This is a genomic window from Myxococcus sp. RHSTA-1-4 (genome assembly GCF_020037125.1).
Lineage (GTDB): Bacteria > Myxococcota > Myxococcia > Myxococcales > Myxococcaceae > Myxococcus.
In genome coordinates this window covers 1-56,091 of the sequence record NZ_JAIQDG010000026.1, presented here as the reverse complement: position 1 = coordinate 56,091, position 56,091 = coordinate 1, and the positions used below count along the sequence as shown (strand labels likewise).

General features: G+C 70.6%; 48 protein-coding genes (1 of these 48 only partly in view). 24 read left to right on the top strand and 24 right to left on the bottom strand.

Annotated features, from left to right (window positions below; translation table 11 throughout):
• The 10 genes from K8638_RS30205 to K8638_RS30160 form a co-directional block, all read right to left on the bottom strand.
• A protein-coding gene (locus K8638_RS30205; protein ID WP_223758141.1) for a YbaK/EbsC family protein crosses the window boundary here: on the bottom strand, positions 1–278 show its 5' portion. Its footprint begins 208 nt before the window's first position; only the first 278 of its 486 coding nucleotides appear in the window; the start codon lies at positions 276–278; the stop codon falls past the left edge of the window.
• 8 nt (positions 279–286) lie between these two features.
• Positions 287–1,183 (bottom strand): EamA family transporter, encoded by an 897-nt coding sequence (locus K8638_RS30200; protein WP_223758140.1) that lies wholly within the window; start codon positions 1,181–1,183, stop codon positions 287–289.
• A gap of 3 nt (positions 1,184–1,186) precedes the next feature.
• A complete protein-coding gene (locus tag K8638_RS30195; protein ID WP_223758139.1) occupies positions 1,187–1,999 on the bottom strand; it encodes a hypothetical protein in 813 nt (270 codons plus the stop codon).
• Positions 2,000–2,001: 2 nt separating this feature from the next.
• Positions 2,002–2,733, bottom strand: coding sequence for a class II glutamine amidotransferase (locus K8638_RS30190; RefSeq protein ID WP_223758138.1), 732 nt, complete (start codon positions 2,731–2,733; stop codon positions 2,002–2,004).
• Between the two features lie 4 nt (positions 2,734–2,737).
• Positions 2,738–4,015 carry an ATP-grasp domain-containing protein gene (locus tag K8638_RS30185; RefSeq protein ID WP_223758137.1) on the bottom strand — a complete coding sequence of 426 codons (1,278 nt, stop codon included), beginning with the start codon at positions 4,013–4,015 and terminating at the stop codon, positions 2,738–2,740.
• A 17-nt stretch (positions 4,016–4,032) separates the two neighbouring features.
• On the bottom strand, positions 4,033–5,577 hold the full coding sequence (locus K8638_RS30180) for a hypothetical protein (RefSeq protein WP_223758136.1): 1,545 nt from the start codon (positions 5,575–5,577) through the stop codon (positions 4,033–4,035).
• Between the two features lie 265 nt (positions 5,578–5,842).
• Positions 5,843–6,115 (bottom strand): hypothetical protein, encoded by a 273-nt coding sequence (locus tag K8638_RS30175; protein WP_223758135.1) that lies wholly within the window; start codon positions 6,113–6,115, stop codon positions 5,843–5,845.
• A 161-nt stretch (positions 6,116–6,276) separates the two neighbouring features.
• Entirely contained in the window at positions 6,277–12,648 is a 6,372-nt protein-coding gene (locus K8638_RS30170; protein WP_223758134.1) for an RHS repeat-associated core domain-containing protein, read from the bottom strand.
• A 44-nt stretch (positions 12,649–12,692) separates the two neighbouring features.
• Positions 12,693–13,046, bottom strand: a complete 354-nt coding sequence (locus tag K8638_RS30165; protein WP_223758133.1) for a hypothetical protein — start codon at positions 13,044–13,046, stop codon at positions 12,693–12,695.
• Between the two features lie 420 nt (positions 13,047–13,466).
• Positions 13,467–14,504 carry an LLM class flavin-dependent oxidoreductase gene (locus K8638_RS30160; RefSeq protein WP_223758132.1) on the bottom strand — a complete coding sequence of 346 codons (1,038 nt, stop codon included), beginning with the start codon at positions 14,502–14,504 and terminating at the stop codon, positions 13,467–13,469.
• A gap of 205 nt (positions 14,505–14,709) precedes the next feature.
• On the opposite strand from K8638_RS30160, the gene K8638_RS30155 reads away from it, so the two are divergent.
• The 5 genes from K8638_RS30155 (at position 14,710) to K8638_RS30135 (ending at position 21,708) form a co-directional block, all read left to right on the top strand.
• Entirely contained in the window at positions 14,710–15,636 is a 927-nt protein-coding gene (locus K8638_RS30155; protein ID WP_223758131.1) for an NAD(P)/FAD-dependent oxidoreductase, read from the top strand.
• A gap of 41 nt (positions 15,637–15,677) precedes the next feature.
• Complete coding sequence (locus K8638_RS30150) at positions 15,678–16,562, top strand: AraC family transcriptional regulator (RefSeq protein WP_223758130.1); 885 nt, start codon at positions 15,678–15,680, stop codon at positions 16,560–16,562.
• Between the two features lie 226 nt (positions 16,563–16,788).
• Positions 16,789–18,216 (top strand): hypothetical protein, encoded by a 1,428-nt coding sequence (locus K8638_RS30145; RefSeq protein ID WP_223758129.1) that lies wholly within the window; start codon positions 16,789–16,791, stop codon positions 18,214–18,216.
• Positions 18,206–20,371 (top strand): hypothetical protein, encoded by a 2,166-nt coding sequence (locus tag K8638_RS30140; protein WP_223758128.1) that lies wholly within the window; start codon positions 18,206–18,208, stop codon positions 20,369–20,371. Before K8638_RS30145 ends, K8638_RS30140 begins: the two co-directional genes overlap by 11 nt.
• Positions 20,368–21,708 carry a hypothetical protein gene (locus K8638_RS30135; protein ID WP_223758127.1) on the top strand — a complete coding sequence of 447 codons (1,341 nt, stop codon included), beginning with the start codon at positions 20,368–20,370 and terminating at the stop codon, positions 21,706–21,708. Before K8638_RS30140 ends, K8638_RS30135 begins: the two co-directional genes overlap by 4 nt.
• 27 nt (positions 21,709–21,735) lie before the next feature.
• Here K8638_RS30135 and K8638_RS30130 read toward each other — a convergent pair whose 3' ends face one another.
• Positions 21,736–23,733 carry a serine/threonine-protein kinase gene (locus K8638_RS30130; protein ID WP_223758126.1) on the bottom strand — a complete coding sequence of 666 codons (1,998 nt, stop codon included), beginning with the start codon at positions 23,731–23,733 and terminating at the stop codon, positions 21,736–21,738.
• Positions 23,730–24,707 (bottom strand): DUF2381 family protein, encoded by a 978-nt coding sequence (locus K8638_RS30125; RefSeq protein ID WP_223758125.1) that lies wholly within the window; start codon positions 24,705–24,707, stop codon positions 23,730–23,732. Before K8638_RS30125 ends, K8638_RS30130 begins: the two co-directional genes overlap by 4 nt.
• Positions 24,708–24,878: 171 nt before the next feature.
• Between K8638_RS30125 and K8638_RS30120 the strand changes: the two genes are divergently transcribed.
• From K8638_RS30120 to K8638_RS30095, 6 genes are all read left to right on the top strand, one after another.
• Positions 24,879–25,430, top strand: a complete 552-nt coding sequence (locus tag K8638_RS30120; RefSeq protein ID WP_223758124.1) for a hypothetical protein — start codon at positions 24,879–24,881, stop codon at positions 25,428–25,430.
• Positions 25,420–26,064 carry a M48 family metallopeptidase gene (locus K8638_RS30115; RefSeq protein WP_223758123.1) on the top strand — a complete coding sequence of 215 codons (645 nt, stop codon included), beginning with the start codon at positions 25,420–25,422 and terminating at the stop codon, positions 26,062–26,064. Before K8638_RS30120 ends, K8638_RS30115 begins: the two co-directional genes overlap by 11 nt.
• Positions 26,065–26,284: 220 nt before the next feature.
• Positions 26,285–27,295 carry a DUF2169 domain-containing protein gene (locus K8638_RS30110; protein ID WP_223758122.1) on the top strand — a complete coding sequence of 337 codons (1,011 nt, stop codon included), beginning with the start codon at positions 26,285–26,287 and terminating at the stop codon, positions 27,293–27,295.
• Positions 27,292–28,341, top strand: coding sequence for a hypothetical protein (locus tag K8638_RS30105; RefSeq protein WP_223758121.1), 1,050 nt, complete (start codon positions 27,292–27,294; stop codon positions 28,339–28,341). The genes K8638_RS30110 and K8638_RS30105 overlap by 4 nt, the downstream gene beginning before the upstream one ends.
• Before the next feature lie 13 nt (positions 28,342–28,354).
• Positions 28,355–29,581 carry a DUF4150 domain-containing protein gene (locus K8638_RS30100; RefSeq protein ID WP_223758120.1) on the top strand — a complete coding sequence of 409 codons (1,227 nt, stop codon included), beginning with the start codon at positions 28,355–28,357 and terminating at the stop codon, positions 29,579–29,581.
• Positions 29,557–30,324: an SMI1/KNR4 family protein gene (locus K8638_RS30095; RefSeq protein ID WP_223758119.1), complete on the top strand. Its 768-nt coding sequence runs from the start codon at positions 29,557–29,559 to the stop codon at positions 30,322–30,324. Before K8638_RS30100 ends, K8638_RS30095 begins: the two co-directional genes overlap by 25 nt.
• Positions 30,325–30,445: 121 nt before the next feature.
• Here the strand turns inward: K8638_RS30095 and K8638_RS30090 are convergent, their stop codons facing one another.
• From K8638_RS30090 to K8638_RS30065, 6 genes are all read right to left on the bottom strand, one after another.
• Positions 30,446–31,027: a dual specificity protein phosphatase gene (locus K8638_RS30090; protein ID WP_223758118.1), complete on the bottom strand. Its 582-nt coding sequence runs from the start codon at positions 31,025–31,027 to the stop codon at positions 30,446–30,448.
• Positions 31,024–32,022 (bottom strand): hypothetical protein, encoded by a 999-nt coding sequence (locus K8638_RS30085; RefSeq protein WP_223758117.1) that lies wholly within the window; start codon positions 32,020–32,022, stop codon positions 31,024–31,026. Before K8638_RS30085 ends, K8638_RS30090 begins: the two co-directional genes overlap by 4 nt.
• Positions 32,012–33,253, bottom strand: coding sequence for a GtrA family protein (locus tag K8638_RS30080; RefSeq protein WP_223758116.1), 1,242 nt, complete (start codon positions 33,251–33,253; stop codon positions 32,012–32,014). The genes K8638_RS30085 and K8638_RS30080 overlap by 11 nt, the downstream gene beginning before the upstream one ends.
• On the bottom strand, positions 33,246–34,172 hold the full coding sequence (locus tag K8638_RS30075) for a phosphatase PAP2 family protein (RefSeq protein ID WP_223758115.1): 927 nt from the start codon (positions 34,170–34,172) through the stop codon (positions 33,246–33,248). The genes K8638_RS30080 and K8638_RS30075 overlap by 8 nt, the downstream gene beginning before the upstream one ends.
• On the bottom strand, positions 34,150–35,484 hold the full coding sequence (locus K8638_RS30070; RefSeq protein WP_223758114.1) for an inositol-3-phosphate synthase: 1,335 nt from the start codon (positions 35,482–35,484) through the stop codon (positions 34,150–34,152). The genes K8638_RS30075 and K8638_RS30070 overlap by 23 nt, the downstream gene beginning before the upstream one ends.
• Positions 35,485–35,966: 482 nt before the next feature.
• Positions 35,967–36,104 (bottom strand): hypothetical protein, encoded by a 138-nt coding sequence (locus K8638_RS30065; RefSeq protein ID WP_223758113.1) that lies wholly within the window; start codon positions 36,102–36,104, stop codon positions 35,967–35,969.
• A gap of 161 nt (positions 36,105–36,265) precedes the next feature.
• Between K8638_RS30065 and K8638_RS30060 the strand changes: the two genes are divergently transcribed.
• Entirely contained in the window at positions 36,266–36,760 is a 495-nt protein-coding gene (locus K8638_RS30060; RefSeq protein WP_223758112.1) for a hypothetical protein, read from the top strand.
• A 15-nt stretch (positions 36,761–36,775) separates the two neighbouring features.
• Here the strand turns inward: K8638_RS30060 and K8638_RS30055 are convergent, their stop codons facing one another.
• Positions 36,776–37,750 (bottom strand): aldo/keto reductase, encoded by a 975-nt coding sequence (locus tag K8638_RS30055; RefSeq protein ID WP_223758111.1) that lies wholly within the window; start codon positions 37,748–37,750, stop codon positions 36,776–36,778.
• A 316-nt stretch (positions 37,751–38,066) separates the two neighbouring features.
• On the opposite strand from K8638_RS30055, the gene K8638_RS30045 reads away from it, so the two are divergent.
• The 9 genes from K8638_RS30045 to K8638_RS30005 all read left to right on the top strand — a co-directional run bounded on the left by K8638_RS30045 (position 38,067) and on the right by K8638_RS30005 (position 46,730).
• A complete protein-coding gene (locus K8638_RS30045) occupies positions 38,067–39,551 on the top strand; it encodes an LA_2272 family surface repeat-containing protein (protein ID WP_305071201.1) in 1,485 nt (494 codons plus the stop codon).
• 128 nt (positions 39,552–39,679) lie between these two features.
• The gene (locus tag K8638_RS30040; RefSeq protein ID WP_223758109.1) at positions 39,680–40,687 is read left to right on the top strand and encodes a zinc-dependent alcohol dehydrogenase family protein; all 1,008 of its coding nucleotides are present in this window, start codon (positions 39,680–39,682) and stop codon (positions 40,685–40,687) included.
• 174 nt (positions 40,688–40,861) lie between these two features.
• A complete protein-coding gene (locus K8638_RS30035) occupies positions 40,862–41,200 on the top strand; it encodes an HPF/RaiA family ribosome-associated protein (RefSeq protein ID WP_223758108.1) in 339 nt (112 codons plus the stop codon).
• 176 nt (positions 41,201–41,376) lie between these two features.
• Positions 41,377–41,817: a response regulator gene (locus K8638_RS30030; RefSeq protein WP_223758107.1), complete on the top strand. Its 441-nt coding sequence runs from the start codon at positions 41,377–41,379 to the stop codon at positions 41,815–41,817.
• Positions 41,818–42,010: 193 nt separating this feature from the next.
• The gene (locus K8638_RS30025; RefSeq protein ID WP_223758106.1) at positions 42,011–43,435 is read left to right on the top strand and encodes a sensor histidine kinase; all 1,425 of its coding nucleotides are present in this window, start codon (positions 42,011–42,013) and stop codon (positions 43,433–43,435) included.
• Between the two features lie 14 nt (positions 43,436–43,449).
• Positions 43,450–44,196, top strand: coding sequence for a response regulator (locus tag K8638_RS30020; protein WP_223758105.1), 747 nt, complete (start codon positions 43,450–43,452; stop codon positions 44,194–44,196).
• Positions 44,197–44,199: 3 nt separating this feature from the next.
• Positions 44,200–44,940, top strand: a complete 741-nt coding sequence (locus K8638_RS30015; RefSeq protein ID WP_223758104.1) for an ATP-binding protein — start codon at positions 44,200–44,202, stop codon at positions 44,938–44,940.
• The gene (locus K8638_RS30010) at positions 44,940–45,320 is read left to right on the top strand and encodes a response regulator (RefSeq protein ID WP_171818394.1); all 381 of its coding nucleotides are present in this window, start codon (positions 44,940–44,942) and stop codon (positions 45,318–45,320) included. The genes K8638_RS30015 and K8638_RS30010 overlap by 1 nt, the downstream gene beginning before the upstream one ends.
• Positions 45,321–45,338: 18 nt before the next feature.
• Positions 45,339–46,730: an aminopeptidase P family protein gene (locus K8638_RS30005; protein ID WP_223758103.1), complete on the top strand. Its 1,392-nt coding sequence runs from the start codon at positions 45,339–45,341 to the stop codon at positions 46,728–46,730.
• A 15-nt stretch (positions 46,731–46,745) separates the two neighbouring features.
• Here K8638_RS30005 and K8638_RS30000 read toward each other — a convergent pair whose 3' ends face one another.
• The 3 genes from K8638_RS30000 to K8638_RS29990 form a co-directional block, all read right to left on the bottom strand.
• Positions 46,746–47,105 (bottom strand): winged helix-turn-helix domain-containing protein, encoded by a 360-nt coding sequence (locus K8638_RS30000; protein ID WP_223758102.1) that lies wholly within the window; start codon positions 47,103–47,105, stop codon positions 46,746–46,748.
• A 23-nt stretch (positions 47,106–47,128) separates the two neighbouring features.
• Positions 47,129–47,707, bottom strand: a complete 579-nt coding sequence (locus K8638_RS29995) for a carboxypeptidase-like regulatory domain-containing protein (protein WP_223758101.1) — start codon at positions 47,705–47,707, stop codon at positions 47,129–47,131.
• Positions 47,708–47,847: 140 nt separating this feature from the next.
• Positions 47,848–48,279: a nuclear transport factor 2 family protein gene (locus K8638_RS29990; RefSeq protein WP_223758100.1), complete on the bottom strand. Its 432-nt coding sequence runs from the start codon at positions 48,277–48,279 to the stop codon at positions 47,848–47,850.
• A gap of 288 nt (positions 48,280–48,567) precedes the next feature.
• Here K8638_RS29990 and K8638_RS29985 point away from each other — a divergent pair, with 288 nt between their 5' ends.
• The 3 genes from K8638_RS29985 to K8638_RS29975 all read left to right on the top strand — a co-directional run bounded on the left by K8638_RS29985 (position 48,568) and on the right by K8638_RS29975 (position 53,244).
• Positions 48,568–49,653, top strand: coding sequence for an aldo/keto reductase (locus tag K8638_RS29985; RefSeq protein WP_223758099.1), 1,086 nt, complete (start codon positions 48,568–48,570; stop codon positions 49,651–49,653).
• A 255-nt stretch (positions 49,654–49,908) separates the two neighbouring features.
• Complete coding sequence (locus K8638_RS45355) at positions 49,909–51,948, top strand: AgmX/PglI C-terminal domain-containing protein (protein WP_223758098.1); 2,040 nt, start codon at positions 49,909–49,911, stop codon at positions 51,946–51,948.
• A 150-nt stretch (positions 51,949–52,098) separates the two neighbouring features.
• Positions 52,099–53,244: a discoidin domain-containing protein gene (locus tag K8638_RS29975; RefSeq protein ID WP_223758097.1), complete on the top strand. Its 1,146-nt coding sequence runs from the start codon at positions 52,099–52,101 to the stop codon at positions 53,242–53,244.
• Positions 53,245–53,272: 28 nt separating this feature from the next.
• Here the strand turns inward: K8638_RS29975 and K8638_RS29970 are convergent, their stop codons facing one another.
• Together K8638_RS29970 and K8638_RS29965 are read right to left on the bottom strand one after the other, a co-directional pair.
• A complete protein-coding gene (locus K8638_RS29970; RefSeq protein ID WP_223758096.1) occupies positions 53,273–55,726 on the bottom strand; it encodes a hypothetical protein in 2,454 nt (817 codons plus the stop codon).
• A 21-nt stretch (positions 55,727–55,747) separates the two neighbouring features.
• The gene (locus K8638_RS29965) at positions 55,748–55,912 is read right to left on the bottom strand and encodes a hypothetical protein (RefSeq protein WP_223758095.1); all 165 of its coding nucleotides are present in this window, start codon (positions 55,910–55,912) and stop codon (positions 55,748–55,750) included.
• Positions 55,913–56,091 lie beyond the last annotated feature (179 nt).

Sequence of the window (56,091 nt, the reverse complement as noted above, 5' to 3'; positions counted from 1 at the left end):
GGAGGCGGCGCGAACATGGCGTGTGTGCCCCGGCCCAGCGTCTTCACCGCCTCCAGGTCCACGCGGCAGTCGCCGGGCACCACCGCCAGGAAGTAGCGGCGGTCCTTCTTGCCCTGCTTCACCATCAGCACCATGGCCTTGGCCGCCTGGGAGAGGGCGTTGCCGCGAACCTGGCTGATGAGCTCCGTGCGGCCCTCGGGCTCATGCTCCACCACGCGGAAGGTGGCGCCGTGCGACTCGAAGAGCTGGACCAGCTTCTCGTGCATGTCTGTCGTCATGAAGTCTTTCATCCCTTGGTGGGCGCGGCGGCGGCAGTGGGCGCGGCGGCGGCACCCGGCAGCCTCCGTCCCAGGACGATGAGCACCAGGCCCGCCAGCACCAGGCCCGCCGCCCCCATCTCCATCGGGCTGAGCCGCTCGCCCAGCACCGCCGAGGACAGGGTCATGCCGAACACCGGCACCAGCAGGGAGAATGGTGACACCACGTTGGGAGAGTACTTGCGGAACAGGTACCCCCAGACGCCGAAGGCGAGCACGGTGGCGATGAGGCCCGTGTAGAGCACCGCGCCCACGCCCTTCGCGTCCAGCCGGGAGAGGGCCTCCAGCTGCCCCTCCTCGAAGAGGAAGGACAGGATGAACAGGGGCAGCGGCGGCACCACGCTCATCCACACCATGAGGCGGAAGGAGTCGACCGCCGCCTGCTTGATGAGGATGTTGGCCACGCCCCAGGCCGCCGCGGCGCCCATGAGGAGCGCGAAGCCCGCGCCGTTGACGTCACCCTGCCGCGTGGTGGCGATGAGCAGGATTCCCGCCAGCGCCACGCCGATGCCCACGCGCTGCCACGGCGCGGGCGCGTCCTTCAGCACCCACGCGGACAGCCCCGCGGTGAACAGCACCTGGGACTGGATGGCCAGCGAGGACAGCCCCGCCGGCATCCCCGCCTTCACGCCCAGGTACATCAGCGAGTACTTCACCACGCCCAGCACCAGGCCCACCTTCAGGATGACGCTCCAGGGGATGGTCCCCCGGCGGAGCAGGAAGACCGCCGGCACCGCCGCGGACACGAAGCGCAGGGCGGAGAAGAGCAACGGCGGAAACGCCGTCAGCCCCTCCTTGATGACCACGAAGTTGAAGCCCCACACCAGCGCCACGAGGATGGCGAGCGCGATATCCCGAAAGGCCATGGACTAGCTCCAGATGACGGCTTCTTCGACGCTATCACCCGGCAATCCGATGAAGAAGCCGAGGGTGATGCGGTCGGCTCCGCCCACCCGCTCGATGGAGTGGTAGTACGTCGGGTTCAGCAGGTACACGTCGCCCGTCTGCGGCTTGAAGATGTTGAGCGGCTGGCCGCTCACGACCTTCTCGTCGTAGCCCAGGCCCTCCTTGATTTTGAAGACCTCGTCGTCCGGGTGCCAGCGCTTGCGGTAGTGGTACAGCTCCCCGCCCGTGTCGCACTCCTGGATGCACACCACGCAGCTCAGCTGGTGCGTGAGGCGGGCCAGGCTGAGCCCCGAGGGCGCCGCGTCGCGCATCACGTTGTCGTTGTGCAGCGGGTTGCGCACGCCGTTCGCGTGGATGCGGACGATGGAGTCCGCGTACCAGCGGCCGTCCGGCTCGCGCGCCGGCGCGAAGGAGCGCAGCCCCAGCGCCTTCTGGAGGCGCTCGCGCACCAGGACGCCCAGGTCGAAGCCGATGCGCTCGAACAGCTCCCGCGTCTGCGCCGCCTCCTCGAAGTACGGCGCCACCGTGTTCGGCAGGTACTTCGCCAGGTACGGGCCGATGGTGGTCAGCGCGCCGTTGACGTAGCGGGTGGTGTGCGCGCGCGCGAACTCCGCGCGGATGCGCTCGCGCTGGGTGTTCAGCTCCTCGGGCGTCAGCAGCCCCTTGAACACCGCCAGGCTCTGCTCGCCGCGCACCAGCCGCTTCAGCACCTCGGGGCCTGGCGCCTCCGCCGGGGTGTAGTACTGCGTCTTCTCCCAAACCGCCGTCTGAGTCATCGTCATGCTCCTGTCCCCGTGCCTTCCAGGGGGACCTCCAGGATGTATTCGCGAGGCACCGGCTCCCAGCGCTCCGCCGGGCCGAGCGCGGGGATGATTTCCGAGGCGAGCACGACGAAGTCGGGCGTCGCCAGCCGGTGCATCTGGAAGTAGCGCGGGTAGGGCGTGTCCGCGGGGCTCCAGTGCAGCAGGTACGCCCGCCGCGGATTCACCGCGATGGCGTTGCCCGAGCTGCCGCCGGGAGGAATGGCCCGCAGCCGCTCCAGCGCGGCGCGGGTGTCCAGCGCGTCCGTGTCCGAGGGGATGATGTAGTCGAAGTACTCGCGCGAGTCGAAGTGGGAGCGCTCCATCCCCAGCAGCCGGTGCACGGTGGGCAGGAAGCCGTTGTGCATGAAGTACCAGGGGACCGCCCCCTCCTCGCCGCGCTGGAGCGGGTGTGTGTACTCCAGGCCGCGCGTGTGCGAGAGCGTCGCGTGGCGCACGTGGATGGCGAGGAAGTCCGTCTCCAGCCGGGGAACCGGAGAGTCCTCCAGGCCCTCGAGGATGGTCCGCGTGTCGCGGTGGGCCTCGAGGCCATGGCGAGAGCCCGGGGACTTCCAGAGCGCGCCCCAGCCGTTGGGGTGGCAGCGGATGGGGCCCTCGTGCTGGGCCGTGTGGCCCTCGCTCATGGCGACGGCCGCGTCGGCGATGGCGCGGGCGGAGAAGCGGCCCCGCGCGAGGATGAGGCGACACATGGCTTCAGGCTCCCAGGCGGGACTCGATGCAGCCCCGGAGAAGGTCTCTCACCTGCTCCAGCGAGTCGCCGTGCAGGGTGATTCGGCCGGCGAAGCCGGTGTGGCGCAGCCGGTCCGACGCCAGGCTCGTCTCGTCTTCCGAGCCGGGCTCCGGTGCGGGAGGGGGCGGCGCCATGCGCTGGATGTCCACCCGCAGGCCGCGCTCGCGCAGGCGCTCTCCGGCGGCCAGCTCCTCCTCCGTCGCGGCGGTGACCTGCCCCACGTAGCCCCGCTCGGGCACCAGCGTGGGCACGCGCTCGCCCAGGTGCGTCTCGAAGACCATCTCCGCCCACTTCATGCCGGTGGCCTTCTCCACCAGCGCCACCAGCCCGCCGCCGGACAGGCGGAAGCCCATCTCGATGAAGAAGGCGCCGCGCCCGTTCTGGATGATGTCCACGTGGAACGGGCCCTCGCGGTAGCCGGTGGCGTCCAGGCAGGCCTGCGTCAGCTCGCGCAGGGGGGCCGCCGCCCGGTTGCCGTGGGTGGCGATGTGGCCCGACTCCCGGAAGCCCCGCAGGCCCGCGCCGCCCGGCGCCTCCTCGCGGGTGATGAACTTCTCGCAGGTGGTGAGGATGAGCGCGCGGCCTTCATGGGCGAGCCCCTGGATGGAGTGCTCGCGCCCCTCGACGTACTCCTCCACGAGCACGCGCTCGAAGGGCTCGCCGTCGTAGTTGGCGATGTGGGACAGCCGCGAGAGCGCCTGCTCCCGGCGGGCGGCGCTCTCCGCGATGAACACGCCCAGGCCGCCGCCTCCGTTGGAGGGCTTCACCACCTGGGGGTAGCCCACCGCGTCCAGCGCCGCGGCCATGCCGGGCTCGCCCGCGGCGAAGCTGGCGTGGCGGGGCTGCGCCATGTCCGGACGCCGGGCGGACAGCGCGGAGCGCTGGCCCCACTTGTCCACCGGCAGGAAGGGGCCGCGCGGCCAGCGGTTCCTGGGCCCGCGCTCCACCTGGGGCGCCACCGCGAACGCGCTGCCCACGTAGCGCTCGAAGCCCGCGAGCACGAGCGCCACCGGCGCCCCGTGGGACTCCAGTGCCCGGCGCACCTCCTCGGTGTCCGCCGGGTGGGCCACGGGCAGCTCCACGTCGAACGGGCGCCGTCCGAGCTGCCGGCGCCAGCGAAGGTAGGCAGGCGTTTCGACGAGGATGGCCGGCATGCCGCGGCGGCGCGCGGCATCCAGGTACGGGTCCAGGCCGTCGCGGGTGGCTCCGACCTGGACGAAGGCGGCGGGGGTGTGTGTCATTGCTGGAGGACCTCGGCTCAGCGGCCGCTCAGGGTTTCCTTCACCACGGGGCCACCGGGCGCATGGCGCGTCTCGACGGTGTCCTTGTGCGGGTCCCGGTCGAGGATGGCGCCGATGAGGCCCTGCCGCTCGCCGGCGGCCGCGGGCGGGTGGAGCGGGCGCGCGTACAGCGTCCGCAGCTGCGCCAGCGACAGCCCGCTGGCCGTCTCCAGCTCGAGCTGGAGGTCGGCGGCCTCGGTGCCCGGGACGGGCGGGGTGCCGTCACGCAGCAGCGCGTGCAGGGCGGGCGCGCGGGCCGCCAGGTGGGGCAGCTCCCGCTCCAGGTAGCCTTGCAGGTTGCTCCCGCCGTCCGCGAAGGGCGAGTACACCATGCACACCAGGTGCGCCGGCGTGAGCCCGAAGGACTCACGGGCGAAGGTGTCCATCCGCTCGCGCATCCGCGCCACGCTGGCGGAGTCGCCGTAGCGCGCCACCATCGTCTCGACGAGCTGCGGGGGGAACTGCTTCTGGCGCATCAGCGACAGGGCGAAGCGCACGTACTCGGCGATGCCCTCCTCGTAGCTGCGCCCGTACAGCCGCTCGCACTTGAGGCCGCGCAGGTGCGCCATCAGCGCCGGGTTGCCGCAGTCGGACTCGGTGAAGCTGAAGGCCACCTCGTCGAACTCGAAGCCCAGGTAGTCGGTGAGCAGCTCCCAGTGGTCTCCCGCGGAGTAGGCGGTGTCGTCGTAGATGGAGAAGAACTTCAGCTCCTCGCGCACCCGCGCCTCGATGCGCCGCTCCTCCAGGGCCTCGGGGGCGTGGCCGCCGTGGATGTCCTGGAAGTACGCGCGGGAGATGTTGTCCATCGTCCCGAGGAAGCCCTTGAAGCCCGTGCGCCCGGTGCTCGCGGAGCCCAGCTCGAACTGCTGGGCCAGGCGGTTGACCCACAGCAGATAGGCGCGCTGCTCCCGGCGCGAGTCGCCGGTGACGATGAGGTCCACGCCACCTTCATGGGCCGCCGCCAGCCCGAAGGAGTTGACCATGCTGAGGTTGCAGGCGTTGCAGAAGGTGGGGCGCGCGTCCGCGAGGGTGCGGTGGCCCGTCATCAGGATGTCCTCGCGGTTGCGGCGCACGAGCGACTCCGGCACGGGCATGTCCACGTGGAACGTGCGGGCCTCGTGGCCGTCCACCAGCAGCAGCTCGCACAGCGGGTCCTCCGGCAGCCCGAGCGCCTGGTAGACGCGGTGGATGTTCTCCATCACCGCCCGCGGCATGCCCGCGTGCCGGTTGGTGGCCACCCGCAGCCGGAACGTCCCTCCGTACACACGGAAGAGGATGAGCTGGATGGCGCGCACGAAGGTCAGCATGTACGAGCTGTCCTTGCCGCCGCCGAACGCCACCAGGACGGTGTTGCGCTCCAGCGCGTGCTTGTCGGGCAGCTCCGTGTAGAGCCGCGCCGCGCACCTCATGGCCCCCTCGAGGTTCTTCGCGGAGAGGTAGGGGCGCAGCCGCGTGAAGACGTGCTCCCTCAACCGTTGGACTTCGAAGGACGGACTGTCGTTGCTGGTTCCAACCAGTTGCATGGCTCCCCCTTGGCGCCCCTGCTTCCACTCCGAGGGGCAGTCGATGAAAGCCCCCGGCCCGGACGTGATTCACGTCCGGGGTGTGGCTGTTCATGCGGGCGGTTTGGGTGAGGGGCTCCGCCAGACGCGGGCCGGCCTCGGTTCACCGTTTGGGGGATATAACAGGAATTTCAGTCAGTCAACACTTAATGGATAATACAGGTTTAACCATGTTGACATTTTAGACTGATTGTGACGAAGCGCGGCATGACCCGGCGCGGCATCGCTAGATGATGTCGATGTCGTAGCCCTTGAAGGCGAACGCCCGCTGGAGGTTCTTCACGATGCGGGCCCGCTCTTGCGCGTCAATCTGCCCGCCGTCGCTCCAGGCGTGGATGCTCGACTGATACACGGCGAGACCGGACGGCCCCATCACCACCTCGGAGTCGACCACCGTCGAGCGCGAGCCCTCCGTGTAGCGGAGCCCCGTCCTGCCCAGCACCTCGACGCTGAAGCCCTCATCACTCTCGATGACGTTGATTCTCGGTTCCTTGAACATGTGGATCTCCATCCCATGGCGCTGGATGACCGGCAATGTGGCACGTGCCGATGTGACTGCCGGGGAACCGGTCCGAGCGCCGGGATGAGGGCGCTCGGACCGGGGGACACCCGGTGCCGGGGTGCGGGCCTCGGTGGGCCCGCCCCCCTACCGGGCGGGTGTTAGCGCAGCTTCATGGAGTGGACGTGCTGGAGGGCGCCACCGTTCGGGTTGGTGACCCAGAACTCGATGGACGTCACGCTCGGGTTGTTGAGGAGCGTCTTGTACTCGTCCCGCCAGATGGCGCTGGTGGAGACACCCGCCGAGTTGTGCACCACGTGCGCCGGTCCCTTGGCGCCCGAGGCGAAGTCGACGGAGGTGTTCAGCCACAGCGGCCTCGCCTGGTCCCAGGGCAGGTTGGCCGTCTGCTGGGCCGTGGCGCGTCCCTGGGCCGTCATGTCCAGGGTGACGCCGCCGATGCGGTTGGCCAGGCCCTGGGCGGCGGTCTCCGCCACGTTGCCTCCCGCCCAGAAGACGCGGGGCGCGTTGTTGGCCACGCGTGCTCCGGCCGCGATGTCGCCGACGATGGGCACGGCGGCCCCCAGCGACAGCGCGGCGTCCAGGTAGTTGCCACGGACCGCGGAGATGCCGGCGTTGGCGACGTCCGCGACGATGCCCAGGCCCGGGATGAAGCCCGCGCCCGTCAGACCGAGCTGTATCTTGTCCCACGTGGAGCTGGAGAAGAGGCCGCCGGAGCTCTTCGCCTCGGTGCCGAGCGGGTCGATGAGGTTGAGCGGGTCGTTGCGGACGTAGGCGTAGAGGTTGACGTCGTCCTTGGTGCCGATGGGGTCCGTCTGGACGAAGCGGCCCAGCCACGGGGCGTAGGCCCGTGCGCGCAGGTCGACGAGGCCCGACTCCGCCTGGTGGCGGCGGCCCAGCCAGCGCAGCGGCGTGCAGCCCGCCGTCGTCGCCTGGCACAGGGCCTGCGACGACTCGCCGAACGGGTCATAGCTGAACTTCTCCGTCACGGTGCCCGCCGCGTCGGTGACGCCGATGACGCTGCCGAGGCGGTCCGTCAGGAGGTACTTCTTCGCGGTGCCCTCGATGATGGCGAGCGTCTCGTCCATCGCCGGGCCGGGGATGTAGCGCCGGATGAGGGCGTTGGAGCCGTTGTAGTCCCCCAGCTCCGCGAGGCCCGCGTACAGCACCTGGCTGACGGTGGTGCCGACGGACTTCTTCACCTGCCGGCCCGTGGGGTCGAAGGTGTACGTGGTCGTCGTGGTGCCCTGGGTGGAGCTGGCGAGCCGGTTCAGGGCGTCATGGGCGAACGTCCGGCCATTGCTGCTGGTGACGTTGCCGTTGGTGTCGTGGGCCTGCGCCTGGCCCTTCCACGCGGTGTACTGGTTGAGGCCGTTGGACGTGAAGGCCTCCGTCGTCACCGCGCCCGGCACGTGGACGTAGGCGGCGTTCGTCGAGAAGGCCCCGGTGAGCTGGTTGGCCTTGTTGTAGCCGTACGTCAACGTCACGTCGTCGGCGGTGCCGGCGACGTCGTGGGTGATGGTGTGGACGAGGCCCCGCTGCGTGTACGCGTACGACGTCGTCGCCCCGCCGCGAACCATGGAGGTGCGCCGCGAGAGCTGGTCGTACCCGAGGGTGACGAGCGAGGTGGTGCCCGACTCCTTCACCGCGGTGAGGCGGTTGGCGGCGTCGTAGTCGTAGGTGACGTAGTAGTTGTCCGGCCACGTCAGCCGCGCGAGGTTGCCGGCGGCGTTGTACGTGAAGCCGATGTTGCGCGTCCACGTGCCGACGACGTCGCTCGTCTGGGACATGCGCCCGGCGGTGTCGTACGTGTACGAGATGACGTGGGTGCCGTCCTCGTAGCGCGTGCGGGAGGGGCGGCCGGCGGCGTCGAAGTCGTAGCCGATGTTGGGCAGCCCGCCCCCCGTCTGCTGACGCTGGCGGCCGAGCGCGTCGTACGTGTACGTGAAGAGCTGGCCGGCGCGGGTGCGGCGGCTGGTGATGTTGCCGTCCGCGTCGTACCCGAGCTCCTCGTAGTCCGTCGTGCTGGAGGTGCCGGGCGTCGTCGGGTGGGGCTGGTAGGAGCGCTTCAGGCGGCCGTAGGCGTCGTACTCGTTCGTCGTCTTGTTGCCCCGGGCGTCCGTCAGCGTCAGGGGCAGGGCGTCGGCGTTGTACGTGTACGTGGCCTGGGTGACCTGGGAGGCGGTGCCGTACGCCTTGTAGACGTACTGCTCCTTGCCGTCGGCGTAGCGCTGGTAGCGCGTCACCCGGCCCTCGGGGTCCGTCACCGACAGGAGCCGTCCGGCGTCGTCATACGCGTTGAGCGTCCGGGGCGTCGTGGCGTCCACGGTGTAGGCCCACACGGAGACGGAGGCCAGCTTGTCCGTGGCCGTGTACGCGCGCGCCTGGCGCAGCCACTGCGTGCCGAGCTGGCGGCGCGTCTCCGTCAGGCGGCCGAGCGCGTCGTAGGTGTGCTCCGTCACCGGGGCGGCCAGCCCCGTCGCGGGCACCGGGAGCGTCTCGCGCTCGCGCTGGCGGTTGGCGTTGTACGCGTACGTGGTGGTGGAGCCGCGCGGGTCCTTCACGGTGGCGACGTCACCGGCCGCCGTGTAGGTGTACTCCGTCACCAGGTTGAGGCCGGCCGGGTCCACCTTCTTCTGGAGGAGCGTCTTCTTGCCGGCCTCGTCGTAGACGTAGGTGATGACGCGGCTGGTGGCGTCCGTCTCCTGCGTCACCTGCCCGCGGGTGTTGTACGTCCACGTCCACGTGGGCTGGACGCCGTCCACCAGCGGCTCGGTGCGCTGGGTGAGGTTGCCCTTGGTGTCGTAGGTGAAGGACGTCTGGTTGCCGCGGGCGTCCTTCGTCCACGCCGGCTTGTTCCACGTGGTGTGGAAGGAGGCCGTGGTGACGATGTCGCCCGTGCCCGTGTTGGGCTTGAGACGCGTCTCGATGACGTTGTAGCGCGCGTCGTACGTCTGCACCGTCTCGTTGCCGCCGGGCGTCCGGGTGCTCACGAGGTTCTGCTGGCCGTCGTACGCGTACGTCGTCACGCGTCCGAGCGGGTTGATGAAGCGGAGCACCTGCCCGTTGGCGTCGAAGTACCAGGTCTTCGAGTGGCCGAGCGGGTTCACCTCCTCCGTCCGGGAGCCGGCGACGAAGTACTGCGTCAGCTTGCTGTTGGCGTCGAGCTGCTCCTTGACGCGGCCCAGCGAGTCATACGTGTTGGTGACGAAGGCCGCGGTGGGCGCCGTGGGGTAGAAGATGCGCTGCAGGCGCCCCGCCGACACGTAGCCGTACGTCGTCGAGTTCAGCCGCGGGTCCCTCACCGCCGTCAGGTCGCTGCCCGTATAGGTGAAGTCCACGCCCCGGCCGGCCGCGTCGGCGACGCGGGTGAGGCGCCCCGAGGTGTACGTGAAGGCCAGGCTCCAGCCGTACGTGTGCGTCACGGACGAGAGCAGGCCGCTGGTATAGGTGAACGTCAGCCCCACGCCGTTGGGGTTGCGCAGCGTGGCCAGGGTGCCGTCGGCGTTGAAGGCCATGACGTCCTGGGTCTTCGTCGTGAGCTGCCAGTTGGCCGGCTTCGTCAGCGTGGAGGCCGTGCCCGGGGGCGGCAGGTAGCGGTAGAGGAGTGCGCCGCCAGCGTCCAGGCCGTTGGGCGCCTTGATGAACTGCTGGTTGGCGCCCGCGGACGTCATCGTCACGGAGTTGTCCACCAGCGCCTGCGTCGCCCACTCCTGGGCCAGCGTGGCCAGCACCAGGTTCTTCAGCCCCTTGGAGGAGGCCAGCAGGTCGTGCGAGACGTAGAGGCCCACCACCATGGCGGCGGCGTCCGCGGTGGAGTCCTCGCCGAGGCCCTGGAAGCCGTCGCTGTCCTCGCGGATGCGGATGTCGAGGTTGTGTCCCCATCCCCGGCCCAGCACGCCGTCACGCAGGTACGCCGCCGAGTTGTAGCTGCGCTCGAAGGCGAGCTCCACGTCCTGCGGCCCCACCCACAGGTCCTTCGCCTTGTGCACGAAGTCACCCGTCACGATGTTGACGGGGTCACCGGAGACGGGCTGGTAGCTGGAGATGCCGCCGCTGGTGGTGCTGGACTGGGTGGTGGAGGTGATGCCGGTGGACGTGGTGCCGGACGTCACCGTGGCGCTGGAGAAGCCGCCCTTGGCGCCGTTGATGATGTGGCCGATGCTGGTGTTGCTGGAGCTGACACCCAGGAAGGTGAAGCCCACCCACGAGCCCTGGCCGAGGTTGCCCTCGCCGGGGATGATGAGCCGGTAGCCCGCGTTGATGTACGCCTCGGCGTTGGCCAGCTCGTTGGCGTCGAAGTTGAGGGCCGCCAGCTTGGGCTTGATGGTGGCCCAGTTGGCGCTCGTCGCCTCGTAGAAGGTCTTCCCCGCGGTGTTGGCCACGTCGAAGAGGCTCACCGTGGAGATGCCCTGGACGGTCTGCGTCTGCTCGATGACGGTGGACTCGAAGGCGCTGCCGAAGCCGGAGGACGAGAAGAACGCCGTCGAGTCGTTGCCGCCCGCCTTGGAGACGGTGAAGACGGCGCCGAAGGGGATGTCCACGTAGGGCGCGGTCGTCTGCCCCGTCACGCCCACCATGTGGTGCGCGTAGACGAAGGAGCCCGTGGCGCGCTCGACGAGGCGCATGGAGCCGCTGCGCTCCGACAGCCACAGGTCCGCGAGCTGCTGCAGGCTCTCGCCCAGCACCGGCTCGGAGTCCGCCGTGCTGCCCGCCACGCGCGAGGCGGTGGCCATGTTGCGGTGGTGCTCGGCGGTGGCGCGGGACGTGTCACCCCAGCCGTTCATGACGGCGTACGTGTAGCCGGAGCCCACGCGCAGGCTCATGGTGCCGGACTGGTCCGCGTAGGTGCCGCTGTTGGCGGCGTACGGCTCGTTGATGGTGACCGTCATGCTCTGGACGCCGCCGGCGGTGCCCGCCGTGGTCGCGGTGGCCACCGTGGCCCCGTCCAGCAGCAGCACGGCCTTGTTGTCGGCGCCGTAGCGGAGGGTGAGCCGCTTGGGGCCCAGGTCCGCCGCGTAGTACGTCTTGTCGATGCCCGCGAGCTGCAGCCGCAGCGTGGGCTGGTGCGTGGTGGGGACCGACGCCCAGATGGCCGGCGTGGTGCTGGGCTTCAGCTTCGCGTTGGCCGTGACGCGCAGGTCCGCCTGTCCGACGATGGACAGGATGGGCCGCCCACCCAGCGCCTGGTCCAGGGTCTTGAACCGGTGGCTGGCGTTGAGGTGGTTGATGAGGTTCGTCGTGTACGTGTGCAGCTTCTGGCGGATGGCCGTGCCGTTGAAGCTCTTCAGCGAGGCCCCCACGACGTCACCGTCCACGCCGCCCGCGGCGGTGAGGAAGTCCGTCTGGGTGTAGCCCATGGCCGTGGCCAGGGTGACGGCCGCGGTGGTGAGCGACGCCTGCTTCCGGGCCGGGTCGAAGTGGTAGTACGTCGTCCCCAGCTCCTTGCCGGTGGCACGCACCCAGACGTGGCCCATGTCCATCTGCGGGACGTTGCCGGTGCCATCCACCCAGTACGCCATGGGGATGCCGCCGCTGGGCACGAGGTAGGGGATGACGTTGTCCTTCTTCGTGCCGAACAGCATCTCGATGTCGGTGCCGGTCAGCCGCACCTCGCCCTGCACCAGGTCGGCCGTGTAGCCGGCGGCGCGCAGGAGCTGCACCATGAGGTTCGCCTGGTCGAAGGCGTTGCCCGACTGGTCCAGGATGACGGCCAGGGGGCTCTTGCGCAGGCCCCACGTGGGGACGAAGGTGATGTTGTCGTGGACGTACTCGTAGATGCGGTCCACGTCGTTGCGCAGGGCGCGGGCCAGCTCGGTGACGTCGCTGACGGGCTGCGCCAGGGCCTGCGCCATGGGCGCCTCGAGCGCCTGCTGCTCATAGAAACGCCGCGCCTCCGCCATCGTCACCGCGGGCGCGCGCACCTGCTCCATCGCGGGCAGCCGCGGGCCGGGGGCGCGGGGAAGCTCCTGCACCTCGCGCGGCTCTCCCGGGCGCCACGAGGACTCCTCACCGCCGGAGACGCCGTCGTGCGCGTCCTCCACGCGGTCCAGCAGCGCGGCCCCGGGCAGGCCGTCCTGCGCCGGCGCCTGGAGGCAGGCCGTCACCGCGCCGTCCGCCGCGTCCACCACCGTCAGCTCGGCGCGCACCACGTCCGCGACGAGGGCGTCGGCCCGGTCGCACGTGTCCAGCTCCAGCGCCCCGCCGCGCACCGCATAGGCGCAGTCCAGCTGTGTCCCGTCCGACTGGACGAAGCGCAGGCTCGCCTTCGCCGCCTCCACCACGGACTTCTCGCCCCGCCACTCCAGCGCGGTGGGGACGTAGAGCGTCCGGGGCACGAGCGCTTGTGCCTCACGCTCGGCGTTCCACTCACCCGCGCTCGCGATGCCGCCCCGCACGGCGGCCACCACGCTGGGGCTGCACGGCTGCGCGGCCGTGGACTTCGCGGCCTGCTCCGGCTCTCCGCAGGAGCCGAGGAACACGGCCGCCAGTGCGCCGGCCCACGCCCTCGTCATGGACTTCTTCTCTCTCGTCGTATGTGTCACGGACCCGTCCTGAGTCATGGCGTCGGAAGCGCGGGGGTGGGGTTGGTGATGGTCGTGTCGATGACGCGCTGCGTGCGATTGCCCGCGCTGTCGTAGCTGTAGACGATGCGCTTCGTGGAGGCCGGGTACTCCGCCCAGGCCAGCCGGCCCAGCGCGTCATACCCGTAGGTGACGGCCGTCTGCGTGGCGAGCGCGTCACGCCGCGTGGCGACGGGCTCGCGCTCCCCGGTGTTGCGTACGGCGGCGGGTGTGTTCCCCGGAGGCGTCTCGGGTGCCTTCTCTCCCTGGCCACACGCCGTCCCGAAGGCCATGAGCATCCCGAGCAACGCCCCGGAGCCCCCTCGCCCCGGCCGATATCCGTGATTCATTTGTCACTGCTCCTGTTGCAATAGATACAACCGTGAAACAACTGATTGCTGTTCAAACAGGTAAGGCTTGCAAACATGAAGCAAGGTTCAGGCCGTGGAGGTGCTGTTCCGGCGTTCGCGCAGGAGCTGCGGGCCAGGGGGGACGCGCTGTGATTTGTGGCGACAGTTCCCCTCAGGCTGGGGAGGGGACAACACACCCAGGCGCGAAAAAGATGCGCGGCTCCGCGGGGAGGCGGCGGTCGAAACGGCCTCGGCCCGCGATGAGGGCTCGCGGGCCTTCACGAGAGCGTGCTGCGGGGCGTCATGGCGGTGTCTGGCTTTACCCTATGAACAGCCGGGGACCCAGGGCGCCGCCTCGCCGCGTTTGGTTGTCCGCCCCGGCCAGTGTTGCCGGGGCGTGACAGCTCGGGGACTGCTTGCTCAGCGAGTGGCTTCCGTCGTAGCGGGCCGCTGGAAAGCGCCTTCCATGGCCATGGCGTCGTGGACCTGGGAGGTGATTTCGAACGAGCGCAGGCGCGCCGCGTGGTCGTAGACGTGGGCCGTCACCATCAATTCGTCCGCGCCGGTGCGCGCGATGATGGACTCCAGCTCGCGGCGCACCGTCGCCGGTGAGCCGATGGCGTAGCACGACATGGTGTGCTCGACGGAGAGGCGCTCATGCTCCGACCAGTGCCCGTCCATGCTGTCCACGGGCGGCTGGAGCTGGCCGGGCGTGCCCCGCTGCAGGTTGAGGAACTGAATCTGGAGCGAGGTGGCCAGGCGCCGCGCCTCCGCGTCCGTGTCCGCCGCGATGACGCCAATGCCGAGCATGGCGTACGGCCGCTGGAGCGACTCGGACGGCTTGAAGTTGCTCCGGTAGAGCTGCAGCGCCTGCATCATGTGGCCGGGCGCGAAGTGCGAGGCGAAGGCGAACGGCAGGCCGAGCATCGCCGCGAGCTGGGCGCTGAAGAGGCTGGAGCCCAGCAGCCAGAGGGGGACCTTGAGCCCCGCGCCGGGCACGGCGCGGATGGCCTGATGCGGCGTCGCGGGCTCGAAGTAGCCTTGCAGCTCCAGCACGTCCTGCGGGAAGGACTCCGAGCTGCTCGCGAGGTCCCTGCGCAGGGCGCGGGCGGTGCGAGGGTCCGTGCCGGGCGCGCGTCCCAGGCCCAGGTCGATGCGGCCGGGGAAGAGGGCCTCCAGCGTGCCGAACTGCTCGGCGATGACCAGCGGCGCGTGGTTGGGCAGCATGATGCCGCCCGCGCCCACGCGGATGGTCGAGGTGCCCCCGGCGACGTGGCAGATGACCACCGACGTCGCCGCGCTGGCGATGCCGGTCATGTTGTGGTGCTCGGCGAGCCAGTAGCGCTTGTAGCCCCACCGCTCCGCGTGCCGCGCCAGGTCCAGGGTGTTGCGCAGGGCCCGCGAGGCGTCACTGCCCTGGGTGATGGGGGAGAGGTCGAGGACGGAAAAGGGAATCATGTCCGTTACCTTTCAGAGGAACCGGCTCTCTAACACCTCGGGGGCTTGCATGCTGGGCAATGTCTGGCCGCACCCTCCGGTTCCGAGCGTCCGGCGGCGCCTGGCCGCCCCCTCCCCGAGGCCAACGGGAGGACCGGAGGATGCGCCGATTTCGCGCGAAGCCGCGCCCTCCCGGGCTGGGGGCCTCGCGTCTAGCAATTCCCCCATGGAATCCAAGACGACGAAGGACGTGGTGGTGGTGGGAGGTGGGCCGGCGGGGTTGAACGCGGCGCTCAACCTGGGACGCGGGCGCAAGAAGGTGCTGCTCTGCGACGCGGGCCCGCCCCGGAACGCGGCGGCGGTGGAGATGCACGGCTTCGCCACCCGGGATGGCACGCCGCCCCAGGAGTTCCGGCGCATCGGCCGGGAGCAGCTCCGCCCCTACGACGTCGAGGTGCGCGACGTGCGGGTGAGGAACATCCTCCGCGACGGCCCGGGCTTCCGCGTGGAGCTGGAAGGGGACGAGGTGGTGGAGGCGCGGCGGGTGCTGCTCGCGACGGGGATGGTGGACGTGCTGCCGGACCTGCCGGGCTACCGCGAGGTGTGGGGCAAGGCTCTCTTCCAGTGCCCGTATTGTCACGGCTGGGAGGTCAGGGACCGCGCCTGGGGTGTGCTCGCGACGAGCGAGGCGCTGGTCGACTTCGGCCTGTTCCTGACGGGCTGGTCCCGCGACATGGTGGTCTTCACGGCGGGGGCCGTCCCGGTGTCCGCCGACAAGCGCATCCAGCTCGAGCGGGCCGGAGCGCGGCTGGAGGAGCGGCGCATCCTCCGCCTCGTTCCCGGCTCGGGGGAGCACGCGCTGGAGGCGGTGGAGCTGGAGGGCGGGACGCGGGTGCGCAGGGACGTCCTCTTCGCCCGTCCGCCCCAGCGTCAGGTGCCCGTCGTGGAGCGGCTGGGGCTCGCGCTGGATGAGCAGGGCTACGTCCGGGTGAATGCGCAGGGAGAGACGTCCATCCCTGGCATCTACGCGGCGGGTGACCTCACGACGCCCCTTCAGGGCGCGGTCATCGCCGCCTCGGCGGGCGCCGTCGCGGCGGGCATGCTGAACCACGGGTTGAATCTGGAAGCCGCCGGGGCCGCGCACGCCAGGTGATGTGGGTTGAGCGCCACGGCGCCGCCGGTTACGAAGACGGCATGCCGCCCGAGCCGCATCCTCCGTGCCGAGAGACTCCTCCGCCATGGTCTCTTCAGGACTTCGAGCGGGGGCGGTTCCCCCTCTGGGCGGGGCGTATCCAGCGCAGGCATGGAGGAATCCGAGGAGGCTCCGCCGTCCACTCGTACGCCGTGGTGATGCTCATCACCGGGGGCGAGTCGAAGGTGCGGCACGCGGGCGAGCTGGTGCTGCGCGCCGGAGACGTCCACCTCATTCCCCCGGGAGATGCGCACAGGGGAGGGCCGGCGGACGCGGAGGGCTGGGCGCTCGCGTTCCATCCGGAGGTGCTGGGGGGAGGGGAGGGGGACGGTGCCTCCCGGCTCGGGCCGTTGCTCCGTGTGCGCCAGGGCTGTCATCCCGTGCTGCGGCCCACGCTGACGCAGCGGCGGCGCCTCACGCGGTGGCTGCGGCTGCTGGCGGAGGAGTCGGCGCGGAATGAGCGGGGCGGCGAGGAGGCCTGCATCGCGCTGCTGCGGCTGGTGCTCATCGAGCTGGAGCGCATGACGGCTCCCGCCGCCGTGAGCGAGCCTCCGCCGGTGAGCCTGAGCCGCAAGGCGCTCACGTACATCGAGGCGCACTGCCTGGAGCCACTGTCGCTCGCGAAGGTGGCGCGCGCGCTGGGGCGCTCTCCCGCGTACGTGGCGGGACTCGTGCGGCAGGAGACGGGCCGCACGGTGGGGGAGTGGATTCTGGAGTGCCGCATGGCGGAGGCCCGGCGCCGGCTGCGCGGCACGGACGAGCGCGTGGACATCATCGCCGAGCGCGTGGGCTACGCGGACGTGACGCACTTCATCCGGTTGTTCCGGCGCGTGCACGGTGTCACTCCGGCCGCGTGGAGGCGGAGGGTGACGGCCTCGGGGAGCTGAGGTTCCCTCGGTGCTTCGTGGCCCGTCACTCGCGTGGAGGCGCGGGGGGCCGGCGCCCTGGGGCTGAGGCACTCCTGGTGCTTCGTGGCCCGTCGGCCGCGTGCTGGCTCCGGCGGAAGGACTCCGGGAGTCGAGGCACCCACGCTCCCTCCGGCGCTCTGTCGGATGGGTCCGGGAAGCTCTGCCCCCACGGGTCCTGTCGCGACCCCATCCACGGGCGGTGAGCATGTCCATGTGTCGAGGTTGGGCTGTCGTGTTGCTGCTGTGGTTCGCGGGCGCGGGGTGGGCGGAGGCGTACGCGCGGGCGCTTGGAGCCGGTGAGGAGGACACTTCCATCGTCGGGGAACGCGCGGTGGCTTCGTCCGAGGCGCCAGCCGGCGACGCGCCGCCCGCGCCGTCCCCAGCCGCGTCCATCCGCCCGGGCACACGGTGGAGCTTCCTGACGCGCATGGAGGCGACGGTGCTGACGCTGCTGCCGCGACAGGGCGCGGGCGAGGCCGAGGGCTTCGTGCAGGTGGAGCCCATGGCGGTGGTCGACGGCGGAGAGACGTTTGGCCTCAACCTGGGCGCACCCGTGCGGCTGCGCGCGTGGGGGGGCGGGGAGGGGACTGGCCTCGTGCGTGAGGAGGACTGGGACAGTCTCTCGGACTGGGGACAACTGGTGCGCCTTCTCTCGCTGGGGCACGACGCGTCCCCGGTGGCGCTATGGGCGGGTTCCCTGGACTGCTACACGCTGCTGTCCGGGCACCTGGTGCGGCGCTACTCCAACCGGAGCAACCCCGACTACCACCCGGCGGGCGCGGTGCTCACCGCCACGGCGGGGCCGCTCTTCGTGGAGTCCTTCGTTTCCGACGTGCTGGGGGCGCGCCTCATGGGGGTGGGGGTCGAGTTGGACGTGCAACACGTCCTCTTCGGCCAGCCGGCGCGGCGCGGGCGCTACACGCTGGGGCTCTCCGCGGTGCTCGACTGGGGCCGGGCGGGTGGCGTCACGCGTGAGGTGACGCTGGCGCACGTGGATGGCACCGCGATGGTGCTGGCGCGTCGCGGCTTCGAGTTGCACCTGCTGGCCGGTGGTGGCGGGCGGCCGGGACGCCGTGGCGCATGGGGCGCGGTGGCCGGCGTGGGCGCGGATGCCGTGTCACCGACGCTGGACTTGCTGGCGAGACTGGAGGTGCGGCGCCAGCATGGCGGCTTCCGCCAGGGCTGGTTCGGGCCGGACTCCGAGCTGGCGCGCTTCCAGGTGGCGGGCACCTCGGGACTGCCGCTGGCGGACGCTTCCTTCCCGGAGGGGTACTCCGCCTTCGGAGAGCTGGTGGTGGGCTGGGACGCGGAGCACCTGGGCGACCTCGTGCAACGCCACCTGCGTCTCTCCCTGGGAGTGGAGGCCTTCACCTGGGGCCGTGTGGACGCGGACGGGCGGCTGGCGGTGCAGCTCTTCGGCCGCGACGTCGAGGCGGCCGTGAGGGGCCTGGCGGTGGGCCTGCGTCAGCCAGGGGCGCGCTACCTGGCTTCAGGCGAGGTGCGCTGGCGCTTCCTTGGAGGGCGGCTGTATGCCATGGGCCAGGGCGGCACGCTGCTGTACCCCACGGAGGAAGGGACGTTGCGCCCGGGGGCCTTCGCTTCGGTGGGGCTGGGGGTGGACAATGCGCGCTGAGCCGCTGCCTCGGTGGTGGGCGGGGCTGTTGCTGGGCCTTGCCCTCTTCGGTACGGGCTGTGCCTCGCTGGCGAGCCGGACGAGGACTTCCGGTGACGTGGCGTCCTTCCCGCGCCCGTCCACGGCGCCGGAGCTGAGGCTCGTCCCGGGTGGCACACCCGAGGACGCCGCATCCGTCGGTGCTTCCCCGGAGGCAGAGGAGGAGGGGCCGCTGCGCCGCCGCCGCGCGACGAAGCGCGAGCAGGGCTCGGCCGTGGCAGGTCCGCGTCCGGCCGAGGTTGCCCGTGAAGCGACTGTCCCTCGCGGAGGCGTGCCTCCAGGCGGGGCTACCGGGGAGGTGCTGACGCGCTTCCTGGAGTGCGCCTCACCCGCCGAGTTCGTTGCGTTGCAGCGCACGGTGGACATGCCACGGTGGGTGGAGTCCCTGAAGGACTGGGATGCCGTCCGCTTCGGTGCGCTGGGGCCCGTGAGCGCGGAGACCGCGGCGGTCCTCAACCGCAAGCGTGCCGCATTCATCGTCACCGCCACGGAGATGTACGGCCACGCGAGGGCCGAGGTGTTCGCCCTCTTCATCCTCCACTCCGCCTTCGACGACGAGCTGCGCGAGGTGCTCTGGCTCCTGGCGGGCGACAAGCAACTGGGCGAGACGCTGGGGAGGATGGGCTCCGTCCGCGAGGAGCTGGCGCGGCGGGGGCTGAGGCTCTCCGACTCCCCGGACCGGAGCGAGCGGGCGGGTGACGTGCTCCGGGGCCTGGGCCGCGCGGGCCGGGACGCGCTCTCCAGCGCCCTCGTGAGTGATGGGGCTCGCTACCTGGACTTCAGCGCGAAGCGAGGGCAGTTGCCGCCGCCGTACCAGGAGGCGCTCGACGCGGTGGAGAGGGCGCTGATGGAGCAGCACTTCTCCCCGGGGAGCATCGCGCTGGGGAGCTTCGACCACCTGACCTTCGGCGTGCCGCTGGGGTTCTTCCACCTGGCGGCTGGGACGGGGCAGGGGGCGTCGTCGTTCGTACAGGGGCGTTACGAGCAGGCCACGCGCGAGCTGGCACCCGCGGGGCTACTGGTGGCGCTGTATGCCGGAGGCCGGGGGGCTCGGCACCTGTCCGAGGCCGGTGTCGTGCGGCGGCTCCAGGTGCCGCCGTTGTCGCTGGAGGGACTGAAGCCGGTGGTGGACCGGCTGTCGGAGCGGCTGGGGGCCAACGCACTGGGCGAGGTGGCGCGATACATCCAGGCAAGCCGGGAGGCCGGCCTCCTCGTGGCGGAGTGGGGAGAGGTTGGCGCCGCCGCGCTCCACGAGGCGCGTGGCAACGTGCCGAGGGCGCAGGCGTACCTGTCGGAGGCGAAGCCGCCGCGCGCGGGGGCTGACGCGGCGCGGGCGGCGGGCGTGAAGCGCGGCGGCGGTGTGGCGGCCGAGGCGCTGGAGGCGGGGCTTCCTCCAGAGGTCCTGCGGGCGAAGCTGCTGCTGGCCGAACTGGAGGCCCCGGGTTCGCGGCTGCCCCGGGACGTGGAGGCGCTGAAACAGCTCGCTCCCCGGGTGGATGCGCCGCCACCCGGAGTGCCCGAGGGCACCGGGCTCTGGCGCGAGTACGTGGCGTACCGCGAGGCGAGGCTGGGCGAAATCATCGAGGGCCGGCCCGCCCAGGGGCCCCTCCGGTGGGAGGGCTACCAGGTCATGCGCGGGCTGTTCGCCCGGGGGGGGATGTTCGAGTGGAGGATGGTGTCCCTGTTGAGGGAGGACGCGGCCCTGCCGAGAGCCCAGCGCCGGTGGCTCGGGGACTTCATCGAGCCCCGCATCGAGACGCACGTGGGCGTGGCGAAGGCGGACCTGCGCTACGTGGACGTGCTCGTCATCGAGACGCGCCCGCCCGTGGGCGAGCCTCCTCGCGTGGAGACGTTCAGCTTCAAGAGCCGGGACCTTTCGAGGCTGGATGCGGAGGGCTTGAGTGCGCAGATGACGGCGGACGCGAGCGACGCCATGCGGTACTACGGTGGGGTTATGCGCATCCGCCGGCCCGGACTGCAGATGGAGGTGCGGGTCCAGCGGGTTCGCCTCGTCTACGAGGGGGGCAGGCTTCAGCCCAGGAGCCGTAGTGAGAAGGAGAGCGCCATGAACAGCGTCCGGACGGAGGTCAGGGGAGTGGAGGTCCAGTTCCAATGAGGTTGCTGACGCTGAGGGACTTGAACGTCGAGGACAGCCTGAGCCTCCACTTTGACGGAGCCTTCGACCAGCAGGCCGGGCTGGAGCACGAACTGGAGCCCTTCCTCCAAGCCCTTGAGGAGTATGCGGGCGAGTGGATGCCGACCCTCGTCAAGGGGACGCGGCGGCGCAACTACTCCCGCGAGGCTGTTTGGAAGGCGCTGGCGGAGAGACGTAACGAATACAACTCAATCATTGGACTGCATCGTCCGAGTTCTCCCGCCGTGTCGTTGACGCTCCATCTCGGACGCACGCCCCATTGGCCCGTGTTGGGCATCAGCCTCCATGTTCAGCCGCTCTCCTTCTTCTCGGATGCGGAGCGCTGCCGGAGGTTCGTGGACATGGTCCGCGCTTGGACGTCCCGGTACCCGGTTCCCCATGCCTCGGCTCACAGCGCCGCGGATGAGGAGTTGGCGGGTGCTCCCTACTTCGGTCGCGATGTCGAAGTCTCGCGGAGGGACGGATTCGACAAGGTGTACGAAGTCTTCTGGCTGAACGTCTTCAGCCCGAAGCTGGTGGAGACGGTGGGCCGCGAGCGCATGATGTCCACGCCCGCGCACCGCGTGGAGGCATTGCCCGACGGCTCCATCCTCCTGGTGACGTGGCCCACCGCGGCGGACTTCGCCAGCGAAGAGGCGCGGGTGGCGCAGGCCCGAGCGCTCATCCACCTGCGGCCGGAGCTGGACTTCGACACCGTGCTGCGCACCCTGCGCGAGCGCAGTGCCACGCTGGCGCCGGTGGAGCCCCGGTTCCACCCGGACGTGGCGCCGCTGCTGTCGCGCGTGTTGGACGAGTTCGCCATCAGCGAGCGGCAGCGGAAGATCGCCGAGTTCAACACGTACCAGCCCCCCGAGCCGGAGGAGTGGCTCCCGGCGCCGTTGCCCTCGGACGTGGAGGACGCGGAGAAGGCGCGAGGACACTACTCGTACCTGGCCGAGTTGCTCGTGGCGCTGCTGCACACGGACGTGCCGTCGGTCTTCAAGGCGACGCCCGAGTCGCTGACGGACGTGGACGCCCACTTCTGGCACCAGGACTTCCCTGAGTCCTTCGAGCGGTGGAAGGTGGACGAGCACGCGGTACCAGCGGTGGGGGCGTACCTGGGGGAGGTGTTGGTGAGGAACCTGGGAGGGGAGTGGATACCGCGCAAGAAGCTGGAGGAGGCGCAGGTACGGGTGGGCAACCGGGTATGGCTGCCATTCGTCCGGGCGCACCGCTACATGCGCTCCACGCAGTCGCTGGTGGACTACTCGCTCACCCAGCTCTACCGCGTCGCCGCGCGCTACCGCTCGCCAGGGTGAGTCACACTCCAGTCCAGGTCCTCGGCTTCAGGGGAAGAAGTCCACCACCGTGAAGAAATTGGCGCGTCCGATGGCGGCGGCCTCCGGTGTGGACTCGACATACTTGGTGCAGCCGTCGAGGTCGCAAAGCACGAGGCAGACGGGGAAGCGCCGCCCGTCGGGCAGCTCCAGCGCCGTGTAGCGGCCGATGACCGTCTCCCCCTTCGTCCACAGCCGCCCCTCGATGAGCGTGCCGTCCGGGAGCGAGGTGCTGTCGAAGACGCGGCTGACGATTTCGCCGTCGCGCACGAAGAGCGGCTCATTGGCATAACCCGGCTTGTCCGCGCGCACGTAGATGTCGACCTGCCGCCCCGGGTTCAGGCGGAGCTTTCGCATGGCCTCGAGCGCGCCGTCAGGGCAGGGGGCGCCGGGCGTGGGGCGCACCTGGGGGCCGGAGCAGGCCAGGGTGGCCGCGGCGCCGCAGGCCACCGCGCCGCGCTTGAGGGTGGAGACGAGGCCCGTCGCGGGGGAATGAGGGGCTGAAGGAGTGGGCATGGATGGCTCCTGGTGCGGGGGTGGAGGAGAAGCAAGGGCCGCCCCGGCGTCGGCAGAATGGGGGAGCCCGATTGCGGGCGCTACTTTGGGGCCCACCACTTCCTCTGCTCCGGAAGCGGTCGGGGGCCGGGTTCGCTTCAAGGCGAGCGCGCCCGCCAGCCCCACCACGGTCAGCATCGCCGCGACTTCCACCCAGCGCCGGGCTCGATGGCCTGGCTGGGTGGGGACCGGTCCCGGCGCCATCGGCTTCGCCTGCCGGGTCGCCTCGGACGGCGCGAGTCTCTCTTCGGGAGCCGGTATGGGCACCGCCGCCACCTGGAGGGCCTCGGCGGGGCCCCGTGCCTCGGCGGGCGGCTCCGCGCTGTCCGCTGCTGGCGCTACCAGGGCTTGCGGGTGGCGCCGCCGCAGCCAGCGCTCGGCGGCCTTGTTGGCCAGCACGTCGGGCCGCTGCATCCTGTCGCGCAGCAGGGCGGCCTCATGGCCGGGCGCCATGGGCCCCCACGCGCCTTCCCCGGTGGTGGTGCGCGAGTGGCTGCCGGGGCCGGCGTACCACTCGAAGAGGGGGACGTCCCACGCCCCGCCCGCGGCCTCCAGCAGCTCGCGCACCTCGGCAGCCAGCGCGGCCAGGGGCGCTGGGCGCGCCTCGGGGCGGAAGGCCAGCAACCGCATGACGAGCGCCGCCAGTGGCTCCGGCACGCGCGGGTTGAGGAGGGCCAGTGGTTGGGGGGCCAGCAACCCCGACTCTTCCTCCGCGTCCTCCTCGCCCCAGCCCAGTTGCTGCGGCGGGTACTCGTCGGCCAGCAGCCGGTAGAAGGTGACACCCACCGCGTAGGCTTCATCCGCCACCGTGTACGGGTAACGCCCGCCTCCGCCCCGCAGCGCGCGCGTGCGCCAGGCCATGACTTGAGGGCTGTAGTAGATCGGCGTGCCCGGGGGCATGCGCGTGGTGCAGGTGAGGGCGGCGGCCTCCGGGTACACGCCCGCCCCCCAGTCCAGCACCACCACGCGTCCGTCCGGGCGGACCACCACGTTGCTTCCCTTGAAGTCGCGGTGCAGCACGCCCAGGGCGTGTGCGGCCGCCAGCGCCTCGGCCACCTGCGAGAGCAGCCCGGCCATCTGTCGCGCGGTGGGATTGCGCAGCTGGGCCCAGCGGTACAGCTCCTCGCCGTGCACGTACTCCAGCACCAGGTACGGGTAGCCCGCCGCCTCCGCCTCCCACCGTCCCGCTTCCACCAACCGCGCCACGCCCGGGTGCCGCACCCGTCGCAGCGCCTCCTCCTCCCGGCCGAAGCCCGCGTCCTCCGGTGTCCGTGCCAGCTTCAGCGCGTACAGGGGGGCGGTGGGCGCGTCCACCTCCCTCACCGCGTACACCGTGCCGAAGCCGCCATGGCCCACCTGACTCTCCACCCGCCAGCGCCCGACCTGGGTCCCCTCCGGCAGCGCCAGCGGTGAGAGCACCCGAGCCCCAGCGCCTCGCCTCGCCCCCTTCATGGGCGGCCCTCCTTCCGGCCACGCGGTGCATGGGGGACGTCCACCACCGGCGGCCGCAACTCCAGTCGCTCCCATTTCAGGCCCCGGCCATCTGCGTCCACCACCTCCAGCCGCACTGCGGAAGCGGGGGCTTCGGAGGGTTCTTCCCATTGCACCGCCACCCGCGCGCTCTCGCCGGGCGCCAGCCGCTCCGGCTCCATGACCACGGGCAGTAGCCGCGCCTCCTCCAGTGGCTCGCCCCGTGTGTCCAACCGCACCAGTCGCGCGGGGCCCGCGACCCACGGCGCACCGCTGGAACGGTTCTCCATTCGCATTCCCACCATGACGGTGTCACCCGTGCGGAAGAGGGTGACCCTCTTCGCTGGCATGACTCCCTGCTCCGAGGCCCTCTCGTCGAGCCGGTGGGCCTGGACGCCGTTCTCCGGGTCCATCTCCCCGGAGACGAAGAGGCCGGCCAGCCCCGCGCGGGCACAGCGGGCGCGCAGGGGCGCCAGCCCGGCCTCCGTCGCGGCGCAGCGCCCGCGCAGCTCCGTCAACTCCGCGAGCAACCGGATCTCGGGCTTCTCCCCGTGCCGCACCTCCACCTGCGTGTCCACCTCGTCCGGGTGTGACGTGAGCACGAACTCCACCTGCCGCGCCGACGGACCGCCAGCGAAGCGCACGGTGAGTCTTGGCGCCGTGTTCGCTGGCAGCTCCGCCGCTGGTTTGAGCACGAGTGAGCGCTCGTTCACCTCAATCCGGTTGAAGAGACGGGAGAGGGCGTCGGTGTCCACCGACTCGCGGACCACGGGCGCGTCGAACATGACCAGGGTCGCCGCGTCCGGCGCCACCCGCAGCACCTGGGCGGGCGGCGCCTCGTCGCCCTTGAGCACGATGACCCGCGTCTTCTGCCTCCTGGCCTCCCGTGGTTGCTCCTGGACCGCCATTCCCACGAGCACCACCAGTACCGAGGCCAATGAAGAGAGTAGGGACATCCAGTGACTACCTCCTGTGTTGGACGCTACCAGACGCGGGTGATACGAGGGAGGCGCCGGAACGAGCGTTCCGGCGGTTCCTTCCGGTGGCTTCCGCCCGGCCCGCTTCACTCCTGAACGGACCTGCTCGAGCCCGGGGAGACGGGACCTTGAAGGGCGCCGTGAGCCGGAATGAGCGCGTGGAGGTGGGTTTCGTTCGACGACCTGTCGCTGATTCAGCTCATCGTGGAGCGGGGCGCCGACGCGGTGAAGGCGCTGCCCGAGGCCCTCCGGAGGAAGGAGCAGGCCGCCGCGGAGACCATCGAGAACAACGTCCGGCGGCTCATCGTCGACGAGTCGCCCATCAACCCGAAGTACTACGAGCGCATGTCCGAGCTGCTCGACGCGCTCATCGAGCAGCGGAAGCAGGATGCGCTCGGCTACCAGGAGTATCTGGAGAAGATTGTCGAGCTCACCCGCCCGGCGAAGCAGGGCCCGAAGACGGGCGACTATCCGAGGTCGCTGAACACGCCCGCCCTTCGCGCGCTCCACGACAACCTGGGGAGGGACGAGGCGCTGGCCCTGAAGGTCGACGCCGCGGTCCGCGCGAGCATGATGGACGGGTGGCGCGAGAACAGGATGAAGACGCGCCGGGTCCGCCATGCTATTGGCGCCGCCCTCGGCGAGGACGAGGCCCTCGTCGAGCGGACCCTGGAGCTGGTGAAGAACCAGAATGACTACTGAGGCTCACGTCCTCACGGTGGGCGGCCTGCGCGTGGCCGTCGTCCGGAAGGCCATCAAGAACCTCCATCTCGGCGTGTATCCGCCCGACGGTCGGGTCCGGGTGGCGGCGCCGCTCGTGGTGTCCGACGCGGCGGTGCGGGTCGCCGTCATCGGCAAGCTGCGGTGGATTCGGCGGCAGCAGGCGGCCTTCGAGCGCCAGGAGCGCGAGTCCGAGCGGGAGCTGGTCAGCGGCGAGAGCCACTACTTCCTCGGCCGGCGCTACCGCCTGGACGTCGTGGAGTCCGAAGGGCCGGGGCGCGTCGTGGTGCGCAACTCGCGGACGCTCGCGCTGCACACGCGGCCCGGATGGGACACCCGGCAGCGCGAGGCGCTGTTGCAGCGCTGGTACCGGGTGCGCCTTCGCGAGCTCGTCCCGCCGCTCATCGAGAAGTGGCAGGCGGCGCTGGGAGTGGAGGTGGCAGGGTGGGGCATCAAGAAGATGAAGACCCGGTGGGGCTCGTGCAACGCCGCCGCCCGCCGCATCTGGCTCAACCTGGAGCTGGCGAAGAAGCCGCCGGAGTGTCTCGAGTACCTGGTCGTTCACGAGCTGATGCACCTGCTCGTGCGCAGCATGACGAGCGCTTCATCGCGCTGATGGACCGGCACCTGCCCAGGTGGAGGATGGCGCGGCGGACGTTGAACGCGGCGCCGCTGGCGCATGAGACCTGGGAGTATTGACGCGTAGGGGGGCTGCCGGGGGCTACGCCTCGCGGCAGGAAGAGAGAGTGTTGCAGTGAACGTGACGGCTTCTTCTCTTGACTGGGGCGCGAGCGCATGGATTGACGCGTCTGTCTGGAGTTCCCTACGCTGACACGATGTGGGTCTTGAATAACCAGACGCCCTACGCCGCGGAGCGGAACTGGACTCGAGACAAACACGGCGTGCATTGGTGGCTCGTCGCCGTCAAGGCGACCTTCAACATCGCACCCGGTGGGCGGCTCCGGCTGGCGGATGAGCAACCGCCCCCCGTGCTCGCACCCGAATACCTTGGCGAGCCAGGCAGGTCGAGCTTGCGCTACGACTCGGAGCTCCTCGCGGCGAAGCCTCACACGGACATCCTGGTCCACGCGCACGCACATGCGCCCGGCGGGAGGCCGGCCCCGACGGTGCCCGTCGCACTCCGGGTGGACCGGCTCCACAAGGAGCTGCTCGTCCACGGAGACCGCACCTACGAGCGGGGGCTGCTCGGCGTGGCGCCAACCCGGCCACAGCCCTTCACCACGCGCCCCATTCGCTACGAAGCCGCATTCGGCGGGAGCGACCTGTCCGACCCCGACCCCCGGCGGCACGGCATGGATGAGCGGAACCCCATCGGGCGGGGCTTCGCACGTCGAGCGGCTCACCTGGTGGGACGCCCGGCCCACACCATCGAGTATCCCCGTGGCGCTCCAGCGGAGACGGGGCCCGCGGGATTCGGACCGATTGATGCTTCGTGGATGCCGCGGCGCAAGCTTGCGGGGACGTACGACGCACGGTGGGAGCAATCGAAGAAGCCGCTGTTGCCGGATGACCACGACCCCGCCTTCGCGCTGAGTGCCCCCACGGACCAGCGGACCGAGAGGCCTCTCGTCGGCGGAGAGCGTGTCGAGTTGCTGAACATGACCCCCGACGGCGTCCTGCGCTTCGAGCTGCCGCGCATCTCACTGGGCTTCACCACCCGCATCCTCACGCGGCGTGAGCAGCATGGCGCACGTTTGGTGACGGTGCTTCTGGAGCCAGAGGAGCGGCGCCTGTCGCTGGTGTGGCAGAGCGTGTTGCGCGTTCCAGCGCCGGAGGCGGACTATCTCGATGAAACGGAAGTCATCGAGCAGGGGAGCGCGGCATGAACACCGAGGTCGAGGTGGTGGCTGTCGGTGCGCGGACGCCTGTCGGGTTCACCGCCGCGAGCAGCGCGGCGGCCGTGCGCGCTGGCATCTGCCGCTACGCCGAGTATCCGTTCATCGACCTGCGCGGCGAGCGGGTCGTGGTCGCCGCCGACGCACTGCTGGAGACCCGGCTCGAGGGGCGGGACCGCGTCCTGCCCATGGCGGAGAGCGTGCTCGATGAGCTGGAGGCAAGGCTGGGAGAGGAGATTCTGTATGGAGGCAGGCTCACCGTGCTGCTCGCGCTTCCGGAAGCCCGCCCGGGGTTCTCCGAGAATGACGCGGCCTGGGTCGTCCAGTCCGTGGAGGCGCGCTTCCGGGGGAAGACGTCCAAGGTGAGCGTCGAGCTTGCCGGGCGCGGGAATGCCGGAGCACTTCGGGCGGTCGAGCAGGTGATGAAGGCGTGCACCGAAGGCCGGGACCACCTGTTCCTGGTGGTGGGGGCGGAGAGCTACCACCACTCGGAGACCTTCGTGTGGTTGGAGCGTGGCCGCCGGTTCGCGCAGCCGGGAGTTCGCAGCGGATTCACTCCCGGCGAGGGCGCGGGTGGGCTCGCGCTGATGAGCGCGGGGCTGCGCCGCCGCCTGGGCCTTCCCCAGCTCGCCCTCGTTCGCGGGGCGTGCACGGCACAGGAGGAGCGCCTGCGCGAGAGTGAGACGGGCTCCTTCGGCGTCGCAATGACTCAGGCCGTGCGGGGGGCCGTCGCGGGGCTCGACCTCGCGCGGGAGGGCGTGGACACGGTGTACACGGACATCAATGGCGAGCGCTACCGAAGCGAGGAGTGGGGCTTCGTCGCGTTGCGAGCGCCGAAGGTATGGAAGTCAGCCGGGTACAAGGCCCCGAGCGACTGCTGGGGCGACATGGGCGCCGCGTTCGGGGCGCTCGGGGGCGTGCTGGCGGTCCAGTCGTTCGCTCGGAGGTATGCGCGAGGCCCGCGAGCGCTGGTGATGGCGGGCTCTGATTCCGGGCTGCGGGGGGCGATGCTCCTGCAGGCTCCGCAGGTTCCATGAGGGGGAGGTCCCAATGGCGAAAGTGTCAGTGAATGCTCCCAAGACTCCGGTGACCGAAGGAAGCAACGGGGTGGCCGCGGCGACGCTGCCCAACGTCTGCAAGATGCCAGGGCCGCCGGCGCCGTTCGTGCCGACGCCGCTGCCCAACATCGGCAAGAGCGGAACAGACCCGAAGAACTACTCCAAGAGCGTGACGATTGAGGGAAAGAAGGTGGCCATCCGGGGGGCCACTTTCGGCTCCATGGGGGACGTGGCGAGCAAGGGAACCGGGGGCGGGATTGTCTCCTCCAACGTGGAGGGCCCGACGAGCTTCGTGGGCCCCGGGTCCATGGACGTGAAGATTGAGGGGAAGAACGTCCAGTTGCTCGGTGACCCGATGCTCAACAACTGCGGCCCGGGCGGCAGTCCGGCCAACGCGGCGACGCTGATGGGGGTGATTCAGGTCCCCGGCTGGAAGATAGCGGCCGTCACGGGAGAGAAGGAGTGCCCTCTCTGCGACGAAAAGCATCAATCCGATGGCGCGCTGGAAGAGACGGACGCGACGAGGGAGGACGCCAAGACGTTGGCGAAGGCGCTCACCAGGAACAACCAGGGCCCCGACCCGAGCCGGAAGTTCCCCTCACCGAGAGCCGACACAGGAAGAATGCTTGGCGTGGTCCGGTGTGCGTGCGACCAGCGGTATGCGGACCACTCGAGCAGGACGGAGCGGGTGTTCCGCGAGCTCGTCAAGGATGAACTCGGATGGCACGCCCCCGCGGATGGTGGTCTCGACATTTCGTTTGTCCGCAGGAATCCAGACACGGGACAGAACGAGAACGTCAAAATCAAGAGGGTCAGAGCCTTCACCGAGAAGCTCTGCGAAAAGCAGGGGCAGGACCCAGTTCGTGTGGATGAAGCATGGAATCTTGCCAATCGTCTCCATGACAGGTGGCGTGACGACCCCACACGACCCGCCCACTACCCGCCAGGAAGCTGTGCTGGTCCCAAGGCACTCGTGCTCGCCCTGGATGACGGGGCCTACGTCATCGGCCTGACCGAGCGATGGTTCCACAGCGCCAGGCAGCGGACCGAAGGACAAGTCGAATACCTCCGTAGCGACCGGAGTGGAGTGAATATGAGTTCCTTTGGTCATGGGGAGAGCGTCCCGCCGTGCGGGTCCTGCAACATCATTCTGCCCCTGATGCTTTGCACCAAAGGCAAGAACAGGGGGGAGACATGTCAGCACAAGAGCAAGAGGTAGAGGCCGCCATGGAGGCGTTTCTCCTGCGAGTCGTGCCTGGGCTTGCGGAGCAGTGGAAGGGCGCCACGCCCGACGCCGTCGCTCGAATCGAGCAGATTGCAGGTCGTCCCTTACCTTCATTCTATCGCTGGTTCCTCAGCCGCATGGGCCAGAGCATGGGGGCGTTGGCCTACCCCACTCTCGACTTTTCGGCGCAGCGCGTGCTCGACTGCTATGCCAAGGGCTGGGTCGAGCCCCATCCCCGCCTTCTGATGATTGCGCATGACTCCAGGAAGATGATGCCCATGCCTCACTTCTACGACCTCGACGCGCCGGCACGCGGCGACGCGCTGGTGGCCTCGAAGGAGGAGGGCGCCGACGAGGATGACCTCTACGAGCACTATGAGACTTTGCGCGAAATGCTGGCGTGTAGCGCTCTCTCCAGATTCCGGCTCAATAAGGAGCCACAGACGTGCATTGGCACCTTCTCTGGGGACCATCCCAACCTCCTCGCCCTCATCGAACCGGTGATGAGCCGCCTGGGTTTCAAGCAGCCGATTCCCACCGGGCCTTACTGCGGCCTCTTTGAACGCGACGACGCAGCGATGGTTTGCACGGGAATGCCGAGGCACGGAGCCGACAGAGCACGAGCCTTCGAACTCGGAGGCACCACCGCTGGAGTCCTCAGAAAGGTCCTGGGTGAAATCGCAGCGGCGACCTCGCTGAGGCTCCGAGTCGACGAGTGGGTTCCAGCGCTCACATGATGCATTGGTACCAGTGACTTTGGCCACGGAGAGCGCCCCGCCCTGGCTTTCTCCAACATCATCCAAGCGTGGTGCGCGTCGAAAACGGGTCAGCCCCAGGGTGCCGCCCGCGCCCCGCAGCCTACGCCGCCCGCTCCGCCGGGCGCGCGGCCCACGCGGTGACGAAGTCCGACAGGCCCTCCAGCTGCCGGTCATTCAGCGTCACCTGCCACCGCGCCGTGCGCACCTCGCGGTACGCATCCGGCGCGTCCCAGCCGCGCGCCACCATGACGGCGAGCCCCATCATCGGGCCCCGGCCCACGCCGTGCTCACAGTGCGTATACAGCCGGCCGCCCTGCTCCAGCCGGGGCAGCGCCCACTCCACGCCGCGCATCAACTGCTCCACCGACGGCGGGTAGCGGTCCGTCACCGGCAGGTTCAACAACTCAATCCCCAGCTCCGCCAGCGCCCGCGCGTCGTCGCAGCGCTCCGAGCGCATGTCAATCACCGCCGTGACGCCGAGCGCCTTCAGCTCCGCGTAGCGCGAGCGAGGTACTCCGCCTCCCACGAACAGCCAGTCATTCACCCGCGAGACATTCAGCCCCTGTCCGGGCAGCTTCGTGGTCCACTCCACGCACCGCGCCACCGAGCGCAGCACCTGCTTGCGCACCCAGCCACGCACGCCCGGCACATGGTGCACGTCGCGAAGCAGCGAGACGCTCACAGCTCTCCCTCGAGCGTGACTTCCATCAGCCCCGCCACCGGCTCCTTCCCCGCGCGCTCCAGCACCGCCCGGTGCAGGTACGTCACCGGCGAGCCCACCACCGGCCGCACCAGCCCGCCCAGCACGCCCAGGTCCTCCACCGGCGCGCTGCGCTGGAGCAGCGCCGTGGAGCGCAGCACCAGGGCCGCGTCACCCCCGGCATAGACTTCCGCCTTCCACACGCTGCGCTCCTTCGCGCCCTCGCGGGTGAGGGTGAAGTGCTCCAGCGGCCGGGGCGTGGCGCCCTCCTCCCACTCGTACACCGGGCCGAACTCCCCGTCCTGTCCCTCGCGCGCCAGCAGCACCAGCCGCTCGCCGCCGCGCAGCGCGCGGAAGCGCACCCATCGCTTCGCCAGCTTCGCCGGGGCGATGGTGGAGCGCGTGTGGTCCGCGTAGCCACCCCCCGAGTACGCCACCTCCGCGCCCTTGGGGAACTGCACCGTCGCGCGCAGCGGGCTGAAGGCCAGCGTCACCTCGTGGCGGTAGCGGGCGTTGCCCACCTCCACCTCCGAGCCCTCCGGCGACCGCGGCGCCACCGGCGCCGCGTACTCCAGCACCACCCGCCCGTTGTCCAGCGGCGCCTCCACCCGCGTGAAGCCACCCGCCGAGCGCGCCGAGCACTCGCCCACCTGGAAGGTGCCGGTGGTCGCGTCGTAGCGCCACTCGCGCTCGCCCACCTTCTTCTGCGGCGTCCACGCCCGCTGGCCGGGCTTCAGCACCGACGCGCGGCAGATGCCGTGCCGCGAGCCCGGCCCCAGGTTCGTCACCGACAGCTGCACCAGCACGAAGGTGCCGTCCTCCAAATCCCCGATGAAGGTGAAGCTCTCCCCGTAGTTGTCGCTCGGGGCGGGAGTGGGCTCCAGCGGCTCCGCGGCCGAGGCCACTCCGGAGAGCAGGAGCGTGGCGGCGAGCGCCACCACCATCATCAGGGATTGGGGACGGTCTTCATGCGGCATGTGGGCGCTGCTCCATGAGCGCATCCGACGCGCTGTCGTTGAAGACATAATCGCGCTGCAGGGGCAGGTTCCACGCGAAGTACACGACGCCGCGCACCAGCCACCAGACCAGCGTGTACGCCAGTTGCGGATGCAACGTGAGCAGCGCCACGCCGCCCGCGTTGAGCAGCGCGCTCGTGCCGCTCACCACCGCGTAGCGGGCGAACTGACGCGCCACGCCAGCGCGGCTCTTGAAGGTGAGCACGCGGTTGATGGAGTAGTTCACCAGCGCGCCCAGCATGGCGCCCACCACGGTGGCCCAGGCGGGCAGCATGTCCAGCCACTCCACCAGCACCAGCACCAGCGCGAAGTCCGCCAGCGTGGCCACCGCGCCCGCCACCGCGTTGAAGCCGATGATGGCCTTCTCCGAGCGCGCCTCCTGCCGCTTCGGCGCCAGCGCCTTCACCAGCGTCCGGAAGCGGGTGATGGCCGTGTAGTTGCTCATGATGGCCACGAACACGAGCCCCACCACCGCCAGCCAGTGCATGGGGTGCTTCTCCTCGGGCCAGAAGACGGCCTCCAGAATCGGAGACAGCGCCGTGCCCACGCCCAGGAAGAGCACCCGCTCCAGCCGCTGCATGGCGCCGTCGCGGACGCTGACGCCCAGGCCCTCGCCCTTGGCGCGCACGTACGGCACCAGCGACGAGCCCAGGAGCGCCAGCAGCGCCGGCAGCAGCACCCAGGTGTCCCGGTAGTACCAGGCCAGGCCCATCAGCATCGCCGAGTCCACGTACCTGTCCAGCACCGAGTCCAGCGCCGCGCCGGCCGGGTTGGCCTCCTTGCGCGTGCGGGCGATGCGCCCGTCCATGACGTCCAGGATGCCCGCGAAGAGGAAGAGCCAGCCGCCCAGCGCGAAGCGCCCCGCCGCCAGCGCCACGCCGGCGGAGATGCCCAGGAGGCCCGACAGCATGGACAGCGCGTTGGCCGGCAGGCCCGAGCGCAGAATCACCGTCCACAAGGGCTGGATGACCCAGAAGAAGTAGTGCCGGAGGAAGAAGCCCACCAGCACCGTGCTGCCGCGCTTGAGCGTCTCCTCGTCCCGCGGAATGCCCTTGAAGGCGCAGCGGATGCAGAAGAGCAGCAGCCCCCCGAGGAAATAGGCACAGGCCAGGATGGCCGGGGCCAGCGCCGTCCAGATGCGGGCGGACGGAGACAGGTTTCCGGTCAGCCAGGCCATCAGGTTCTCAAGCACGGGTGTCTCCTCTAGAAGTCAGGGGCACGGCGACAGGGGCCGGCACCGTGCGGCGCGCGAACACGGCCTCCACCGCCAGGAAGGCGGCGAGCGCCGCGACCAGGCCCGCGAGCACGTCCAGGATGTAGTGGTGCGTCAGGTACACGGCGGAGAAGGCGACGAGCGCCGCGAACAGCACCGCGGACACGCGCCACGCCCAGCCCCGGTGCCACACGAACAGCGTCACCATGAAGGGATACGCGGCGTGCAGCGAGGGCATTGCCCCGAAGACGTTGGGGTTTCGCGAATAGAAGCTGGCGAAGTAGTTGATGCCCAGCAACGCGTCGAAGCGCGCGGTGCCCGCCGGGCTGGGCAGCGCCGCGAGGTTCGCCGGGCCGGGGCCGTACTGGAGGATGTACCAGGGCGGGGCCGCCGGATAGACGAGGTAGGTGACGACGCCCAGGGCGTTCACCGCCAGGAAGGCCCAGCACAGCCGCTCGAAGCGCGAGTCCTTCTTCACGAAGAAGAAGATGGCCACGACGAAGACTTCGTACAGGTAGGCCGCGTACGAGAAGCCGCAGAACAGGTCCAGCACCGGATGGAAGCGCGTGGACCACCACTCGGGCCAGTGGGTGCCACCGGGCGCCGGGAACCACTGGCGCTCCAGCTCCCACAGGTCTCCGGTGTGAATGGTGCCACGCACGAACAGCCAGAGGGACTGGCTGTCCAGCAACATACCGGTCAGCCACAGCGGGAAGCCGCCGGCGAGGAAGCGCCGCGTCCGGGGGCCCGCCCAGGCCACCCCCATCAGCAGCACGTCCGCCGCCACGTGCTCCCACCGCAGCCGGCCGGTGGCAATCACCAGCGTCAGGTGGCCCGTCGCCATCACGGTGACGAGCCACGTGAACGCGGTGGCTCTACTTGGAAAGCGGGAGGTCATCCCCGTAGTAGTCGAGTCCGAGGTGGGTGATGGGCTCTTCGCCGGCCACGACGCGCAGCGTGTTCTTCAGCTTGGTGAGCTGGATGAACAGGTCGTGCTCCACCGGCAGGCCGGGCTGCGCCATGGGGCTCTTGAAGTAGAAGGACATCCACTCCTGGATGCCGCGCCACTCCAGCCGCTTCGCCAGGTCCAGGAACAGGGCGATGTCCAGCACCAGCGGCGCCGCGAGGATGGAGTCGCGGCAGAGGAAGTTGACCTTGATCTGCATCGGGTAGCCGAGCCACCCGGTGATGTCGATGTTGTCCCAACCCTCCTTCGCGTCGCCGCGGGGCGGGTAGTAGTGGATGGACACCTTGTGCGAGTACTTGTTGTACAGCTCGGGGTAGACCTCGGGCTGCAGGATGGTGTCCAGCACGCTCGACTTGGTGACTTCCTTGGCCTTGAAGGCCGCGGGGTCGTCGAGCACCTCGCCGTCGCGGTTGCCGAGGATGTTGGTGGAGAACCAGCCCTCGAGGCCCAGCATGCGCGCCTTGAGCGCGGGGGCGATGACCGTCTTCATCATCGTCTGGCCGCTCTTGAGGTCGCGGCCGGCGACGGGCATGCCCTCCTGCTTCGCCAGCTCCTGCAGCGCGGGCGTGTCCACGCTGGCGTTGGGCGTGGCGTTGGCGAAGGGCACGCCCTCCTTCAGGGCCGCGTAGGTGTAGAGCGCGGTGGGGTTGATGTCCGGGCTGTTCTCGTCCAGCGCCTTCTCGAAGGCGGCCAGGCTCTTGAAGGCCTCCGGCAGCGGACGGAAGGTCTCCACGCTGCTGCACACCACCATCACGGCGCGCCTGGCGTTGAGCTCCTTCTTGAAGTCGCGGATGTCCTGGCGCAGCGCCTCGATGCTCTCGCGGTGCGTCTTGGTGGACTTGGTGTGGTTGGCCTCGATGCGGCGGACGAACTCCGCGTCGTGCACGCCCTTCTTCGGCTTGATGCCCTGGAGGAAGGGCTTCACCTGCTCCAGGTGCTTGTCATGGAGCACGCCGGAGCGCACCGCCACCTGATACGCGTCCTCGCTGATGATGTCCCACGCGCCGAAGACGATGTCCTGCAGCTCCGTCAGCGGCACCAGCTCGCCCAGCTTCACGGTCCGGCCATCGGTCCGCTTGCCCAGGCGCGCCGTGCCCATCTGCGTCAGCGAGCCGATGGGGAGCCCCTTGCCCTGACGCGCCAGCTCGACGCCCGCCATCAGCGTGGTGGACACAGCGCCAAGCCCGGGGATGAGCACCGCGAGCTTGCCCTCAGGCTTGGAGACCTTCCTCTTGTTTTCCATCTTGGGATTCCTTCGAGAGGCGGAGACAGACCGCCTCGCTAGACGCATTCGAGACCGCCGAAATCAAGCCGTCGGCACGACACCAATCGGACATGCGGAAAATCTCGAAAGCGGATGGTTGATACTCTAAAGCGTTCGTTACTTCAACGTCATGTGGGGCGGCCGCTCGTTACCACGCCGGTGGCGCTCTCCAATGGATCAGCACCGGCCCGGGTACAAGGCGGGGCGAACGGGGCTGTCAGAGAAACACCACGACGTCGGAAGGGTGACACCCGCTGGACCCTCCCCGGGCAGCAAGAGCTGGGTCTTAAATGACCCATGTCGGTGCGAGTCCGGAGGTAAGGGGGACGGCACCTGGAAGTGTGTGAAGGACCTACAAGGGGTGTGGTGCACGCCGGCCCGGCGGGCCCTCTCATGGCGCCGGTGTCTTCCGGGCGCAACCGGAATTCGGGAGAGGACCCGCGGGTGGCGCGAGGCGCCCCTTATATGGAGGTGCGGGTGGCCTTCACCCTGCCGGCGAGCCGCACCTCGCGGCGGGTGGCCGTGTGCCGATATCCGGCGCGCTCCACGCGGATACACAGCAGGGCCAGCGCTGGATCATCCAGGCCCTCGGGAACCACGCCTTGGCCATACCTGCCTCCCTGGGCGCTGAAGATAGGTCGCGAGGAGAAGAGGAGGCATGCAGGAGCCGGCTGCCCGCCACCAGGGCAGGCGGGCGTGTGGTAGGTGGCGCCAAAGCCGCGGCGCCCCGCCGGGGCCGTGCGGGAAGAGAGGGTGACGGATGCTGAAGACGGCGTGGAACGAGTGGAGCCTCAAGGCGCTGCAGCTGGAGACGGCGCTGCTGGCGCTGGAGGAAATCGAGCTGCCGGAGGAGATGCACGCGCTCCAGGACGCGGCGGAGGACAAGGTGCTGGAGCTGGCGCGCGCGTGGAAGGCGAGGCAGCCGCAGAAGGAGCCGCGCAAGTGGGAGCGGCAGACGCTGCCGGACGGCACTCCGCGCGACGCCGAGCTGAAGGAGCTGGTGGCGGGCTTCCGCGAGGAGGGCAAGTCCTGGACGCTGCTGCGGGCCACCAGCGACAAGCAGGAGGTGGTGGAGACGGTGGTGTCCGAGGGCCGCGCGTGCATGGCCGCGGGCGGCGAGTACTACCTGGGCCAGTGGGACACGAAGGACTCGGTGCTGGAGGTGGGCCGGGACGACGACGCGGGCGAGCCGGGCACGGGGCTGGTGCTGGAGCCCACCGGTGAGCTCCAGTACGCGCCGGACCCGGAGCTGTAGCGCTTCAGACGGGCGTCACCCCTCGAGGACACGCGCCATGCGGGCGCGCTGCTTCTCGTCGGGCAGGCGCCCGAAGCCGGCGCGCAGGTTGTCCGCCACGTGGTCCGGCTTGCGGGTGGCCGGCAGCGGGCAGTGCACGGCGGGGTGGCCGAGGATGAACTTGAGGAAGAACTGCGCCCAGCTCGTGCAGTCGAACTCCGAGGCCCACTCCGGCAGGGCGCGCCCGCGCACGCGCTGGAAGAGGGCGCCGGAGGCGAAGGGCTGCATGACGAGCACCGCCACGCCGTGCTCGGCGGCGGCGGGCAGCAGGCGCGCCTCCGCGTCCCGCTGCGCGAGCGAGTAGGGCAGCTGCACGAAGTCCAGCTTCTCCTCGCGGATGAAGCGCTCCAGGTCGTCGAAGGCGCTCCGCGCGTAGTGGGTGACGCCGACGTAGCGGATGCGGCCGGCGGCCTTCCACTCGCGCAGCACGGGCAGGTGCGTGCGCCAGTCCACGAGGTTGTGGACCTGCATCAGGTCCATCCTCCCGCGGCCCATGCGCTGGACGGAGTTCTTCAGCTGTGTGAGTCCCTCGCTCTTCCCGGTGGTCCAGACCTTCGACGCGAGGAGGGGCTTCTTCAGCTCGCCGAGCGACTCGAGCAGGTCGCCCGTCACCTCCTCCGCGCGGCCGTACACGGGCGAGGAGTCGATGAGGCGCGCGCCCGAGGCGAAGAAGCGGCGGAGGACCTCGGCCAGCGGCTCGCGCTCGGCCTGGGAGGTGCCCACGTCGAACGTCTGCCAGGTGCCGAGCCCGATGACGGGCAGCGCCTCGCCCGTGCTGGGGATGGGGCGGGTGAGCATGGTGTCTCCTCTGGAGGTGGGGGCGGGCTTCGCGGGGGGCTTCCGGGCCGAGGCGGCGGTGGGCAGCAGCAGGCCGCCGAGCCCCGCGGCGAGCAGCTCGCGGCGGGACGGCTGGGCGGGCTCCGATGGAGCGGGTGGGCGTGCCGGAGACATGGCCCGGCAATCTAGCGCCGGGGCCTCTCCGGCTGGCGTGGGTGTGCGCGCGGAGTGTGGACAGGTGACCTTTCCGCCGGGCCGCTCGGAGCGATGCGGGCGCGGGCTCGCGGCGTGGACGGGTGACACCCTCCCGCAAGGGAGGCGCGCACCAGGACGCGCGAGGGGAAAACCCCGCCGGTGACACATCCGCCAGGGGCCGGTGTTCCCTTCATCGAACGGGGCGGCGACGTCCCTCGATGAATCTCTGTGTGGCCCCGGTGCCCGCGCGGTGCGGGCCGGGCCGCTCTCGGAACAGTCCAGGAAGGTCCAGGCGATGAAGCGCAAGGTCTCGGTGTGTGCGGGGGTCGCGGCGGCGGTGGTGGCGTTCTCGGCCGGTGCCGAGGAGCCGAAGCCGTCGGGCGTGCAGGCGGCCGGTGCGGAGCAGGAGGCTCCCGCGGCTGTGTCGCGCCCGGCGGAGGGCGCGGAGGCCGTGGCGGCGCCGGCCGTCGACGGCCCCGGGGCCGAGCGCGTTACCGCGGCGCCCCCGCTGGTGGACGCGGCGGTGGGAGGCACCGTGAGCGCGGCCCCGGCGGCGGACGCCCCGGTGGTGGCGCAGGCGAAGGCCGAGGCCGCGCCGGGCGCGGAGGCCCCGGAGGTGCACATCCCGTTCAGCCTCACGCTGGTGCCGGGGCTGAGCACGTCGGGCTTTCACACGAGCAACGTGGTCAACACGGTGTCCATCGGCCTGGTGGCCACGCACGCGAAGCGGGTGAATGGCGTGGCCATGTCCATCGGCGGCAACTGGGTGGAGGCCGGGCTGAATGGCGCGCAGCTGGCGGTGGGCGGCAACGTGTCTCGGGGCCCGGTGACGGGCGCGCAGCTCGCGGTGGGCGGCAACGTGGCGGGGGGCGACCTCCTCGGCGTCCAGTCCGCGGTGGGTGTCAACGTGGTGCGAGGGATGATGGAGGGCGCGCAGCTCGGCGTGGGCGCCAACACGGTGGCGGGCCCGGTGAACGGCCTCCAGGCCGCGGTGGGCGCCAACATCGTGACGGGCAGCGTGCGCGGCGCGCAGCTCGGCGTGGGCGCCAACGTGGCGGCGGGCCCGGTGCGCGGCCTCCAGGCCGCGGTGGGCGTCAACGTGGCCCCGGACATGACGGGCCTCCAGGTCTCCTCGGGCATCAGCTACGCGCGCCACCTGTCGGGCGGGCAGCTCTCCATCGTCAACGTGGGCGGCGAGGTGGACGGCGCGCAGGTGGGGCTCGTCAACATCGCGGGCCACGTCGACGGCGCGCAGGTGGGCCTCCTCAACGTGGCGGGGCGGACGGAGGGCGAGTCGGTGGGCCTCCTGAGCTTCGTCGGCAACGGCCAGGCGGACGTGCAGGTGTGGAGCAGCGACGTCGCGCTGACCAACGTGGGCGTGAAGCTGGGCGGCCGTCACATCTACACGCTGTTCGCGGCGGGCTTCACTCCGCCCCTGGACGGGGAGCGCCGCCACTGGACGCTGGGCGGGGGCATCGGCGGCCACATCCCGCTGGGGCGCTTCTACGTGGACGTCGACGTGGTGGGCAGCACGCTGCACGAGCGCCGGCTGTACGAGGAGACGGAGCACATCCTCGCGCAGGCCCGGCTGCTCGCGGGCTGGCAGGTGGCGCGGCGCTTCGCGGTGTTCGGCGGCATCAGCGCCAACACGCTCGTCACCTGGGACGGCGGCGACCGGTGGGAGGAGCTGGGCATCGGGCCGGAGTGGCGGGAGGTCTCGGACGGAGGCCGCACCGTCGTCCGCACCTGGCCGGGTGTGCAGGCGGGCATCCAGCTCTGACACGAGCGTCCTGGCGGCGTACTCCGCCGCCCACCTGACCGGCGCCCGGGGTGCGCTTCACCGCGCCTCGGGCGTCACCATTTTCTCCCTCGAAGCGCCCGCGAGCACGTGGCGCGAGGGAGCGGCCGATGGAAGAGAGCATGCGGGCGATGGTGCTGCGCGCGCCAGGGCAGCCGCTGCGTGAGGAGCGGCTTCCCATCCCCCGCCCCGGCCCGGAGGAACTGCTGCTGAGGGTGCATGCCTGCGCCGTGTGCCGCACGGACCTGCACGTGGTGGACGGGGAGCTGCCGCACCCGAAGCTGCCGCTGGTGCCGGGGCACGAGGTGGTGGCCACGGTGGTGAGCACGGGCGAGCGTGTGAGGGCCTTCCCCGAGGGCACGCGAGTGGGCGTGCCGTGGCTCGGCTGGAGCTGTGGCCAGTGCCGCTACTGCGTCTCGGGCCGGGAGAACCTCTGCGACCTGGCGCGCTTCACGGGCTACCAGGCGGACGGGGGCTACGCCGAGTACATGGTGGCGCACGAGCGCTTCTGCTTCCCGCTGCCGGCCGGCTACTCGCACGTGCACGCCGCGCCGCTGATGTGCGCGGGGCTCATCGGCTTCCGCTGCCTTCGCATGACGGGAGACGCGGAGCGGCTGGGCCTCTACGGCTTCGGCGCCGCGGCGCACGTGCTCCTCCAGGTGGCGCGCTACCAGGGGCGGCGCGTCTTCGCCTTCACCCGGCCGGGGGACGTGGACGGCCAGCGCTTCGCGAGGGAGCTGGGGGCGGTGTGGGCGGGTGGCTCGGACACGCCGCCGCCGGAGCCGCTGGACGCGGCCATCCTCTTCGCCCCCGTGGGGGCGCTGGTGCCCGTCGCGCTCGCCGCGGTGGAGAAGGGCGGCGTGGTGGTGTGCGGCGGCATCCACATGAGTGACATCCCCGCGTTTCCCTACGCGCTCCTCTGGGGGGAGCGGGTGGTGCGCTCGGTGGCGAACCTCACCCGCGCGGACGCGCTGGACTTCCTCGCGCTCGCACCGAGCGTGCCGGTGCGCACCGAGGTCCAGGTGTTCCCCCTGTCCGAGGCCAACGCGGCGCTCTCCGCGCTGCGTGCGGGCCACGTCCGCGGCGCGGCGGTGCTGGACGTGGACGCGGAAGGTTGAGCGCGGGGCATTCCGCCCCGCAGGAGCTGCGCCCTGTCCCATTTCGCCGCAAACACTGCGGGGGAGGGGGCCTGTGCCCACGGAGTTTCGCGGGGTTGGCGCTGGCAACGTCCATGCAATGAGAGAGGGCGTCACGAAGCCCCGACAGGGGGCTCTACCCGAGGCAGACGGACGATGAAGCGAGCGCTGCAGATTACGTATCGCGGGATGGCGACGAGCGACGGCCTCAACGAGCACATCCGCGACCACGCGGACAAGCTGGAGCAGTTCTTCGACGGCATCGTGGGGTGCCACGTGGTGGTGGAGGAGCCTCACCGCCACAAGCAGCAGGGCAAGCACTTCCACGTGCGCGTGGACCTGACGGTGCCCGGCAAGAACATCGTGGCGGCGAGGGACCCCGAGGAGCGCGGGGGACACGAGGACGCCTACCAGGCGGTGACGGACGCCTTCGAGGCCGCGCGGCGCCAGCTCCAGCACTACGCGGAGACGCTGCACGCGCATCACGGACAGTGAGGCACAGTGGCAGCGGCGAATTCCAAGCGTGGCCATGCCCACGCCGCCACGAGGGTGTAGGTAGAGGTGCACAGTCCCTGGCATGCCCGAGGTGGGTGCCAGGGACTGGCCGGAAATCCTCGCCCACCCCCTGACGCGGCATGGGCCGTGAGCGCTATCGTGCATCCGCTCACGCAATGAACGCACCGCGCCTCCAGGTGCTGCTGGTGGAAGACGAGGAACCCGTCCTGGCCACCACCGCGGCCGTGCTTTCCGAAGACTTCGACGTCCACCCCGCGCGCGACGCGGGCTCGGCGTTGCGGTTGCTGTTCCTCCGGCGCTTCGACGTCGTCTGCACCGACTTCCACATGCCGGGGCGCAATGGCATCGAGCTGTTGCGCGAGGCGACGCGGCTGCAGCCGCACCTCGCCGGAGTGCTCGTCACCGGCTACCGCGAGTACCTGGACCGCAAGGACCCGCAGCAGCAGGCCCAGAGCCTCTTCTACCTGGTGCTCAAGCCCTACCAGCCCGCCGAGCTCATCGCGATGATCCGCCGCGCGGCGGAGGCCACCCGCCTCAAGCGGGAGATGAGCCTCATCACCTCCGGGCTGGCCGTGCGCAAGCGGGGCGCGCGATGACGCCGCCGCTCCACCCGGCCGGGCCGCGCGGGCCCGTGAATCCGGAAGGGAAGGCGGGCGAGCCGTCGCGCGCTTCCTCCGTGTTCCCCGCGGGAGGAGGCGAGCAGGCTCGCCCCCCCGGGAGGGCCACCTGCTCCGGCGTGTTCCTCTATGATGCGGAGGTACCGCCCTCGGCCCGGGCGGGAGTCACCCGATGAGCCAGGTCCTGGAGGAAGCCAGCCCGAGAGGGGCACTGAAGGAGCGCGCGGCGCTGCTGCTCGGCGAGTACCTGTCCCTGGTGCGCAGCCGCACGGACCGGCTCTTCTCGGGGGTGATGCTGGCGCAGTGGGCGCTCGCCATCCTCGTGGCGGTGGTGTGGTCTCCCCGGGCCTGGGCCGGGCTGCCGCGCCTCGTCGACGTCTCCTTCGTCCACACCGCCGTCCTGCTGGGCGCGGTCCTCGCGGGCGTGCCCATCGCCCTGGCCCGCTGGCGCCCCGGCGCCGTGCTCACCCGCCACGTCATCGCGGTGTGCCAGGCGCTCTGGTCCGCGCTGCTCATCCACCTGTCGGGTGGCCGCATCGAGGCGCACTTCCACATCTTCGCCTCGCTGGCCCTGCTCGCCCTGTACCGGGACCCGCGGGTGCTGCTGTCCGCGAGCGCCGCCCTCCTCGCGGACCTCGTCCTGAGGGGCACGTGGTGGCCGGAGTCCCTCTACGGCGTGTCCGAGCCGGGGTGGTGGCGTCCGCTGGAGCATGTCCTGTGGATTGCCGCCTTCGACGTGCTGCAGGTGTACTTCTGCCGGGGGGCGTGGCGCGAGCAGCGCGAGGTGGCGGTGCGCCGCGCGGAGCTGGAGCTGGCGCGTGAGCGCGAGGGCGCCAAGGCGCGCGAGCTGGACCGGGCCCTCCGCGAGCTGGGCGGCTTCCAGGAGCACCTCATCCGGGTGGAGAAGCTGGCGGCCGTCGGCCAGCTCGCCGCCAGCGTGGGCCACGAGCTGCGCAACCCGCTGGCCGCCGTGCGCAACGCCCACGCCTACCTGTCCCGCAAGCTGGCGAAGGACGCGGCCCGCTTCCCGGACGACCCGCGCGTCTCCCAGTTCATGGGCGTCATGGAGCGCGAGCTGAACGCCTGCGCCAAAATCATCTCCGACCTGCTCGACTTCGCCCGCGAGCGCCCGCCCGCGCTCCAGCCCTGCCCGCTGCGTCCGCTGGTGGACGAGGCCATTGGCGTGGTGCCCCAGCGCGAGGGCGTCCGAATCGTCAACGGCGTGCCCGAGTCCCTGCCCGTGCCGAGCCTGGACAAGGAGCAGTTCCGGCAGGTCCTGGTGAACCTGGTGCAGAACGCGGTGGAGGCCATGCCCCCCGGCCATGAGGGGCAGGTTTCAGTGCTGGCGGAAGGCGGCGAGGCAGGCCCCTGGTGCGTCCGCGTGGTGGATGACGGTTCTGGCATCCCTCCGGACGTACTTCCGAAGATTTTCGAGCCCCTGTTCACCACCAAGACGCGTGGAACCGGCTTGGGACTGGCGATTGTCGCCAACATGGTGCAACGTCACGGGGGCACAATCTCTGTGCGCAGCGAGGCGGGGCGGGGCAGCGAGTTCGTCATCCAGCTCCCCGCGTCCGCGGCGGCACAGGCCGCGTGATGGAGGAAGTGGAAGTGGTCCCCGCTCGCATCCTGCTGGTCGACGACGAGGAGTCGCTCCGCATCACCCTCGCGGCCAACCTGGAGCTGGAGGGCCACACCGTGCTGGAGGCCGCCTCCGCCGAGGACGCCCTCAAGCTCCTGAGTGAGCAGTCGGTGGACGTGGTGCTCACGGACATCCGCATGCCCGGCCTGCACGGGGTGGACCTGCTGCGCCGAATCAAGCAGGACCGCCCGGACATGCCGGTGGTGCTGATGACGGCCTTCACGGCGGAGGAGCTGGTGGACGACGCGCTCGCCGAGGGCGCCTTCACCGTGCTGCCCAAGCCCTTCGACGTGGCGCACGCGCTGGACACGATTCTCCGGGCCGTCCGCGCCCCGCAGATTCTGGTGGTGGACGACACGGAGCCGGTGGCCCGGGCCATGGTGCGGGCGCTGAGCACGGTGGGGCTGCGGGCGCGCGCCGTGTACAGCGGGGAGGAGGCGCTCACCTCCCTGCGCTCGGGCTTGTACGACGTGTGCGTGCTGGACCTGGTGATGCCGGAGATGAGCGGGCCGGAGCTGGTGACGAAGGTGCGCGAGGCGGACCTGTCCGTGGCGGTCATCGCCATGTCCGGCCACGTGGTGCCGGAGATGCTGCGCCGGGTGGCGGCCCAGGGGGCGGTGGTGTGTATGACGAAGCCGGTACCGCTGCGTGAGCTGGTGCAGGCGATTGCCCGGGTGCGAGGCCAGCCGCGGGGGCCCGCCGGCGCGAGGAACTGACGGATGGGACGGGGAGAGCTGCAGTCGCGGGAGCGGGCCGCGGTGGCGGATGTGGTGGCGTCGACGCTGCGGCACGACTTGCGCAACAAGCTCGCCAGCATCCGCAACGCCGCCTTCTATCTGATGCGGCAGATGAAGAAGACGGAGGCGTGGACCGCGGACCCCCGCGTGGAGACCTTCTTCCAGCTCATCGAGAAGGAGCTGGCCTCCGCCGAGGAGCTGCTCTCCAAGCGGAGCCCGCCGGCCAGCGGGGGCCCCAGGCCCCACTGCCACCCGCGCGACGGGGTGGAGCGGGCGCTGGCCCAGGCGGACCTGCCCGAGGGCGTGCGGCTGGAGCGGGAGCTGACGGAGAAGGGCGAGGTGGCGCTGGACGTGGAGGACCTGGCGGTGCTGGTGACCTGCCTCGTGGACAACGCCGTGGAGGCCATGCCCCGTGGCGGCACGCTCACCGTCCGCACCCGGGACGTGGAGGATGACGGGGTGTGTCTGCGGGTGGAGGACACGGGCGAGGGACTGGCGCCGGAGGCGTATTCGCGGGCCTTCGAGCCCTTCTTCACGACGCGTCCCGGCCACGCGGGGCTGGGGCTGAGCATCGTCCACCGGATGGCGCAGCGGCATGGCTGGAAGGTGGACCTGGGGGCCGGCCCCTCGGGGGGCACGTTCGTGGAAGTCCTGTTCACCGGAGTGGAGGCGGGGGCCGCCTCGAGGCCCGTGGGCCGCGACGAGAATCAGGGGAGCAAGTGATGGAGACGAGCTGGACCTTCGGACGCTGCCTGCTGCTGGTGGAGGACGACCCGTCCAACCGGATGACGCTCGCCGCGCTGCTGGAGGACGCGGGCTTCGCCGTCGTGACTGCCGGCTCCTACTCGGAGGCCGCCGGCCTGCTGAACCGGCCGCGCGCCTACGACGCGGTGCTGCTGGACCAGAGCCTGGGGGACGGCTTCGGCACCGGGCTGATTCCGCTGGTGCGCCACCACATGCCGAAGACCAAGGTGGTCTTCGTCACCGGCCATGACGGCAAAATCGACATGCCGGTGGACGCGGTGTTCCGCAAGGGCGGCCACTTCGACGACCTGCTGGCCTTCCTCTTCAAGCTGCTGCCCCAGCGTCCGCTGGGCGCCTGAGCCGGGGCTCCTCCCTTCATGCTTCCTGACTCCTCCGAGCGCGCCGCCCTCGTCCGGCGCCGCGAGCTGCTGGCCCGCGCCCTGGGCAGCGCCCCCGCCGTGCTGGCGTCGAGCCGCCCGCGCCCACGCAACTACGCCGCGGACCAGTTCCCCTTCCGCGCGGCCAGCCACTTCCTCTACTTCTTCGGGCTGGCGGCGCCGGACGGCATGGGCTTCTACGACGGCGAGTCGTGGACGCTGTACCAGCCCGAGCCCGGCCCCGACGACGCGCTGTGGGATGGCGCGGTGCCCGGCTTCGCCGAAATCGCGGAGCGGACGGGCTGCCCGGTGCGCTCGCGCGCCGCGCTGCCCGAGGCGCTGGCCAGGGCCACGAAGACGCGGCCGGTGGCCACGCTGCCCACGCCGGACCTGGAGACGTGCGCGGACCTGACGGGGCTGCTCGGCCGCGAGGTGTGGCCCGGACGGCTGTTCCCGGTGGACGAGCCGCTGGCGGACGCGGTGATTGCGCTGCGCCTGCGCCACGACGCCGCCGCGGTGGCGCAGCTGCGGCAGGCCGCGGACGTCACGGTCCATGCACACCTGGCGGGCATGCGCGCGACACGGCCGGGCCTGCGCGAGGCGGCGGTGCGCGCGGCGATGGAGACGGAGTTCCTCGCGCGCGACGTGCGCCCGGCGTACCAGCCCATCGTCACCGTGCACGGCGAGGTGCTGCACAACCTGAAGTACCACCACGCGCTGCGCGAGGGAGACCTGCTGCTGGCGGACGTGGGCGGCGAGAGCCCCGGCGGCTTCGCGTGTGACGTGACGCGCACGTGGCCGGTGACGGGGCGCTTCAGCACGACGCAGCGCGAGCTGTACGAGGTGGTGCTGCGGGCGCAGAAGGCGAGCATCTCCGCGGTGCGGCCGGGCGTGCGCTACCGGGACGTGCACCTCGCCGCGCACCGGGAGATGGCGCGCGGGCTGGTGGCGCTCGGCATCCTCCGTGGCGACCCGGAGGAGCTGGTGGTGGACGGCCTCACCGCGCTGCTGTTCCCCCATGGCATCGGCCACCTGCTGGGGCTGGACGTGCACGACATGGAGGACCTGGGAGACCGGGCCGGCTATGCGCCGGGGCGCGTGCGCTCGAAGGAGTTCGGCCACCGGTACCTGCGGCTGGACCGGGATTTGGAGCCCGGCATGGCGGTGACGATTGAGCCCGGCGTGTACCGGGTGCCCGCCATCCTGGAGGACGCGCGCCTCACCGCGCGCGCGGGGGACCGGCTGAATCGCGAGGTGCTGGCCCGCTACTCGGACGTGCGGGGCATCCGCGTCGAGGACGACGTGCTCGTCACGGCGGAGGGCCACGAGGTGCTCACCGCCGCCATCCCGAAGGAGGCCTCGGACGTCGAGGCCGTCATGGCGGGGCGGTAGCCTCGCTTCGCGGCTTCAGCGCCTGGCGCGCCCGCGCGAGGGCTGGGAGGGGGGAGGCTGCTCCTCCTCCACCAGGGAGAGGAGCGCGGATACGCTGCGGTGCCGCTCGACGGGGTGGCGCAGGGGCAGCTCCCTGGCGATGGTGTAGCGGTTGCGGCGCCCCTCGCGCTCGCGTCGCAGGTAGCCCGCCTCCTCCAGGTCACTGACGATGCGCTGGACGGCGCGCTCGGTGATGCCCACTCGCACGGCCACGTCGCGCAGGCGGACCTCGGGGTCCGCGGCGATGCACAGCAGCACGTGGGCGTGGTTGGTGAGGAACGTCCAGGAAGGGGAGTCCGTCCGCTCACGGTCCGAGGGTGCCATGAGGGCGGGCACGGTAGCTCAAGCCTTCGGCGACGTCAGCGCCAGCTCTGGCCATCCAGCTCCGGGAAGGAGACCTGGCACTGCCCGGGATTCACGCCGTCCACGCGCGCGTAGCCGTTCTTGTTGAGGGTGCCCTCGCGCGTGCCGCCGTCCGGCAGCGTCACCACGTAGCGCGCGTAGGGGACGGGCTTGCCTTCCTCGTCCTTGAGCTCGATGGCCAGCCACGTCATCTCCGCCGGGGGGGCCTCCTCGGCCTCGGGCCTGGGCGGCTCGGGCCAGGGCCTGGGGACGAGCACGGGGCGCTCCACCTCCAGCGCCACCAGCTCGCCATGGGCGAAGGCCTCGGAGAGCCGCTGCTTGAGGCGCTGCTCGTACCGGCCGCGCTCCAGGCCGGACAGCCCCAGCGGCGGGCTGCCGCCGAGCGCTTCGTACATGGCGTACAGCGTGCGCGCGGCGGGGGTGACGAGCCAGCGGTCGAGCGCGGTGGTGACGAAGACGTCCGGGACGCGGTTGCTTCCGGCCTTCTCGGTCTCCGCCTCGACGGAGGGGACGATGAGCCAGGATGCACCCTGGGCCGGCAGCATCCACCGGCGCTCATTCCTCGAGAGCGACATGACGGCGACCTCCTTGCACCGGAGTGTACCCGCTGGGACTGTCCCATGCTCGCGCCCGCGAGGCGCTTTCGTGCGGGCGTCACTTCCGGGCCACGGGGTGTGCTTCAGGCGACACGTCTCCAGGACCCGGAGGTTCGGGCTCAGGGCGACGCGGGCCCGGGCGTGGTGCCCTCCGCCGTCTCGGGCGCGGACGGGAGGCTGTGCGCCAGGACCATCCACCACCTTCCGTCGCGCCACTGGCACACGTCCGTGAAGGTCTGCCGGTCCGTCACCTCGGTGCCGTCGGGCAGGCGCACCCGGGCGCGCTGGGCGCCCGTGAGCACACCGGTGTCTCCGAAGACGTGGGCGCGCACGGACGTCATCTCGAGCTCCAGGATGTCGCCGGGAATGGCGGCCACGCTGGCGATGAAGGCCTCGCGGTCCGTCTCCACGTCCCCCGCGCCACGGAAGACGAAGTTCCCGGGCAGCAGCTCGCGCAGCCGGGCGCCGTTCCTCTGGCGGATGGCCTGGGTGACGGAGTTTTCCAGCTCCAGCAGTGCACGGTGGCGGGCCTGGACGGTTTCAGGGTTCATGGGCGGAGGGCTCCGGAGGGGAGGGTGGCCGCACGCGCTGGTTGCCAGCACGGCGGTGAGCAGGAGCAGGCGGTGCATGCGGTGGCTTTCAGCACGTTTCCGGGGGCGCGCGCCATGGAGGCGTCACGATGGCGTCAATCGCTCCGCGACGGGGTGGCGGAGCGCGTGGCCTCGCGTTAGTGCACCGGCCCCTCTTCGCCGACCCTTCGGGCCGCCCGTGTGCTTCGTGTCCTGCTTCCCGCCTGGAGGGCCGGTGTCACCCACGCAGTCGTCCCGATGGGAGCACTCATGCCGTTGAACCACTACGTCACCCTGGGCCGCTCCGGCCTGCGCGTCAGCCCCTTCTGCCTCGGTGCCATGACCTTTGGCGAGGACCTGGGCTGGGGCAGCAGCGTCGAGACGTCCAACGCCATCATGGACCGCTACCTGGAGCGGGGCGGGAACTTCATCGACACGGCGAACGTGTACACGCGCGGGCACTCGGAGAAAATCATCGGCGACCACCTGGGCCGGCACCCCAGCCGGCGGGAGCGCGTGGTCATCGCCACGAAGTTCCTGGGCAACCTGTTCCCCAGCGACCCCAACGGCGGCGGCGCGGGCCGCAAGGCGATGGTGGCCCAGTGCGAGGAGTCGCTGCGCCGGCTGCAGACGGACTACATCGACCTGTACTGGATGCACTGCTGGGACATGTACACGCCCATCGACGAGACGCTGCGGGCGATGGACGACCTGGTGCGCTCGGGGAAGGTCCGCTACGTGGGTGTGTCGGACACGCCGGCGTGGAAGGTGGCGCAGGCGCAGGTGACGGCGCACTTCCGCGGCTGGATGCCGCTGGCGGCCTTGCAGATTGAGTATTCGCTGCTGGAGCGCACGGTGGAGGGCGAGCTGATGCCCATGGCGCGCGAGCTGGGGCTCGGTGTGACGCCGTGGTCTCCGCTGAAGAGCGGCGCGCTCAGCGGCAAGTACACGCGGGAGAACGCGGGAAAGCTGAAGGCGGACCGCGGCGTGTGGGCGGAGAGCGCGCTGAACGAGAGGACGTACGGCATCATCGACGTGCTCCAGCGGGTGGCGAAGGAGCTGGACACCACGGTGGCGCGCGTGGCGCTGGCGTGGGTGCAGGGCCGGCCGGGCGTGACGTCCACCATCATCGGGGCGCGCACGCTGGAGCAGCTCGACAACAACCTGGGCGCGCTGGATGTGCGGCTCGAGCCGGAGCACGTGAAGGCGCTGGATGAGGCCTCCACGCCGACGCTGAACTTCCCGGCGGCGTTCCTCCAGGGCGCGCCCACGTTCATGCACGGCGGCCTCACGGTGAACGGCGTCTCCGCCCCCGAGTGGCCCATGGCGCCGAAGTCCGACAAGGAGCGCTGGTAGCACGGCGCTTCGGGCGGGCCGGAATGGACGCTCCGTTCCGCGAGCTGTGCCGGGCCTCGCGCGTGATGTCGGCACGCGTGCGAGGCACCGCCCCGGCATGCGCGTGTCGGGTGGAGGACCGGACAGGTGGCGTCCGTCCGCGGGGCAGCGCGTCCGAAAGGTGACACTCGCGGGTGGCACGCTGTCGCCCCGTCCCTAGCTTGCAGGCCCTGGCGCGGTCAGGCCGGTGGTGTCAGCGCGGGCGAGGGAGGGCGTGTGAGCGAGCTTCTTTCAGAGGCCGAGGGGCAGTTCCGGGCGCAGGGGATGGGGACTCCGGGCGCGGCTGGGGGAACCTACGGCTCGGTGCCGGGCGCTTCGCTGAGCGTGAGCGACGCGCTCGACGCGGACCTCGACGCGTACCTGGACCGCGAGCTCTTCGTGGGGTCGAAGGCGCGGCCGGAATCACGCAAGCCCGAGGCCGAGCCCGTCTCCGAGTCCTCCGGGAGCATGCGCGCGCTGCTCGACATGGCCGAGGAGGAGTCGGAGTGGCTGGGGACGCTGCCGGCTCCCGTGCCCTCCATGGCGGAGCCCGCGCCCGAGCCCGAAGAGCCCGAGGTGGAGATTCCCGAGTGGATGCGCGTGGCGCCGGGGGCGAAGGAGCCGCTGCCCTTCGCGGCCATGCTGGCTCCTGTGGCTCAGGGGCCGGTGGAGGCGCACCCCGAAGCGGCGCGTACGGACGCGGCGGGCCTGCCGGCCACGCCGTGGAGCGTGCCGGTGAGCACCCCGGTGCATCAAGGCAACCTTCTGCCAGGGATTGCGCCGCCGCCTCCTCCCAGCATGGCCGTCCAGGGCGCGATGCTTCCCCCGTGGGCGCCCCAGCACGCAGTTCCCATGGGACATGTTCCGCAGCCGCACTGGGGCATGCCCATGGCCGCTGCGCCCGCGCCGACGCGCATCGCCGGCATGAGGCCCGGTGCTTTCCTGGGCGCGGCGGCGGTAGGCGCGCTCGCGGCGGGGCTGCTCGTGGTCGCGGGCCTGCACGTGCGCGAGCACGTGATGGTGGCCCCTGATGTCGCCACGGTGAGCATGCGGGCCGTGGGGCAGGAACCACCAGACACGGGCCCAGCGGATGGGCAGACCTCGGGTGCGCAATCGCAGGTGGGCGCCCCCGGCACGATGCCTTCCTCGGGGGGGACCGGCACGACGCACCCGCACGCTTCGGGGCAGATGCGCATGCAGGGCGACACCTCCGGCACGCTGCCGTACTTGGGGCCGGCCGGCGCGGCGCAGACCCACGCTTCGAGTCAGTTCGGCGCACAGGGCGGCACGTTCGGCACGTCGCTGTTCCCGGAGTGGACCGGCACGTCGTGGGCCAGCAGTCTTCCCGGCCCGCTGGGCACCCAGGTGGCGAGCTCCAGCGCGACGTCGCCCGGAGCGGTGACCGTGTCGCAAGAGGGCGTTGCCGGTGCGCGGTCGCTCACGGGAACACCCGGCCCATCGGGAGTGCAGCAGGCCGGGGCCTCCGTCGCGAGCACGGTGCTCTCGACGGAGCGGGCAGACGTGCAGGGCGCCGCGAACAGCCTGCGCGCGTCCCTGCCCGAGACGGCGCCGGTGAACGGGCCCGCCGCGGAGGATACGACGCACACCCGCGGCAAGCCCGCCATGGTGGCGATTCGCGAGCCCTCCTCACGCAAGGCCTTGGCGAAGACGGCCAGCACCGAGCCAGCGAGAACCGCCACCAGCACGAACGACGAGGCCGACACCAGCACCAGCGAGCCCTCGTCCGACGAGGCCGGCTCCGGGGACGGGGCCGACGAGGAGTCCATCGCTTCCTTCGAGGGCAGCGACACCGAGTCCGGCAAGAAGGTGGCGGTGTCCTCCACGGACGCCCGTCCGCCGAACCCATACTCGGAGTTGGACGAGGACTTCGCGAGGGAGCTCGGCTTCACGGAGGACGCGGAGAAGAAGGTGGCGGCGGACCCGAAGGCCTCGCGCACCGTCTACATCCCGCCCGCGCCGGATGCGAAGCAGCACCTCACGCCGGATGACGTGAAGGCGGTGGTGGTGACGAACCAGCCGGCCATCACCGCGTGCCTCCGTCAGCACGCCAAGGGCACGCCGGTGGAGGGCGGAGGCCGCTTCATGGTGCGCTGGTCGGTGCTCCCGAGCGGAGACACGTCCAGCGTGGCCATGGACACGGACGCACTGCGCGCCACGCCTCTCGCGCGTTGCATCGAGGACGTGGTGCGCCGCTGGAAGTTCCCGGCCCACCAGGTCCGCATGCAGGAGCCCATCCGCTTCCCGTTCGTCTTCTGACCCTCGCTGGCGGGGGCCATGGGAGAAAAGCCTGGAGGCCCGGTCGAGGGGCCTCGTTCGCACAGCGGCGAGGCGAATCGTACGATAGACCGGGAGGGCCGCCGCTGAATGAACGGCGGCGCCGTACGTCCAGAACTCCAGGGAGCCCCCATGTCCGGCGACGACGGAAGGAACTGCATGCGCGGGTGGGGCCCTCTGCGGGTCATCCTGGGCTGCGTCCTCCTGAGCACGGGGGCCTGGGGGCAGCCCACCGGCGCGGAGCGAGCGGACGCGGGAACTCCGGTCTCATCCGAGTCCCTGGATGCCGGGCAGATGTCTCCTGGAGCCCTGGGCCCATCCGGGACTCCCGACGCCGGGCCGCCGAATCCAGGGCAGGTGCGGGTGACGCTGCACGGTGTGCCCGTCACGGTGACGGCGTCCTCGGTGCTCGTGGACGCGAAGGACCCCGGCCGCTACGGGCCCGCCAACCTGCTGGACGAGGACCCCGGCACCCTCTGGGCGGAGGGGGCGAAGGGCACCGGGGCAGGGGAGTGGGTGGAGCTGAGCTTCCCGCCGGAGACACCGGTGCATGCCTTCCTGGTGACGCCCGGCAATCCGAAGTCCGCGAAGCTCTACAAGGCCAACGCGCGCCCGAGGAAGGCGCGGCTGGAGCTGAAGCTCGCCGAGGGACGCAAGCTGGACTACGAGCTCGACTTCCCCCGCGACTTCCCGGCGGGAGGCTCCCTCTACGTTCATTACCGGCGTATGCTCCCCGTGCTTTCGGCGCGGCTGACGGTGCTGTCAGTGTGGCCCGGCACTCGTTACCGGGACCTGTGTCTGGGCGGATTCGTCCCCGTGTTCCGAGAGCCAGGGGAGCGCGCATTGGACACCTTCCCGGGCGTGGGGCTCGAGCTGGCACCCAGCCTCGCGTTGTTCATGGAAAGTCCACTGCTGGTGTTCAAGCTCCTCCCGCCCGAGGCGAGTGGTGTCGGCGCATGGCTGCGTTCCTACGCGAAGGTTCCGCACAGGGGAGCGCTGCCGCCGCCCGAGGAGGAGTTCGATATGCATCGCGGTACGAGTGAATGGAGTCGCTATCGTCGGGACCTCGCCTCGCATGCCGCCGGCGCGACGTCGCAGAGTGAGCTGTTCCGGCTCCTGCCCGAGCCGGATGGAAGGGGCTACGTGTTCGCCCCCCTCGGTCCACCCAGGAGTCCGGACGCTTATTCGAACTTTCGGGTCCACTGGGCCCGGGTTGACGGGGCGTGGCACGTGGTGGGACTGGAGGTCCAATACCGGGAGCAGACCGCTGACGATTGATGGTGCCATGGCACCGCCCCACTTCTGACTACGGGGTGGAGGCGCCAGTGGAGGCCGCGGGTGACTTGCCCTTGTCGGCTGCCGGCTTGGACGGAGCTTTCTTCGCGGGCTTGGGCGGCGGAGGCGGCGCATCCTCGGGGAAGAGCGTGTTCCAGTCGCGGCCCCCCAGCTTCGCCACGAACGCCTCCATGTCGGCCCGTGTTATCTCCGCCAGCATGTAGTCGAACTTGAACTTGCAGTCTCCAAAGTCACAGGGCTCGAGTCTGTCATTCACGAAGTCCTGGTGCCTGTCCTCGATGGAGGCTGTGTGTTGCTTCTCCAGCCACGTCTTCTTGACCTCCTGGAGCTTCGTCTGGAGCTCCGCCAGCCCCGCCTGGATGGCCTTGTCGATGGACTGGTCGAGCATCTGCGCGAAGGCCTTCTTCTGCGCGGCGGCCTGGGGCACACCTCCCGCAGCTGCCTTCTGGACGTTCTCATCGAGGTGGAGGGCGTCGGAGGTCTTCTTTCGCGTGTAGTCCTCGAGCAGCATCTGGTTCTCGGCGCTGCTGTATCCCGCGGTGCTGAAGACCGTCTGAAAGGTCTTCAGCACCTTCTCGTCGAACTTCTGGCCGGGGAGGCCTTCCAGGAGCTTGTTGACCTGGTCGACGAGCTTCGGGTCTGGTGCGGGTGACGCGGCGTCGGCGGCCACCGCTGGAGAGGGCGCCGGGCTCTTGGGAGGCTGAGTGTCTTCCGTGGGAGGTGGGGGAGGCGGAGGTGGAGTGAAGGCCGCCGTGATGGCCTCTCGCGCGGACCTGGCGAAGCTCTTGGGAAGGTCCGCGAGGTACTCGGTCATCTGCTTGCCGATGCCCTTGGTGACGTCCGCCACCGTGAGCTCCGTGGAACACGTCGCCGTGCGAAACGGGCAATGCGCGCGTTTGGCCAGCATGGCCAGCCGGAGCAGGTCGCGGAAGTCCTGGGGGGAGCGGAAGACCTGGCACCCCTCGGACCAGTCGTTCACCTCGCGTCCGCGCCCCCAGGAGCTCTTCTCCATATCCACCGAGCGGTGGATGTTGGTGCCGGCGGCGGTGCCGAAGGTGACCATGACCTCGTTCGCCGTCAGCCGCCGGGCCCTGGGGAGCGGCGGTGGAGGCGGGGCCTCCGTCTTCTGGGGCGCGGGTGCGGTGGGAGACGGCGGAGGCTCGGCTGGCGTCGTGGCGCTCTGTGACGCGGAGGGAGGGGATGGCGGAAGGGGCTTGAGGACGAGCTGAAGGCCCCACTTCATGGGCGACGCGTCATCCTCTACCCTCTCCAGGTGGGACACCTGGTTGCTTTCCGCCTCGAAGTTCTCGGTCTCCGCCCCACCTGCATCCTCGAGCCGGATGAGGCGCTCGGAGGGATGGATTTTCGGCCCCACCTTCTTCTTTTTCGGCGTCACGTAGCCCAGGAGCCAACGGTCCAGTTCCACCATGGCCTGCTGTTTCCGGTACTCGGCGACCTTGGGTTTGTACCGCTCGAGGTTTTCAGCCATGAGCGCCGCCTTTACGGCCTCACCGAGGGCCTTCTTCTGCGCGGCGGTCTTCTGGGGCATCTTCTCGCCAAGCTGCTTTTCGAGCTTCGAGCGTGCTTCCTCCTGGACCTCCTTGTCCTCACTGGCGAAGTGCGCGCAAAGCGCCTTGTCCGTGCCCTTGTCGTACGCGGCCTGCGCGGCGTTCAGGTAGTCCGAGACGGGGTAGCGGCGCCGGGCGGGAATCGTGCCGCCGATGAACTGGAGTGCGGCGTAGCAGGTAGGTGGGTTGGCCGAGCTCTTGTGGAGACCGACCCGGTAGTGCTCGTTGTAGATGCCGGGGGCGATGGCCCCCACATCCGTTGGGAGCAGGGTGAGGTTGTCGAAGTCCGGCAGCTTGTTGCCTTGTTCGTCTCGAATCGCCGGCTTGTCCTTGTCGTAGCCCGGTTCGGTGGTGATGGGGAAGACGAGCACCCGCCAGTGCTTGCACTCCGGGCACGAGACATCCACGCCGGGAAGCGGCCAGTTCTTCGCGGGAGGATTCACCGTCTCGGTGAGCACCGCGTCCACGTATGCCTGCGCGTCCTTCAGGTTCTCCGCGCGCAAGCCCTCGGCATCGAGGACGGTCTTCTCCCCCTCCTTCAGCAGGGCCGGGTCGTAGAGCACGACGAGCAGGTCATCGAACCGGTTGGAGAGGGAGCGCTCCCGGCGCAGGCCCACGAGCTGGAGTGTGAGCGGGTTCGTCCGCAGCAGCTCCAGCTCCTCGTCGTCCTGCAGGTGGAACTTCTGGTTGCCCGGGTCCACCTTCTTCTGCTTCCGCAGGCTCTCGCTCGCGAACCGCCTCAGCAGGCCCACCGCGCAGTCCGAGCACTGCGTCTCGCTCAGCGTCGCATGGTGCGCCCGGTTCTCCGGCGCGGTCGCGACGGCCGCCTTCTTCCTGGGCTTGTCCTGCTTCGGAGCGTCCTTCGCTGCCTTCTTCTTGCTCGCCTTGGCGGCCATGGGGCACTCACACCGACGGGTTCAGCTCCCGTGCAGCTCCTCGCGTTTCCGGAGGAGCTCCGCGTCCAGGCGGCCGGTGACCTCCAGGAAGCCCGCCTCGTCCGTGTTCCCCCTGATGACCTCCTGCTCGAAGGTGCGCATGAGCAGGAGGCACTCGCCCTGTCTCACGACGTGAGTGGTTGGCATTTCGTCCCCCCTCCGGTGACATCCCCGGGCAGCTCCCTAAGCTGCTCCAACGGATGCTAGCTCACACGGCTGACAGGCAGGGAGCGGTCCGTCTCGCCCCCTCAGGGGAATCGCATCTTCACCTGCGGGAGGCGGCGGGCTTCCGCTTGGGGGGCCGAGGGGTATAGGCCCCCTTCACG

What these genes read in the sequence shown, in the direction of transcription:
- K8638_RS30200 (WP_223758140.1), bottom strand. Translation starts at nt 1,183, where the DNA reads ATGGCCTTTCGGGATATCGCGCTCGCCATCCTCGTGGCGCTGGTGTGG.
- K8638_RS30195 (WP_223758139.1), bottom strand. Translation starts at nt 1,999, where the DNA reads ATGACTCAGACGGCGGTTTGGGAGAAGACGCAGTACTACACCCCGGCG.
- K8638_RS30190 (WP_223758138.1), bottom strand. Translation starts at nt 2,733, where the DNA reads ATGTGTCGCCTCATCCTCGCGCGGGGCCGCTTCTCCGCCCGCGCCATC.
- K8638_RS30185 (WP_223758137.1), bottom strand. Translation starts at nt 4,015, where the DNA reads ATGACACACACCCCCGCCGCCTTCGTCCAGGTCGGAGCCACCCGCGAC.
- K8638_RS30180 (WP_223758136.1), bottom strand. Translation starts at nt 5,577, where the DNA reads ATGCAACTGGTTGGAACCAGCAACGACAGTCCGTCCTTCGAAGTCCAA.
- K8638_RS30175 (WP_223758135.1), bottom strand. Translation starts at nt 6,115, where the DNA reads ATGTTCAAGGAACCGAGAATCAACGTCATCGAGAGTGATGAGGGCTTC.
- K8638_RS30170 (WP_223758134.1), bottom strand. Translation starts at nt 12,648, where the DNA reads ATGACGAGGGCGTGGGCCGGCGCACTGGCGGCCGTGTTCCTCGGCTCC.
- K8638_RS30165 (WP_223758133.1), bottom strand. Translation starts at nt 13,046, where the DNA reads ATGAATCACGGATATCGGCCGGGGCGAGGGGGCTCCGGGGCGTTGCTC.
- K8638_RS30160 (WP_223758132.1), bottom strand. Translation starts at nt 14,504, where the DNA reads ATGATTCCCTTTTCCGTCCTCGACCTCTCCCCCATCACCCAGGGCAGT.
- K8638_RS30155 (WP_223758131.1), top strand. Translation starts at nt 14,710, where the DNA reads ATGGAATCCAAGACGACGAAGGACGTGGTGGTGGTGGGAGGTGGGCCG.
- K8638_RS30150 (WP_223758130.1), top strand. Translation starts at nt 15,678, where the DNA reads ATGCCGCCCGAGCCGCATCCTCCGTGCCGAGAGACTCCTCCGCCATGG.
- K8638_RS30145 (WP_223758129.1), top strand. Translation starts at nt 16,789, where the DNA reads ATGTCCATGTGTCGAGGTTGGGCTGTCGTGTTGCTGCTGTGGTTCGCG.
- K8638_RS30140 (WP_223758128.1), top strand. Translation starts at nt 18,206, where the DNA reads ATGCGCGCTGAGCCGCTGCCTCGGTGGTGGGCGGGGCTGTTGCTGGGC.
- K8638_RS30135 (WP_223758127.1), top strand. Translation starts at nt 20,368, where the DNA reads ATGAGGTTGCTGACGCTGAGGGACTTGAACGTCGAGGACAGCCTGAGC.
- K8638_RS30130 (WP_223758126.1), bottom strand. Translation starts at nt 23,733, where the DNA reads ATGAAGGGGGCGAGGCGAGGCGCTGGGGCTCGGGTGCTCTCACCGCTG.
- K8638_RS30125 (WP_223758125.1), bottom strand. Translation starts at nt 24,707, where the DNA reads ATGTCCCTACTCTCTTCATTGGCCTCGGTACTGGTGGTGCTCGTGGGA.
- K8638_RS30120 (WP_223758124.1), top strand. Translation starts at nt 24,879, where the DNA reads ATGAGCGCGTGGAGGTGGGTTTCGTTCGACGACCTGTCGCTGATTCAG.
- K8638_RS30115 (WP_223758123.1), top strand. Translation starts at nt 25,420, where the DNA reads ATGACTACTGAGGCTCACGTCCTCACGGTGGGCGGCCTGCGCGTGGCC.
- K8638_RS30110 (WP_223758122.1), top strand. Translation starts at nt 26,285, where the DNA reads ATGTGGGTCTTGAATAACCAGACGCCCTACGCCGCGGAGCGGAACTGG.
- K8638_RS30105 (WP_223758121.1), top strand. Translation starts at nt 27,292, where the DNA reads ATGAACACCGAGGTCGAGGTGGTGGCTGTCGGTGCGCGGACGCCTGTC.
- K8638_RS30100 (WP_223758120.1), top strand. Translation starts at nt 28,355, where the DNA reads ATGGCGAAAGTGTCAGTGAATGCTCCCAAGACTCCGGTGACCGAAGGA.
- K8638_RS30095 (WP_223758119.1), top strand. Translation starts at nt 29,557, where the DNA reads ATGTCAGCACAAGAGCAAGAGGTAGAGGCCGCCATGGAGGCGTTTCTC.
- K8638_RS30085 (WP_223758117.1), bottom strand. Translation starts at nt 32,022, where the DNA reads ATGCCGCATGAAGACCGTCCCCAATCCCTGATGATGGTGGTGGCGCTC.
- K8638_RS30075 (WP_223758115.1), bottom strand. Translation starts at nt 34,172, where the DNA reads ATGACCTCCCGCTTTCCAAGTAGAGCCACCGCGTTCACGTGGCTCGTC.
- K8638_RS30070 (WP_223758114.1), bottom strand. Translation starts at nt 35,484, where the DNA reads ATGGAAAACAAGAGGAAGGTCTCCAAGCCTGAGGGCAAGCTCGCGGTG.
- K8638_RS30060 (WP_223758112.1), top strand. Translation starts at nt 36,266, where the DNA reads ATGCTGAAGACGGCGTGGAACGAGTGGAGCCTCAAGGCGCTGCAGCTG.
- K8638_RS30055 (WP_223758111.1), bottom strand. Translation starts at nt 37,750, where the DNA reads ATGTCTCCGGCACGCCCACCCGCTCCATCGGAGCCCGCCCAGCCGTCC.
- K8638_RS30045 (WP_305071201.1), top strand. Translation starts at nt 38,067, where the DNA reads ATGAAGCGCAAGGTCTCGGTGTGTGCGGGGGTCGCGGCGGCGGTGGTG.
- K8638_RS30040 (WP_223758109.1), top strand. Translation starts at nt 39,680, where the DNA reads ATGGAAGAGAGCATGCGGGCGATGGTGCTGCGCGCGCCAGGGCAGCCG.
- K8638_RS30035 (WP_223758108.1), top strand. Translation starts at nt 40,862, where the DNA reads ATGAAGCGAGCGCTGCAGATTACGTATCGCGGGATGGCGACGAGCGAC.
- K8638_RS30030 (WP_223758107.1), top strand. Translation starts at nt 41,377, where the DNA reads ATGAACGCACCGCGCCTCCAGGTGCTGCTGGTGGAAGACGAGGAACCC.
- K8638_RS30025 (WP_223758106.1), top strand. Translation starts at nt 42,011, where the DNA reads ATGAGCCAGGTCCTGGAGGAAGCCAGCCCGAGAGGGGCACTGAAGGAG.
- K8638_RS30015 (WP_223758104.1), top strand. Translation starts at nt 44,200, where the DNA reads ATGGGACGGGGAGAGCTGCAGTCGCGGGAGCGGGCCGCGGTGGCGGAT.
- K8638_RS30010 (WP_171818394.1), top strand. Translation starts at nt 44,940, where the DNA reads ATGGAGACGAGCTGGACCTTCGGACGCTGCCTGCTGCTGGTGGAGGAC.
- K8638_RS30005 (WP_223758103.1), top strand. Translation starts at nt 45,339, where the DNA reads ATGCTTCCTGACTCCTCCGAGCGCGCCGCCCTCGTCCGGCGCCGCGAG.
- K8638_RS29995 (WP_223758101.1), bottom strand. Translation starts at nt 47,707, where the DNA reads ATGTCGCTCTCGAGGAATGAGCGCCGGTGGATGCTGCCGGCCCAGGGT.
- K8638_RS29990 (WP_223758100.1), bottom strand. Translation starts at nt 48,279, where the DNA reads ATGAACCCTGAAACCGTCCAGGCCCGCCACCGTGCACTGCTGGAGCTG.
- K8638_RS29985 (WP_223758099.1), top strand. Translation starts at nt 48,568, where the DNA reads ATGCCGTTGAACCACTACGTCACCCTGGGCCGCTCCGGCCTGCGCGTC.
- K8638_RS29975 (WP_223758097.1), top strand. Translation starts at nt 52,099, where the DNA reads ATGTCCGGCGACGACGGAAGGAACTGCATGCGCGGGTGGGGCCCTCTG.
- K8638_RS29970 (WP_223758096.1), bottom strand. Translation starts at nt 55,726, where the DNA reads ATGGCCGCCAAGGCGAGCAAGAAGAAGGCAGCGAAGGACGCTCCGAAG.
- K8638_RS29965 (WP_223758095.1), bottom strand. Translation starts at nt 55,912, where the DNA reads ATGCCAACCACTCACGTCGTGAGACAGGGCGAGTGCCTCCTGCTCATG.